At 68.9% G+C, this 55,081-nt stretch carries 56 protein-coding genes and 4 pseudogenes (1 of these 60 cut by a window edge); 26 read left to right on the top strand and 34 right to left on the bottom strand.

The window, feature by feature from the left end; genetic code table 11:
- The 7 genes from ACZ7NC_RS35910 to dacB all read right to left on the bottom strand — a co-directional run.
- Positions 1-535, bottom strand: partial view of a hypothetical protein gene (locus tag ACZ7NC_RS35910; RefSeq protein ID WP_471494693.1) — the 5' portion only. It extends 455 nt beyond the left edge of the window; 535 of the gene's 990 nt are visible here — the first part of the coding sequence; its start codon is at positions 533-535; its stop codon lies beyond the left edge, outside the window.
- A gap of 67 nt (positions 536-602) precedes the next feature.
- Complete coding sequence (gene folE / locus ACZ7NC_RS35905) at positions 603-1,208, bottom strand: GTP cyclohydrolase I FolE (protein ID WP_471494691.1); 606 nt, start codon at positions 1,206-1,208, stop codon at positions 603-605.
- A gap of 147 nt (positions 1,209-1,355) precedes the next feature.
- Positions 1,356-3,395: an ATP-dependent zinc metalloprotease FtsH gene (gene ftsH, locus ACZ7NC_RS35900; RefSeq protein ID WP_471494743.1), complete on the bottom strand. Its 2,040-nt coding sequence runs from the start codon at positions 3,393-3,395 to the stop codon at positions 1,356-1,358.
- A 207-nt stretch (positions 3,396-3,602) separates the two neighbouring features.
- Entirely contained in the window at positions 3,603-4,163 is a 561-nt protein-coding gene (gene hpt, locus ACZ7NC_RS35895) for a hypoxanthine phosphoribosyltransferase (protein WP_471494741.1), read from the bottom strand.
- Between the two features lie 71 nt (positions 4,164-4,234).
- Entirely contained in the window at positions 4,235-5,401 is a 1,167-nt protein-coding gene (tilS, locus tag ACZ7NC_RS35890) for a tRNA lysidine(34) synthetase TilS (protein WP_471494689.1), read from the bottom strand.
- Positions 5,402-5,612: 211 nt separating this feature from the next.
- Positions 5,613-6,737, bottom strand: coding sequence for a zinc-dependent metalloprotease (locus tag ACZ7NC_RS35885; protein ID WP_471494687.1), 1,125 nt, complete (start codon positions 6,735-6,737; stop codon positions 5,613-5,615).
- Between the two features lie 162 nt (positions 6,738-6,899).
- Entirely contained in the window at positions 6,900-8,531 is a 1,632-nt protein-coding gene (gene dacB / locus ACZ7NC_RS35880) for a D-alanyl-D-alanine carboxypeptidase/D-alanyl-D-alanine endopeptidase (protein ID WP_471494685.1), read from the bottom strand.
- Between the two features lie 79 nt (positions 8,532-8,610).
- Between dacB and ACZ7NC_RS35875 the strand changes: the two genes are divergently transcribed.
- On the top strand, positions 8,611-9,102 hold the full coding sequence (locus ACZ7NC_RS35875; RefSeq protein ID WP_351615513.1) for an inorganic diphosphatase: 492 nt from the start codon (positions 8,611-8,613) through the stop codon (positions 9,100-9,102).
- 118 nt (positions 9,103-9,220) lie between these two features.
- Positions 9,221-10,852 (top strand): threonine/serine exporter family protein, encoded by a 1,632-nt coding sequence (locus tag ACZ7NC_RS35870; RefSeq protein ID WP_471494683.1) that lies wholly within the window; start codon positions 9,221-9,223, stop codon positions 10,850-10,852.
- A gap of 35 nt (positions 10,853-10,887) precedes the next feature.
- On the opposite strand, the gene ACZ7NC_RS35865 is transcribed toward ACZ7NC_RS35870, so the two are convergent.
- Entirely contained in the window at positions 10,888-11,787 is a 900-nt protein-coding gene (locus tag ACZ7NC_RS35865; protein WP_471494681.1) for a DedA family protein, read from the bottom strand.
- A gap of 137 nt (positions 11,788-11,924) precedes the next feature.
- On the opposite strand from ACZ7NC_RS35865, the gene ACZ7NC_RS35860 reads away from it, so the two are divergent.
- The gene (locus ACZ7NC_RS35860; RefSeq protein WP_471494679.1) at positions 11,925-12,290 is read left to right on the top strand and encodes a YbjQ family protein; all 366 of its coding nucleotides are present in this window, start codon (positions 11,925-11,927) and stop codon (positions 12,288-12,290) included.
- A 28-nt stretch (positions 12,291-12,318) separates the two neighbouring features.
- Here ACZ7NC_RS35860 and ACZ7NC_RS35855 read toward each other — a convergent pair whose 3' ends face one another.
- Entirely contained in the window at positions 12,319-13,080 is a 762-nt protein-coding gene (locus tag ACZ7NC_RS35855; RefSeq protein WP_471494677.1) for a MerR family transcriptional regulator, read from the bottom strand.
- A gap of 126 nt (positions 13,081-13,206) precedes the next feature.
- On the opposite strand from ACZ7NC_RS35855, the gene ACZ7NC_RS35850 reads away from it, so the two are divergent.
- Positions 13,207-14,490, top strand: coding sequence for an ion channel protein (locus tag ACZ7NC_RS35850; protein ID WP_471494675.1), 1,284 nt, complete (start codon positions 13,207-13,209; stop codon positions 14,488-14,490).
- A 30-nt stretch (positions 14,491-14,520) separates the two neighbouring features.
- Positions 14,521-15,927, top strand: a complete 1,407-nt coding sequence (locus tag ACZ7NC_RS35845) for a glutamate decarboxylase (RefSeq protein WP_471494673.1) — start codon at positions 14,521-14,523, stop codon at positions 15,925-15,927.
- Between the two features lie 21 nt (positions 15,928-15,948).
- Here the strand turns inward: ACZ7NC_RS35845 and ACZ7NC_RS35840 are convergent, their stop codons facing one another.
- The 3 genes from ACZ7NC_RS35840 to ACZ7NC_RS35830 all read right to left on the bottom strand — a co-directional run bounded on the left by ACZ7NC_RS35840 (position 15,949) and on the right by ACZ7NC_RS35830 (position 19,047).
- Positions 15,949-16,590, bottom strand: coding sequence for a PadR family transcriptional regulator (locus tag ACZ7NC_RS35840; RefSeq protein ID WP_471494671.1), 642 nt, complete (start codon positions 16,588-16,590; stop codon positions 15,949-15,951).
- 80 nt (positions 16,591-16,670) lie between these two features.
- Positions 16,671-18,131 carry an aldehyde dehydrogenase family protein gene (locus tag ACZ7NC_RS35835; RefSeq protein WP_471494669.1) on the bottom strand — a complete coding sequence of 487 codons (1,461 nt, stop codon included), beginning with the start codon at positions 18,129-18,131 and terminating at the stop codon, positions 16,671-16,673.
- 91 nt (positions 18,132-18,222) lie between these two features.
- Positions 18,223-19,047: a helix-turn-helix domain-containing protein gene (locus ACZ7NC_RS35830; RefSeq protein ID WP_471494739.1), complete on the bottom strand. Its 825-nt coding sequence runs from the start codon at positions 19,045-19,047 to the stop codon at positions 18,223-18,225.
- 355 nt (positions 19,048-19,402) lie between these two features.
- On the opposite strand from ACZ7NC_RS35830, the gene ACZ7NC_RS35825 reads away from it, so the two are divergent.
- The gene (locus ACZ7NC_RS35825; protein WP_471494668.1) at positions 19,403-19,909 is read left to right on the top strand and encodes an ATP-binding protein; all 507 of its coding nucleotides are present in this window, start codon (positions 19,403-19,405) and stop codon (positions 19,907-19,909) included.
- 92 nt (positions 19,910-20,001) lie between these two features.
- On the opposite strand, the gene ACZ7NC_RS35820 is transcribed toward ACZ7NC_RS35825, so the two are convergent.
- The 5 genes from ACZ7NC_RS35820 to rpmG all read right to left on the bottom strand — a co-directional run bounded on the left by ACZ7NC_RS35820 (position 20,002) and on the right by rpmG (position 22,391).
- Positions 20,002-20,280 (bottom strand): DUF397 domain-containing protein, encoded by a 279-nt coding sequence (locus tag ACZ7NC_RS35820; RefSeq protein WP_471494666.1) that lies wholly within the window; start codon positions 20,278-20,280, stop codon positions 20,002-20,004.
- Between the two features lie 276 nt (positions 20,281-20,556).
- Positions 20,557-20,790, bottom strand: coding sequence for a 30S ribosomal protein S18 (gene rpsR, locus ACZ7NC_RS35815; RefSeq protein WP_471494665.1), 234 nt, complete (start codon positions 20,788-20,790; stop codon positions 20,557-20,559).
- A 4-nt stretch (positions 20,791-20,794) separates the two neighbouring features.
- Positions 20,795-21,970 (bottom strand): CobW family GTP-binding protein, encoded by a 1,176-nt coding sequence (locus ACZ7NC_RS35810; RefSeq protein ID WP_471494663.1) that lies wholly within the window; start codon positions 21,968-21,970, stop codon positions 20,795-20,797.
- A complete protein-coding gene (locus ACZ7NC_RS35805) occupies positions 21,970-22,218 on the bottom strand; it encodes a type B 50S ribosomal protein L31 (RefSeq protein ID WP_471494661.1) in 249 nt (82 codons plus the stop codon). Before ACZ7NC_RS35805 ends, ACZ7NC_RS35810 begins: the two co-directional genes overlap by 1 nt.
- Before the next feature lie 8 nt (positions 22,219-22,226).
- On the bottom strand, positions 22,227-22,391 hold the full coding sequence (gene rpmG, locus ACZ7NC_RS35800; protein WP_030573688.1) for a 50S ribosomal protein L33: 165 nt from the start codon (positions 22,389-22,391) through the stop codon (positions 22,227-22,229).
- Between the two features lie 62 nt (positions 22,392-22,453).
- Here rpmG and rpmB point away from each other — a divergent pair, with 62 nt between their 5' ends.
- From rpmB to ACZ7NC_RS35780, 4 genes are all read left to right on the top strand, one after another.
- Positions 22,454-22,690, top strand: a complete 237-nt coding sequence (gene rpmB / locus ACZ7NC_RS35795) for a 50S ribosomal protein L28 (RefSeq protein ID WP_471494659.1) — start codon at positions 22,454-22,456, stop codon at positions 22,688-22,690.
- Entirely contained in the window at positions 22,690-22,995 is a 306-nt protein-coding gene (gene rpsN / locus ACZ7NC_RS35790) for a 30S ribosomal protein S14 (RefSeq protein ID WP_471494657.1), read from the top strand. Before rpmB ends, rpsN begins: the two co-directional genes overlap by 1 nt.
- Before the next feature lie 1,665 nt (positions 22,996-24,660).
- Positions 24,661-25,134, top strand: coding sequence for a hypothetical protein (locus ACZ7NC_RS35785; RefSeq protein WP_471494737.1), 474 nt, complete (start codon positions 24,661-24,663; stop codon positions 25,132-25,134).
- A 52-nt stretch (positions 25,135-25,186) separates the two neighbouring features.
- Positions 25,187-25,717 carry a DUF4232 domain-containing protein gene (locus ACZ7NC_RS35780; RefSeq protein WP_471494655.1) on the top strand — a complete coding sequence of 177 codons (531 nt, stop codon included), beginning with the start codon at positions 25,187-25,189 and terminating at the stop codon, positions 25,715-25,717.
- 6 nt (positions 25,718-25,723) lie between these two features.
- Here ACZ7NC_RS35780 and ACZ7NC_RS35775 read toward each other — a convergent pair whose 3' ends face one another.
- Positions 25,724-26,839 (bottom strand): DUF2786 domain-containing protein, encoded by a 1,116-nt coding sequence (locus tag ACZ7NC_RS35775; RefSeq protein ID WP_471494653.1) that lies wholly within the window; start codon positions 26,837-26,839, stop codon positions 25,724-25,726.
- A 115-nt stretch (positions 26,840-26,954) separates the two neighbouring features.
- Here ACZ7NC_RS35775 and ACZ7NC_RS35770 point away from each other — a divergent pair, with 115 nt between their 5' ends.
- A complete protein-coding gene (locus ACZ7NC_RS35770; protein ID WP_471494651.1) occupies positions 26,955-27,722 on the top strand; it encodes a Clp protease N-terminal domain-containing protein in 768 nt (255 codons plus the stop codon).
- Positions 27,723-27,756: 34 nt separating this feature from the next.
- Positions 27,757-29,460, top strand: a complete 1,704-nt coding sequence (locus ACZ7NC_RS35765) for a bifunctional 3'-5' exonuclease/DNA polymerase (protein ID WP_471494649.1) — start codon at positions 27,757-27,759, stop codon at positions 29,458-29,460.
- Positions 29,461-29,855: 395 nt separating this feature from the next.
- Here ACZ7NC_RS35765 and ACZ7NC_RS35760 read toward each other — a convergent pair whose 3' ends face one another.
- From ACZ7NC_RS35760 to ACZ7NC_RS35735, 6 genes are all read right to left on the bottom strand, one after another.
- A complete protein-coding gene (locus tag ACZ7NC_RS35760) occupies positions 29,856-30,749 on the bottom strand; it encodes a glycosyltransferase family 2 protein (RefSeq protein ID WP_471494647.1) in 894 nt (297 codons plus the stop codon).
- Between the two features lie 123 nt (positions 30,750-30,872).
- Positions 30,873-31,283 carry a DUF3052 domain-containing protein gene (locus tag ACZ7NC_RS35755; RefSeq protein ID WP_471494645.1) on the bottom strand — a complete coding sequence of 137 codons (411 nt, stop codon included), beginning with the start codon at positions 31,281-31,283 and terminating at the stop codon, positions 30,873-30,875.
- Entirely contained in the window at positions 31,280-31,678 is a 399-nt protein-coding gene (locus ACZ7NC_RS35750; RefSeq protein WP_471494643.1) for a hypothetical protein, read from the bottom strand. Before ACZ7NC_RS35750 ends, ACZ7NC_RS35755 begins: the two co-directional genes overlap by 4 nt.
- Before the next feature lie 46 nt (positions 31,679-31,724).
- The gene (locus ACZ7NC_RS35745; protein ID WP_471494641.1) at positions 31,725-31,913 is read right to left on the bottom strand and encodes a hypothetical protein; all 189 of its coding nucleotides are present in this window, start codon (positions 31,911-31,913) and stop codon (positions 31,725-31,727) included.
- A gap of 32 nt (positions 31,914-31,945) precedes the next feature.
- The gene (locus ACZ7NC_RS35740) at positions 31,946-32,866 is read right to left on the bottom strand and encodes a hypothetical protein (RefSeq protein WP_471494640.1); all 921 of its coding nucleotides are present in this window, start codon (positions 32,864-32,866) and stop codon (positions 31,946-31,948) included.
- Between the two features lie 11 nt (positions 32,867-32,877).
- On the bottom strand, positions 32,878-33,261 hold the full coding sequence (locus ACZ7NC_RS35735; RefSeq protein WP_471494638.1) for a hypothetical protein: 384 nt from the start codon (positions 33,259-33,261) through the stop codon (positions 32,878-32,880).
- A 6-nt stretch (positions 33,262-33,267) separates the two neighbouring features.
- Here ACZ7NC_RS35735 and ACZ7NC_RS35730 point away from each other — a divergent pair.
- Positions 33,268-33,729 (top strand): annotated as a pseudogene (locus tag ACZ7NC_RS35730) (N-acetylmuramoyl-L-alanine amidase); the annotation flags it as partial.
- 179 nt (positions 33,730-33,908) lie between these two features.
- The gene (locus ACZ7NC_RS35725; protein ID WP_471494636.1) at positions 33,909-34,334 is read left to right on the top strand and encodes an SMI1/KNR4 family protein; all 426 of its coding nucleotides are present in this window, start codon (positions 33,909-33,911) and stop codon (positions 34,332-34,334) included.
- Between the two features lie 270 nt (positions 34,335-34,604).
- On the opposite strand, the pseudogene ACZ7NC_RS35720 reads toward ACZ7NC_RS35725, so the two are convergent.
- Positions 34,605-34,802 (bottom strand): annotated as a pseudogene (locus tag ACZ7NC_RS35720) (mobilization protein); the annotation flags it as partial.
- Between the two features lie 189 nt (positions 34,803-34,991).
- Between ACZ7NC_RS35720 and ACZ7NC_RS35715 the strand changes: the two are divergent.
- Positions 34,992-35,402: a hypothetical protein gene (locus tag ACZ7NC_RS35715; protein ID WP_471494634.1), complete on the top strand. Its 411-nt coding sequence runs from the start codon at positions 34,992-34,994 to the stop codon at positions 35,400-35,402.
- Positions 35,399-35,533 carry a hypothetical protein gene (locus ACZ7NC_RS35710; RefSeq protein WP_471494632.1) on the top strand — a complete coding sequence of 45 codons (135 nt, stop codon included), beginning with the start codon at positions 35,399-35,401 and terminating at the stop codon, positions 35,531-35,533. The genes ACZ7NC_RS35715 and ACZ7NC_RS35710 overlap by 4 nt, the downstream gene beginning before the upstream one ends.
- Here ACZ7NC_RS35710 and ACZ7NC_RS35705 read toward each other — a convergent pair.
- From ACZ7NC_RS35705 to ACZ7NC_RS35665, 9 genes and pseudogenes are all read right to left on the bottom strand, one after another.
- Complete coding sequence (locus ACZ7NC_RS35705) at positions 35,506-35,706, bottom strand: acyl-CoA carboxylase subunit epsilon (protein ID WP_471494630.1); 201 nt, start codon at positions 35,704-35,706, stop codon at positions 35,506-35,508. The genes ACZ7NC_RS35710 and ACZ7NC_RS35705 overlap by 28 nt on opposite strands.
- Positions 35,707-35,726: 20 nt before the next feature.
- Positions 35,727-36,140, bottom strand: a pseudogene (locus ACZ7NC_RS35700) (carboxyl transferase domain-containing protein); the annotation flags it as partial.
- Between the two features lie 241 nt (positions 36,141-36,381).
- Complete coding sequence (locus tag ACZ7NC_RS35695; RefSeq protein WP_471494628.1) at positions 36,382-36,933, bottom strand: NAD(P)H-dependent oxidoreductase; 552 nt, start codon at positions 36,931-36,933, stop codon at positions 36,382-36,384.
- 182 nt (positions 36,934-37,115) lie between these two features.
- Positions 37,116-38,099, bottom strand: coding sequence for a transposase family protein (locus tag ACZ7NC_RS35690; RefSeq protein ID WP_471494626.1), 984 nt, complete (start codon positions 38,097-38,099; stop codon positions 37,116-37,118).
- Positions 38,100-38,389: 290 nt separating this feature from the next.
- Entirely contained in the window at positions 38,390-38,719 is a 330-nt protein-coding gene (locus tag ACZ7NC_RS35685; protein WP_471494624.1) for an OB-fold protein, read from the bottom strand.
- A 560-nt stretch (positions 38,720-39,279) separates the two neighbouring features.
- A complete protein-coding gene (locus tag ACZ7NC_RS35680) occupies positions 39,280-40,143 on the bottom strand; it encodes an oxidoreductase (RefSeq protein ID WP_471494622.1) in 864 nt (287 codons plus the stop codon).
- Positions 40,144-40,429: 286 nt separating this feature from the next.
- Positions 40,430-41,539 carry a hypothetical protein gene (locus ACZ7NC_RS35675; RefSeq protein WP_471494620.1) on the bottom strand — a complete coding sequence of 370 codons (1,110 nt, stop codon included), beginning with the start codon at positions 41,537-41,539 and terminating at the stop codon, positions 40,430-40,432.
- Positions 41,540-41,552: 13 nt separating this feature from the next.
- Positions 41,553-42,962, bottom strand: a complete 1,410-nt coding sequence (locus tag ACZ7NC_RS35670) for an FAD-dependent oxidoreductase (RefSeq protein ID WP_471494618.1) — start codon at positions 42,960-42,962, stop codon at positions 41,553-41,555.
- A gap of 406 nt (positions 42,963-43,368) precedes the next feature.
- Positions 43,369-44,164 (bottom strand): annotated as a pseudogene (locus tag ACZ7NC_RS35665) (IS5 family transposase).
- 358 nt (positions 44,165-44,522) lie between these two features.
- Here ACZ7NC_RS35665 and ACZ7NC_RS35660 point away from each other — a divergent pair.
- The 10 genes from ACZ7NC_RS35660 (at position 44,523) to ACZ7NC_RS35615 (ending at position 54,790) form a co-directional block, all read left to right on the top strand.
- Entirely contained in the window at positions 44,523-45,032 is a 510-nt protein-coding gene (locus ACZ7NC_RS35660) for a PhzA/PhzB family protein (protein ID WP_471494616.1), read from the top strand.
- Between the two features lie 47 nt (positions 45,033-45,079).
- Positions 45,080-46,246 carry a 3-deoxy-7-phosphoheptulonate synthase gene (locus ACZ7NC_RS35655; protein ID WP_471494614.1) on the top strand — a complete coding sequence of 389 codons (1,167 nt, stop codon included), beginning with the start codon at positions 45,080-45,082 and terminating at the stop codon, positions 46,244-46,246.
- 24 nt (positions 46,247-46,270) lie between these two features.
- Positions 46,271-46,894: an isochorismatase family protein gene (locus ACZ7NC_RS35650; protein ID WP_471494612.1), complete on the top strand. Its 624-nt coding sequence runs from the start codon at positions 46,271-46,273 to the stop codon at positions 46,892-46,894.
- On the top strand, positions 46,891-48,756 hold the full coding sequence (locus ACZ7NC_RS35645) for an anthranilate synthase family protein (protein WP_471494610.1): 1,866 nt from the start codon (positions 46,891-46,893) through the stop codon (positions 48,754-48,756). The genes ACZ7NC_RS35650 and ACZ7NC_RS35645 overlap by 4 nt, the downstream gene beginning before the upstream one ends.
- Positions 48,753-49,106: a hypothetical protein gene (locus tag ACZ7NC_RS35640; protein ID WP_471494608.1), complete on the top strand. Its 354-nt coding sequence runs from the start codon at positions 48,753-48,755 to the stop codon at positions 49,104-49,106. Before ACZ7NC_RS35645 ends, ACZ7NC_RS35640 begins: the two co-directional genes overlap by 4 nt.
- A gap of 11 nt (positions 49,107-49,117) precedes the next feature.
- Positions 49,118-49,939: a PhzF family phenazine biosynthesis protein gene (locus tag ACZ7NC_RS35635; protein WP_471494606.1), complete on the top strand. Its 822-nt coding sequence runs from the start codon at positions 49,118-49,120 to the stop codon at positions 49,937-49,939.
- A 13-nt stretch (positions 49,940-49,952) separates the two neighbouring features.
- The gene (phzG, locus tag ACZ7NC_RS35630; protein WP_471494604.1) at positions 49,953-50,591 is read left to right on the top strand and encodes a phenazine biosynthesis FMN-dependent oxidase PhzG; all 639 of its coding nucleotides are present in this window, start codon (positions 49,953-49,955) and stop codon (positions 50,589-50,591) included.
- Positions 50,592-50,696: 105 nt separating this feature from the next.
- Entirely contained in the window at positions 50,697-51,797 is a 1,101-nt protein-coding gene (locus tag ACZ7NC_RS35625; RefSeq protein ID WP_471494602.1) for a phenylacetate--CoA ligase family protein, read from the top strand.
- Positions 51,797-53,161 (top strand): aldehyde dehydrogenase family protein, encoded by a 1,365-nt coding sequence (locus ACZ7NC_RS35620; RefSeq protein ID WP_471494600.1) that lies wholly within the window; start codon positions 51,797-51,799, stop codon positions 53,159-53,161. The genes ACZ7NC_RS35625 and ACZ7NC_RS35620 overlap by 1 nt, the downstream gene beginning before the upstream one ends.
- A 114-nt stretch (positions 53,162-53,275) precedes the next feature.
- Positions 53,276-54,790, top strand: a complete 1,515-nt coding sequence (locus tag ACZ7NC_RS35615; protein WP_471494598.1) for a GMC family oxidoreductase — start codon at positions 53,276-53,278, stop codon at positions 54,788-54,790.
- Positions 54,791-55,081 lie beyond the last annotated feature (291 nt).

Raw genomic sequence — 55,081 nt, 5'->3', positions numbered from 1 at the left:
AGGACGACACCACGCGCATGCGAAAGCCCGGAGCATCCCGCTGGAGGTAGCCGGAAGGCCGCGTCACTGCCTCCAGACGAGCAGGCAGCCCAGTGGCAGAGGTGAGACACGCCGCAAAGCGCGCGGCGAACACCTCGTCATTGACCACCAGGGACACGTAGTTCTTGCCGACCGTCCCGTCCGCGCAGTTGGCCCCGATCAGGTAGCCCAGCCCATATCCCGGCTTGATGATCAACCGTATGCGACGCAACTTCCGCGCCTGCGTCCAGGCGAGCACCGTCCCCGTGGCATCCCTCGCGTGAACCCACCCATCGGGCGTGCCCAGCATCTGGTCGGGTGCCACCGTGAACGTCACGTGATCGGTCACGACGTCGACCACCTCGCGGACCCGGACCGTGGCGACCCCCGCGACCGTGGTCTGGACCGTGCGCTCCCCATCCAACGTCCAGAGACGGCAGCCCACCCGGACATCGCGCGCCTGCAAGCGGCCATCAACAGCGTTCACCGTCTGCTTGCTGGGCAGGCCGTACCCCACCGCGAACCCCCTTGATCAGCGATAGCTCACTGATCAAGGACGATATCGGGCACCACTGACAATCAGCTCAGCGCGCCAGTATCAGGCTCATTGCCTCGGCACGGGTCGTAGCGTCCCGAAGCTGGCCCCGCACCGCCGACGTCGTCGTCTTGGCGCCCGGCTTGCGAATTCCTCGCACCGACATACACATGTGCTCGGCCTCAATGACGACGATCACACCACGGGCCTCGAGGATCTTCATGAGGGAGTCGGCGACCTGGGTGGTGAGTCGTTCCTGCACCTGCAGTCGGCGGGCAAACACCTCAACCAGTCGCGCGAGCTTCGACAGACCCGTGATCTTGCCGCTTTCGGCGGGAATGTACCCAATGTGAGCTACGCCATGAAATGGCAACATGTGATGTTCGCACAAAGATACGATTTCAATGTCCTTGACCAGCACCATCTCGTCATGGCCGATGTCGAACGTAGTCGTCAGGACATCCTCGGGCGCCTGCGTATGCCCCGCCAGGAGCTCCCGATAAGCCCGCGCCACCCGCGCCGGCGTCTCCCTGAGCCCCTCACGGTCCGGATCCTCTCCGACCGCGATCAGCAGTTCGCGTACGGCGTTCTCGGCGCGCTTCTCGTCGAACTCTCCGATGCTGCCCTCGCCGTCCAGCGTCACGGGGTCGGTCATGTGGTGCCTCGTTTCTGTGCGGGTCGCGCGCGTGTGGGCCACGTGCGCGTCTGATCTGCGGACATACCAAAATGCCGCGCCCCCCAGGCTAAAACCAGGGGGGCGCGGCATCCATTCCGGGCCGGTGAGGTCACCGGGGGCCGGGCGTCAGCTCTCGGGGCGCTCCTCGGGGGCCGGCTCGGCTGCCGGGGCGGGCTCCGTCAGCGTCGACTTGGCGGTGCTGATCGCCGGCGTCGCGCCGTTGGCGCCGTTCGTCAGTGCGAGCTCCTTCGGGGAGAGCACCGGCGGACGGGTGGACGGCGTGCGGCGGGAGGAGCCGGTCCAGGCGGGCCGGGGCGGACGCTTGACGATGGGGGCGAAGATCTCGGCGATCTCTTCCTTGCCCAGCGTCTCCCTCTCCAGCAGCTGAAGGACCAGGTTGTCGAGGACGTCGCGGTTCTCGACCAGGATCTCCCAGGCCTCGTTGTGCGCGTTCTCGATGAGCTTCTTGACTTCCTCGTCCACCAGCGCGGCGACCTCTTCCGAGTAGTCGCGCTGGTGAGCCATCTCACGTCCGAGGAACGGCTCGGTGTTGTCGCCGCCGAACTTGATGGCACCGAGGCGCTCGGTCATGCCGTACTGCGTGACCATCGCGCGGGCCGTGGCCGTGGCCTTCTCGATGTCGTTCGCCGCGCCCGTGGTCGGGTCGTGGAAGACGAGCTCCTCGGCCGCGCGGCCGCCCAGCATGTAGGCCAGCTGGTCCAGCATCTCGTTGCGGGTCGTGGAGTACTTGTCCTCGTCCGGCAGGACCATCGTGTAGCCGAGGGCGCGGCCTCTGGACAGGATCGTGATCTTGTGGACCGGGTCGGAGTTCGGGGAGGCCGCCGCGACCAGGGCGTGTCCGCCCTCGTGGTACGCGGTGATCTTCTTTTCCTTGTCCGACATGATCCGGGTCCGCTTCTGCGGGCCCGCCACGACGCGGTCGATGGCCTCGTCCAGCATGTGGTTGTCGATCAGCTTCTTGTCCGAGCGGGCCGTGAGCAGCGCGGCCTCGTTGAGGACGTTGCTCAGGTCCGCGCCGGTGAAGCCGGGCGTACGGCGGGCGACCGCCGACAGGTCGACGTCCGGGGCGACCGGCTTGCCCTTCTGGTGAACCTTGAGGATCTCCAGACGGCCCTGCATATCCGGGCGGTCGACCGCGATCTGGCGGTCGAAGCGGCCGGGGCGCAGAAGGGCCGGGTCGAGGATGTCGGGGCGGTTCGTCGCGGCGATCAGGATCACGCCGCCCTTGACGTCGAAGCCGTCCATCTCGACGAGCAGCTGGTTCAGGGTCTGTTCGCGCTCGTCGTGTCCGCCGCCGAGGCCGGCGCCGCGGTGGCGGCCGACCGCGTCGATCTCGTCGACGAAGACGATCGCCGGGGCGTTCGCCTTGGCCTGCTCGAACAGGTCTCGGACTCGGGAGGCACCGACACCCACGAACATCTCGACGAAGTCGGAACCGGAGATCGAGTAGAAGGGGACGCCCGCCTCGCCGGCGACGGCGCGCGCGAGGAGCGTCTTACCGGTGCCAGGAGGCCCGTAGAGCAGTACGCCCTTGGGGATCTTGGCGCCGACGGCCTGGAACTTGGCCGGCTCCTGGAGGAACTCCTTGATCTCCTGCAGTTCCTCGACGGCCTCGTCCGAGCCGGCGACGTCGGAGAACGTCGTCTTCGGGGTGTCCTTGGTGATGAGCTTCGCCTTGGACTTGCCGAAGTTCATGACCCGGGAGCCGCCGCCCTGCATCTGATTCATCAGGAACAGGAAGACGACCACGATGAGGACGAAGGGAAGCAGGGAGAGCAGGATCCCGACGAACGGGTTCTGCTTGGACGGCGAGACCGTGTAGCCGTCCGGGATCTGCTTGTCCTGGTATTTGTTCTGCAGCGTGCTGGCGATGGTCACGCCTTGGTCGCCGATATAGCTCGCCTGGATCTTGTCGGCGCCCTCGACCTTTACGCCGTCCTTGAGCTGGACCTTGATGGTCTGCTCGTCGCCGGTGGTGATCTTGGCCGACTCGACCTTGTTGTCATTGATCGCCTGGACGACCTGGCCGGTGTCCACCGTCTTGTAGCCGCCGGACGAGCCGACGACCTGCATCAACACGACCACGGCAAGGACGGCCAGCACGATCCACATGACCGGCCCACGGAAGTATCGCTTCACGTCCATCCATACGGAGCGGTGCCGCCCCGTCCCTCCTGCCATAGTGAGTTTGATAAGACAGTTCTTCTGACGGTACCCCAGCTTTGTCGCGCGTAGCCGCACGGGACGGCTGGCAAGCCCGTCTGCATGCTCCAACGGCGCGAGGCCCGCCGGGGTTCCCGATATTCGTACGAGGCTTGGGCCCTTCGGGTCCGCGGGCGCGGACCGTCGGACTCAGCCGCCGTAGACGTGGGGCGCGAGCGTACCGACGAACGGGAGGTTGCGGTACTTCTCGGCGTAGTCGAGGCCGTAGCCGACGACGAACTCGTTGGGGATGTCGAAGCCGACCCACTCGACGTCGATGTCGACCTTCGCGGCGTCCGGCTTGCGCAGCAGGGTGCACACCTTGAGCGACTCCGGCTCGCGCGAGCCGAGGTTGGACAGCAGCCAGGACAGGGTCAGTCCGGAGTCGATGATGTCCTCGACGATCAGGACGTGCTTGCCCTTGATGTCGGTGTCCAGGTCCTTGAGGATCCGCACGACACCGGAGGACTGGGTGCCGGCGCCGTACGACGACACGGCCATCCAGTCCATGGTGACGGGGGTGGACAGCGACCGGGCGAGGTCGGCCATGACCATCACCGCGCCCTTGAGGACGCCGACGATGAGCAGGTCCTTGCCCTCGTACTCCGCGTCGATCTTCGCGGCCAGCTCGGCCAGCTTCGCGTCGATCTCTTCTTTGGTGATGAGCACCTGCTGGAGGTCGGCACCCATGTCTTTCGCGTCCACCCGCATCACTTTCGGTCGGTCGTCCCGCATTGTCGGCTCGCCGGCCCCTCCGCGATGTGCTTCGGAGGGGTCGGGAATCAGCCTTGCCGAATCACCAGTCTGCCACCCTGGCGCTGGGCGACGACCTTGCCGGGGAGATTGATGGCTCCCTGGCCGCGCCAGCCGGTGATCAGACGGTCGACTTCCTCGATGTGGCGGGCGAACAGCGAACCGGCGGGCGCACCGGCCTCGATGGCGGCGCGGCGCAGGATCCGGCGGCGTACGGCGGGCGGCAGCGCGTACAGCTTGGCGCACTCCAGCAGGCCGGTCGCATCCCGTACGGCGGCCTCGGCCTGGCTGGCCCAGGCGTCGAGGGCGTCGGCGTCGTCGCGGGAGAGCTGGGCGGTGCGGGCGAGGGCCTCCACGACGCCCTTGCCGAGCGCCTTCTCCAGGGCGGGCAGGCCCTCCTGGCGCAGGCGCGACCTGGTGTACGCGGGATCGGAGTTGTGCGGGTCGTCCCAGACCGGCAGGGACTGGACCATGCAGGCCTTGCGGGCGGTCTGCCGGTCGAGGCCGAGGAAGGGGCGGCGGTAACGGCCGCCGGCCCCCGAGACCGCGGCCATTCCGGACAGGGAGCGGATGCCGGAGCCGCGGGCGAGGCCGAGCAGGACGGTCTCGGCCTGGTCGTCGCGGGTGTGGCCGAGCAGGACGGCCGTGGCGCCGTGGTGTTCGGCCGCGGCGTCGAGGGCGGCGTAGCGGGCGTCGCGGGCCGCGGCCTCGGGGCCGCCCGCGCGGCCGACGGCCACGGCGATGGACTCGACCGGGTCGAGGCCGAGTTCGCGCAGGCGCAGGGCGACTTCCTCGGCGCGCAGATCGGAGCCGGGCTGGAGACCGTGGTCGACGGTGACGGCGCCGGCGCGCAGGCCGAGTTTGGGGGCTTCGAACGCGAGGGCGGAGGCGAGGGCCATGGAGTCGGCTCCGCCGGAGCACGCCGCGAGCACGAGCGGGGAGGGGGGCCGCTCGTGCGGGGCGGCGCGCGGGGGCTCGTGCTCGATCGGGCGGGAGAGCTCGTACGGCGGTGCGAGCGCCGTGTCGAAGAGGGCGCGTGCGGCGCCGGTCGCGGGCACGGGCGGCGCCTGGAGCGCGACCGCGCGCGGACTGCTGGGCGCGGGTGCGTCGGTGGTGCGGCTGTGTTCGTTGAGGATGTCGTGGAGGACGCGGCGAACCGCCAGGCGTATCGCCGCGACCGCAGGATGGGGACCCATGTCCGGTTCCCTTCATGAAATTGTCGGGGGGTGAGCCCGAGTTCGGTCACTCAGAGTGTGTAGATGGTGACAGAACCGGGCCGTTCCCCGAGCATCGCACGCCTACCCATGGCTCACGGTCCCTCGGACGGGTGATTGAAGGGGCGTTCGCCTGCCGTCGGCCGGATTCGGTTCACGACCTTCGTATGAGATGCGCGACTCGGCGCGCGTTTCACGACTCCGCCTTGCGGTGCACCCGCGCGATCCAGTCCGCCGGTTTGGCGATCTCCGCCTTGGTGGGGAGGGTGTTCGGGGACGTCCACACGCGGTTGAAGCCGTCCATGCCGACCTGGTCCACCACGGACCGTACGAAGCGTTCGCCGTCGCGGTACTGCCTGAGTTTCGCATCCAGGCCGAGCAGTTTGCGCAGGGCCATGTCGAGCCGGGAGGCGCCCTTGGCGCGCCGCTGCTGGAACTTCTCGCGGATCTCGGCGACGGACGCCACGACGGACGGGCCGACGCCGTCCATCACGAAGTCGGCGTGGCCCTCCAGCAGGGACATCACCGCGGTGAGGCGGCCGAGGATCTCCCGCTGGGCGGGGGTCTGCACCAGTTCGACGAAGGACCGTCCGCCGTCGTCCTCCTCGGCCTCGGGCCGGCCGCCCGAGAGGGACTGGGCGGCTTCGCGGATGCGCTCCAGGACGGTCATGGGGTCGACATCCGTCTCCCCCAAGAAAGACTGGATTTCGCCCTCCAAGTGGTCCCGCAGCCAGGGCACCGCGCTGAACTGGGTGCGGTGGGTTTCCTCGTGCAGGCACACCCACAGGCGGAAGTCATGGGGATGTACGTCGAGTTCGCGCTCCACGTGCACGATGTTGGGGGCGACGAGGAGCAGGCGGCCGGCGCCGCTCTCGCCCGCGGGGAGTTCGCGGGTGGCCGGGGCGAAGGTCTCGTACTGGCCAAGGACGCGGGAGGCGAGGAAGGACAGCAGCATCCCGAGTTCCACGCCGGTGACCTTGCCGCCGACCGCGCCGAGGACGGCGCCGCCGGGGGTGCCGGTGCGCCGCTCCTGCATCTTGTCGAGGAGGGGCTTGAGGATCTCGCGGAACCCGGCGACGTTCGCGCGGACCCAGCCGGGGCGGTCCACGACGAGGACGGGGGTGTCGTGGATCTCGTCCGTGCCCAAACGGGTGAAGCCCCGGACGTGTTCCTCCGAGGCCTTGGCATGTCGGCGCAGCTCGGCGACGACGGCCCTGGCCTCGTCGCGGCTCACCTCGGGGCCCGGCCGTACGAGCCGGGTCGCGGTCGCCACCGCGAGATTCCAGTCGACCATCTCGGCACCACCGACGCTCGTCATGTGTCAACCGTACGTGAGCGTTCCCACTTGGGGCAGGCCGTGAGAGGTCGGCTCGGTCGGCGGTGACGTGTGTGGGCCGGGTGGGGCGGGGGCGGTGGTGGGGAACGGCCCCCCCATCCTGCTCCCCCGGCCCCCTGCCCCAGTTCTGCCCCGGCCGTGCGGCTAGCCGCAGCCGCACGACGCCAGTGCCGTCGCCGTCCTGTCCAGCGCCGCCCGGGCCGACTCCGTGTCCTCGCCCGTCGACAGGAACGCGAAGGCGAGCAGCCGGCCGTCCTGGTCCACGACGGTGCCGGCCAGGGAGTTCACGCCCGTCAGGGTGCCGGTCTTGGCCCGGACGATGCCGGCCGCGCCGTCGGTGTAGCGGCTGCTGAGGGTGCCGGTGAAGCCGGCCACCGGCAGGCCGGTCAGCACCGGGCGGAGTTCGGGGCGGGTCGGGTCGGCCGCCTTGGCCAGGAGGGCCGTGAGCAGGTCCGCCGTGAGTTTGTCGTCGCGGTCGAGGCCGCTGCCGTCCTCGAAGTCGGCGCCCGTCACCGGCAGCCCGAGCTTCCTCAGTTGGGTCCCGATCGCCTCGCCCGCGCCGTCGAAGTCGGCGCGCGCGCCGCTCGCCAGGGCGGTCTGGCGGGCGAGGTGCTCGGCGATGTCGTTGTCGCTGTTGGTGAGCATCCGCTCGACCAGGGAGGACATCGGGGGTGAGGTGACCTGGGCGAGCGGCTCGGCTCGGCTCGTCGCCTTCGACGGGCCGGGGGCGGTCGTCCTGATGCCGCGGTCCGCGAGGAGGGCCGCGAACTGGGTCGCCGCGTCCTTCGCCGGGTCCTCCATCCGCTTCACCGGCCCGCTGGTGGAGTCGTCCGTGCGGGCCTCGTCGACCATGAGGGCGCTGACCGGGGCGAGGTTGCCGTTCTCTCCGATGGGGTGCAGTTCGGGGCCGGCGTAGAGCGTCTTGTCGTACGAGAGGGTGACCTCGCGTACGTCCCGCTTCTTCAGCGCTTCGGCGGTGCCGTCGGCCAGTTCGCGCAGGCTCGCCCAGCCTTCGGCGTCCTCGCGGGCCGTGAGCGTGGGGTCGCCGCCGCCGACCAGGACCAGTTCCCCGGTGCCCGGTTCCAGGGCGGTGCGGGTGGTGAGGCGGTGGTCGGGGCCCATCGCGGCGAGGGCTGCCGCGGCGGTGGCGATCTTCGTAGTGGAGGCGGGTGTGAGGGCCTCGCCGGCCGCGTCGCCGTAGAGGCGCTTGCCGGTCGCCACGTCGACGATCGCCGCCGAGGTCCGGCCGAGCGTCGGGTCGTCCAGGAGCGGGCCCACGAGGCCGGCGACGGCCTTGCCGTCCGGGGCCGAGTTCACGGCGCCGGCGCCGCCGCCGAGGCCGGTCAGGACGGAGGCCGCGCTGGGCGCGGGGCCGGGTTCCCCGGCTCCCGTGTCCGCGGAATCGGACGTATCGGCAGAACGACCGTGATCTGCGCCACCCGTGCCCTCCTGGGCGGCCGCCCAGTCCCGCTCGGCCGTACGCTGACCGGTGGAGTCCCAGGGACCGGCGGCGGTCACCACTCCGGCGGCCAGCGCCAGTCCGGCGGTGGCGGCGCCCGCGGTGTACTGCCAGGTCTTCGGCCTGCGTGTCCGCGCGGCCTGCGGTGAGACGGCTCGCGCGAGCCGTGCGACCCGCGGTTTCGCGGTCGTCGCGGCGCGTGCCAGACGTGGCCGTACGGCGTCCGCGGCCCGCGCCAGACGCGGTCGTACGGCGCTCGCGACCCGCGTCACATGCGGTCTCGCGGCTCGCCAAGGCCTCAGCTCTGGCACGACCACCAGCCCCTTTCGCGATCACACACCTGCGTGAGGGACACTTAACCACCAGAACTATGTGTTGATCATGGAGGAGCCACCGGTGGAGTTCGACGTCACGATCGAGATCCCGAAGGGTTCGCGGAACAAGTACGAGGTGGACCACGAGACCGGTCGGATCCGCCTGGACCGTCGACTCTTCACCTCGACCAGCTACCCGGCCGACTACGGCTTCGTCGAGAACACCCTCGGCGAGGACGGCGACCCGCTGGACGCGCTGGTCATCCTGGAGGAGCCGACCTTCCCGGGCTGCCTCATCAAGTGCCGCGCCATCGGCATGTTCCGGATGACGGACGAGGCCGGCGGCGACGACAAGCTGCTGTGCGTGCCGGCGTCCGACCCGCGCGTGGAGCACCTGCGTGACATCCACCACGTGTCGGAGTTCGACCGCCTGGAGATCCAGCACTTCTTCGAGGTCTACAAGGACCTGGAGCCGGGCAAGTCCGTCGAGGGCGCCGACTGGGTGGGCCGCACCGAGGCCGAGGCCGAGATCGAGCGGTCCTACAAGCGCTTCAAGGACCAGGGCGGCCACTGAGGCACACCCTGGCTCTTTGGCCATGTGAACGGGCTGCACGCGTGCGCGTGCGGCCCGTTCGTGTGTCTGTGCGCATACTGAGTGCGGCAGGAGGTGTCGTACAGGGAGTGTTACGCAGGTGACGGACGTGGAGGACCGCAAGCCGCAGTCGGACGAGGCGAGGATGGCCTTCACCCCGCCCGCCGGGATCGAGGTGGGGGACAGCGAGTCGGAGACCACGTCCGAGTTCGCCCTTCCCACGGGGCTGGATGTGCCGCATCCGCCGTCCGCCGAGTCGGAGGGCTCGGCGTTCAGCACACCCAGCCTGTACGGCGTCGCGGACTCTCCGCCCGCGTTCACGCCCCCCAACGGCATACCGCAGGTCAGCCTGACCAAGGATCTGCCCTGGCAGGACCGGATGCGCACCATGCTGCGCATGCCGGTGGCCGAGCGGCCCGCGCCGGAGCGGATGCCGCGGGCGGAGGAGGAGGGTCCGGCCGTCCCGCGCGTGCTCGACATGACCCTGCGTATCGGCGAGTTGCTGCTGGCGGGCGGTGAGGGCGCGGAGGACGTGGAGGCCGCGATGTTCGCGGTCTGCCGGTCCTACGGCCTGGACCGCTGCGAGCCGAACGTCACCTTCACGCTGCTGTCGATCTCGTACCAGCCGTCGCTGGTGGACGATCCGGTGTCGGCGGCGCGTACGGTACGGCGGCGCGGCACCGACTACACGCGCCTGGCGGCCGTGTACCAGCTCGTCGACGACCTCAGCGACCCGGAGAGCCACATCTCCCTGGAGGAGGCGTACGGGCGGCTCGCGGAGATCCGCCGCAACCGGCACCCGTATCCGACCTGGGTGCTGACCGGAGCGAGCGGGCTGCTCGCGGGGGCGGCCTCCGTGCTGGTCGGTGGTGACGTGATCGTCTTCATCGCCGCCATGCTGGGCGCGATGCTCGGCGACCGGCTGGCCTGGCTGTGCGCGGGGCGCGGTCTGCCGGAGTTCTACCAGTTCACGGTGGCCGCGATGCCGCCGGCCGCGATGGGGGTCGCGCTGACATTGGCGCACGTCGATGTGAAGGCGTCCGCGGTCATCACCGGTGGGCTGTTCGCGCTGCTGCCCGGGCGGGCGCTGGTGGCGGGCGTGCAGGACGGGTTGACCGGGTTCTACATCACCGCGTCCGCGCGGCTGCTTGAAGTCCTGTACTTCTTCGTCGGCATCGTGGCCGGGGTGCTGGTGGTCCTGTACTTCGGCGTGAACCTGGGCGCCAAGCTGGACCCGGACGCGGCGCTGAACATCTCCCCACGGCCGTACTGGCAGATCGCCGCGTCGATGCTGCTGTCCCTGACCTTCGCGGTGCTGCTCCAGCAGGAACGATCCACCGTGCTCGCCGTGACCCTCAACGGCGGCGTCGCCTGGGTCGTGTACGGCGCCATGCACTACACCGGTGGGTTCTCGCCGGTTGCCTCTACGGCTGTCGCGGCGGGGCTGGTGGGGTTGTTCGGGCAGTTGATGGCGCGGTATCGGTTCGCGTCGGCGTTGCCGTACACCACCGCGGCGATCGGGCCCTTGCTGCCGGGTTCCGCGACGTATTTCGGGCTGTTGTCGATCGCGCAGAACAAGGTGGACGCGGGGCTGGTCTCGCTGGCCACGGCGGCTTCCTTGGCCATGGCCATCGCCATCGGGGTGAACCTCGGGGCTGAGATCTCGCGGTTGTTCCTGCGGATCGGGTCGCCGGAAAAGCGGCGAGCCGCCAAGCGCACTCGAGGTTTCTGAGCGCCTGGCGGCTCGGTCGGCTTCCTGGGGGCGTTTCAGTAGCCCTGGTTCGGCGGGTACTGCTGGTTCTGCTGCCCGTAGCCCTGGGGGTACTGCTGGGCGTACGGCTGCTGTGGGGGCTGCTGCTGGCCGTAGTACTGCTGGTCGTAGCCGTATTGCTGCTGACCGCCCTGCTCGCCGTACTGCTCGCCGTACTGGTTGCCGTACTGCTGCTGGGGCTGGTCGTCGGAGGGGATGCGGCGGAGCTGGGTCGTCGCGTCGTCCATCTGCGGGGTCTGCTGGTGCTGTACGGCGGCGGGAGCCTCGGCCGCCGCGCGCTTCTTCTTGGCGCGTTCCCGCAGGAACTCGATGATGATCGGGACCACCGAGATGAGGACGATCAGGACGAGGATCGGCTCGACGTTCTTCTTGATGAACTCGATCTGGCCGAGCCAGTAGCCCGCGAGGGTGACGCCGGTGCCCCAGGCGATGCCGCCGATGACGTTGTACGTGAGGAACGTGGCGTACTTCATACGGCCGGCGCCCGCCACGATGGGGGCGAAGGTGCGCACGATCGGCACGAAACGGGCGAGGACGATCGCCTTCGGGCCGTACTTCTCCATGAACTCGTGTGCCTTCTCCAGGTTCTCCTGTTTGAAGAGTCTGGAGTTGGGCCGGCTGAAGAGCTTCGGGCCGAAGAACTTGCCGATCATGTAGCCGACCTGGTCGCCGATGACGGCGGCCAGCACGATGAGCGTGCAGACCAGCCACAGGGGCTGGCTGATGTAAGTCCCCTCGGCCACGAACAGACCCGCCGTGAACAGCAGGGAGTCTCCTGGCAGGAACGCGAAGAGGCCGGACTCGGCGAAGACGATCAGCAGGATGCCGGGGAGGCTGAAGGTCTGGATCAGATAGTCCGGGCTGAGCCACTCGGGGCCGAGCGCAAGCGTGGTCACGTGACTGTGGCTCCTGCGGGGAAGGGGCGGGCGGGCTGTGACGGGCGGGTCAAAAATATCAACGCCGCAGTGGCCGCCCAGGTTCCATGGACGCGTTCAGGATGCACTGTGCCCCCGCTGGGACAAAGCTGTGAGTCATGGGCATCGAAGATTACGGCGGCGGGCAGGGGCCCCGACCCGACGTTCTGGTAGTGACCACGAACGACGTCCCCGGACACCGGGTCACGGAGGTCGTCGGCGAGGTCTTCGGACTGACCGTGCGCTCCCGGCACGTCGGCAGTCAGATCGGCGCCGGGCTGAAGTCGCTGGTCGGCGGCGAGCTCAAGGGGCTCACCAAGACGCTGGTGGAGACCCGTAACCAGGCCATGGAACGGCTCGTCGAGCAGGCACGCGCGCGTGGCGCGAACGGCGTGCTGGCGTTCCGCTTCGACGTGACCGAGGCGGCCGACGTGGGCACCGAGGTGTGCGCCTACGGGACCGCGGTGGTCCTGGCCCGGGAGTGACCCGGACGGTCCCTCGCGGGCCAGGAACTCACGAGGTGTGACGGGCGGCGTTCGCCAGGATGGCGTCGCGCAGGTACACCGCGAGGCCGGGCCTGATGCCGTCGTACATCGCGGTGAACCGCGGATCGGCGACGTACATCTCGCCGAGGCAGGTGTGCATCTCGTGCGAACAGTCGTAGTACGTGCCGTTGATGAAGCGGCGGTGTTCCTCCGCCGTGTCCATCGCCGCCTCGGAGCCGGCCGGTGTGCCGTCGGTCATCAGGTCGGCCATACGCTGATGGATCGCCTCCATCTCCTCGTTGATGCGCTTCCAGTCCTCCTTGGTGTACGAGGCCGTGCGCTGCTGTGACTGCCGGTAGGCGTCGGTGTTCCCCCAGCGTTCCCGCACCTCGTCCTCGTACTGGTCGGGGTCGTGGTCCCCGAACACCTCGAACTTCTCCTCGGGCGTGAGGTTGAGTCCCATCTTGCGTGCCTCCATGGCGTGTTCGACGGCCGCCGCCATCTTCTGAAGCTTCTCGATCCGGGCGGTCAGCAGTTCGTGCTGCCGGCGCAGGTGTGCGCGCGGGTCCACGGCCGGGTCGTCGAGCAGGGCGGCGACCTCTTCGAGCGGGAAGCCGAGCTCGCGGTAGAACAGGATCTGCTGGAGCCGGTCGAGGTCGGCGTCGCTGTAGCGCCGGTGGCCCGCGTGGCTGCGCTCGCTGGGCGCGAGCAGGCCGATGTCGTCGTAGTGGTGCAGGGTGCGCACCGTCACTCCGGCGAAACCGGCGACCTGTCCCACGGAGTAGCTCACTTCCGCTCCCTTCTCGGTACGCGCTCCACGGTGCGTCCTCACGTCGCGTGAGGTGCAAGCCGGTTGTCCCGCCGCGCTCGGCCCACCCCGGATGTCGCGTCCGTTTTGCCCGCTTATCGTGAGCCCGTGGCCCAGGAAACCGCGCGACAGACGCCCGACACCCCGGCGACCCCGGCGCGCACGCTGCTGCCGGCGATCCTGCCCGCCCTGATCGTCGGCGTGATGGCGAGCCTGCTGCTCCTGGGCGTGAGCGAGGCGGCCGAGGCGCTCCAGGACGTGCTCTGGGGCGATCTGCCGGACGCCCTGGGCGTGGGCCGGTACTCGGTGCTGTGGATGCTGGTGATGCTCACCGCCACCGGGATCCTGGTCGGTCTGGTGGTGTGGAAGGTCCCGGGGCACGCCGGGCCCGATCCGGCAACCATCGGCCTGGACGCGCCCGTGCTGCCGCTCTCCGTCCTGCCGGGGCTGGTGCTGGCGACGGCGCTGATGCTGGCGGGCGGACCGAGTCTGGGCCCGGAGAACCCGATCATCGCGGTGAACGTGGGTCTGGCCTATTGGCTGGGCCATCGCCTGGTGCCCCGGGCGCCGGGCCGGCTGTGGCCGATGCTGGCGGAGGCGGCGACGATCGGCGCGCTGTTCGGGACGCCGGTCGCGGCGGCGCTGCTGCTGTCGGAGGCGCTGGCGGCGCGCGGGACGCGGGGCGCGCTGTGGGACAACGTGTTCGCGCCACTGGTGTCGGCCGCCGCGGGAGCGCTGACCATCGACCTGGTGGCCGAGCCGACCTTCGACCTGGACCTGCCCCCGTTCGGACATCCCGGCTGGGGTGATCTGCTGGCGGTGCTCGTGATCGCCTCGGTGGCCGCGGTGCTCGCCATGGCCGCCGTCTACGTCTTCCCGTACGTCCACGCCGTCTTCCGGCGGCTGGGGCACCCGATGGTGGCGCTGCCCGTCGGCGGGGTCGTCCTGGGGCTCCTGGGGGCGCTGGGCGGCCATCTGACGCTCTTCAAGGGGCTGGACGAGGTCGCGGAACTGGCGGCCGACCCGGACGGCTGGACGGCCGGGGAGTTCGCCACGATGACGGTGGTCAAGCTGGCCGCGCTGGTGGTCGCCGCGTCCTGCGGGTTCCGGGGCGGGCGGATCTTCCCGGCCGTCTTCGTCGGCACCGCGTTCGGGCTCGGGGCCCATGCCCTGGTGTCGGACGTGCACCCGGCTGTGGGCGTTGCGGCGGGCGTGCTGGGCGTGCTGCTGGCGATCACCCGGCAGGGCTGGGTGAGCCTGTTCACCGCCGCCGTCCTGGTCGCCTCGCCCTCGATCATCGCCCTGTTGTGCATCGCCTCGCTGCCGGCCTGGTTGCTGGTGACGGGGCGGCCCCAGATGCAGTTGCACGCGGACGGAACTCCGGTCCGCTGACACCCGTTCATATCTCCAGGAGGCAGGCCCATGTCGTTGCACAAAGGTCCCGAGCACCCCGACGAGCGTCACCTGTCCGTGAACCCCTTCTACGGCGAGGCGAATCCGGTCGGCGGCATGACCGACGCCCCGCCCACGCACCGGCTGCCCGACGCGCCGCTGTCGCCGTCGACGGCGTATCAGCTGGTGCACGACGAGCTGATGCTGGACGGCAATTCCCGGCTCAACCTGGCCACTTTCGTCACCACCTGGATGGAGCCGCAGGCCGATGTGCTGATGATGGAGTGCCGGGACAAGAACATGATCGACAAGGACGAGTACCCGCGCACCGCCGAGCTGGAGCGGCGCTGCGTGGCGATGCTCGCCGATCTGTGGAACGCGCCGGATCCGTCGGCGGCCGTGGGCTGTTCGACGACCGGCTCCAGCGAGGCGTGCATGCTCGCGGGGATGGCGCTGAAGCGGCGCTGGGCGACACGCAACGCCGATCGGTACCCGGGCGCCCGCCCGAACCTCGTGATGGGTGTCAACGTCCAGGTCTGCTGGGACAAGTTCTGCAACTTCTGGGAGGTGGAGCCCCGCCTGGTCCCGATGGAGGGCGACCGGTTCCATCTCGACCCGCAGGCGGCGGCCGAGCTGTGCGACGAGAACACCATCGGGGTCGTCGGGATCCTCGGCTCCACCTTCGACGGTTCCTACGAGCCGATCGCGGACCTGTGCGCCGCCCTCGACACCCTCCAGGAGCGCACGGGGCTCGACGTCCCGGTGCACGTCGACGGCGCGTCGGGCGCGATGGTGGCGCCCTTCCTCGACGAGGACCTGGTGTGGGACTTCCGGCTGCCGAGGGTGGCCTCGATCAACACCTCGGGGCACAAGTACGGGCTGGTCTACCCGGGCGTCGGCTGGGCGCTGTGGCGGGACAAGGAGGCGCTGCCCGAGGAGCTCGTCTTCCGCGTCAACTACCTGGGCGGCGACATGCCGACCTTCGCGCTGAACTTCTCCCGGCCGGGCGCCCAGGTCGTGGCGCAGTACTACTCGTTCCTGCGGCTGGGCCGGCAGGGCTACCGGGCCGTGCAGCAGGCCGCTCGGGACGTGGCCGGCAAGCTCGCCCAGGCCGTTGAGAAGCTGGGCGACTTCCGGCTGCTGACCCGGGGCGACCAGCTGCCCGTGTTCGCCTTCACCACGGCCCCGGACGTCACGGCGTACGACGTCTTCGACGTCTCCCGGCGGATGCGGGAGAGCGGCTGGCTGGTCCCGGCGTACACCTTCCCGCCGAACCGCGAGGACCTGTCCGTGCTGAGGGTCGTCTGCCGCAACGGCTTCTCGGCCGACCTCGCCGAGCTCTTCGTGGAGGACCTGAGCCGGTCCCTGCCGGAGCTGCGTCGGCAGCCGCATCCCTTCACCCGGGACAAGGAGGCGGCCACCGGCTTCCACCACTAGGCGGGCGAACCGTCGTGCAGATCAGAGGGAGTCCCCGGGATGGGACTCCCCCGTCGCGTACGGGTTCTCCTGGTCCTCGGCCAGAACGCCGACGAACGGGTCGCCCTCGCCGGCGAAGGTGTAGGCGCCCCGCTCGATCCGCTCGATCAGGCCGCCGGTCCACTCCCCCTCGGAGTCCGCCGTGTGCACCCACATGTTCATGATCTCGCCGATGTGGCCGAGCTGCTCAGGACCTCCCTCGGGCACGTAGTGGGCCACGACGGAGGCCCGCCACTCCTCGATCCGCCGGACCCGCTCCTTCAGCAGCGTCACCGCTTCAACCCTCGGCAGGTCGACCATGAAGCCGACGGCCGCCGTCTTCATGTCTCCCCGCTGCTCGTAGGTGACCAGTGCGTCGCGCAGCAGCGCGAAGTACTCCTTGGTGCCCGCGTCCGTGAGCTCGTACTCCACGCGGGGCGGGCCGCCCGCTGTGGACGGCGCGATCTCGTGCGCGTGGAGGAGTCCCTGCTTCGCCATCTGCTTCAGGGCGTGGTAGATCGAGCCGGGCTTGGCGTTGGACCACTCGTGCGCGCCCCAGTACTCCAGGTCGTTGCGCACCTGATAGCCGTGGGCCCGCCCGTGCTGGCGTACGGCGCCGAGCACGAGGAGACGGATCGCTGACATGGGTCCAGGTTAGGGCCGCGGCACGCCCCGGGCCCGGGGCCAGGAACGCGTTGGGTGCAGGTCCGTCCGGGCGCGACCGCTCAGAACGGGAACCCGCTCCGCCCGTGCTGCACCGAGATCCACTTCGTCGTCGTGAACGCGTCCAGCATGGTCTCGCCGTTCAGGCGGCCGAGGCCGGAGTGCTTCTCGCCGCCGAAGGGGACGATCGGCTCGTCGTGGACGGTGCCGTCGTTCACATGGAACATGCCCGTGTCGATCTGCTTGGCGAAGGCGACGCCGCGCTCGATGTTCTCCGTGTGCACGGCGCCGCTCAGGCCGTAGGGGGTGTCGTTGACGAGGCGTACGGCCTCCTCCTCGCCGTCGAAGGTGATGAGGAAGGCGACCGGGCCGAAGACCTCCTGCTTCAGGAGGGCCGAGTCGGCGGGCAGGTTCGTCAGGACCGACGGCTCGACGAGGGTGTCCGTCGTCGAGCCGTGCACCAGGGCCGTGGCGCCCTCGGCGATCGCCTGCTCGACGACGCCCGAAATGGCGTCCGCCTGGGAGGAGTTGATGACCGGGCCGATGACGGTCTCGGGGTCGCGCGGGTCGCCGACCTTGAGGGTCTTCACCTTGGCGACGAACTTCTCGGTGAACTCGTCCGCGACCGAGCGGTCCACGAGGACACGGTTCGCGGCCATGCAGACCTGGCCCTGGTGGACGTAACGGCTGAAGACCGCCGCGTCGACCGCGTAGTCGATGTCGGCGTCGTCGAGGACCACCAGGGCGCTGTTGCCGCCGAGTTCGAGGACCGAGCGCTTGAAGTGCGAGGCGCAGACGGTCGCGACATGGCGGCCGACCTTGTCGGAGCCGGTGAAGGAGATGACCTTCGGGATCGGGTGTTCGATGAAGGTGTCGCCGATCTCCGCGATGTCCGTGATGACGACGTTGAGCAGGCCGGCGGGCAGGCCCGCGTCCTCGAAGATCTTCGCCACCAGGGAGCCGCCGCAGATCGGGGTGTTCTGGTGCGGCTTGAGGACGACGCCGTTGCCGAGCGCGAGGGCCGGGGCGACCGACTTGAGGGAGAGCAGGAAGGGGAAGTTGAAGGGGCTGATCACACCCACGACGCCGACCGGCACGCGGTAGACGCGGTTCTCCTTGCCGTCCACCGGCGACGGGACGATCTTGCCCTCGGGGCGCAGCGCCAGATGGACCGCCTCGCGCAGGAACTCCTTGGCGAGGTGGAGTTCGAAGCCCGCCTTCAACCGGGTGCCGCCGAGCTCGGCGATGATCACCTCGGCGATCTCCTGCTCGCGGTCCTCTATCAGGCGCAGCGCCTTCTCGAACACCGCGCGACGGGCGTACGGATTGGTCTTCGCCCACTGCTTCTGGGCGCGGGCGGCAGCCTGGTACGCGTCGTCCACCTCGTCGACCGTGGCTATGGTGATCGACGCCAGCTTCTCGCCGTCGTACGGGTTGAAGTCGATGATGTCCCAGGAGCCTGTGCCCGGGCGCCACTCACCGTCGATGTACTGCTGAGCCAGGTCGGTGAAGTAGGACGACATGTGATCCCTCAATCCCTAGCAGACACCCGATCGGCATGGACGCCATCGCGATCGTCGTCACGGTCTGATCACACGTCATCGTACTTGTGTCTCAAGAGAGTTGGAGGAGTCCCCGGAGAAGATCCCGGCTCTCGTCCGGCCCCGGACTGTCCTGCTGGAGTTCCTTCAGCGCCTTCTCGTACTGGGCGACGTCCTCGTGCTTGTCCAGATACAGGGCGCTGGTGAGCTGCTCCAGATAGACGACGTCCGAGAGGTCGGACTCCGGGAAGCTGAGGACGGTGAAGGCGCCGGACTCGCCGGAGTGGCCGCCGAAGCTGAACGGCATGATCTGCAGCCGTACGTTGGGCCGCTGGGAGATCTCGATGAGGTGCTGGAGCTGCTCGCGCATCACCTCGCGGTCGCCGTAGGGGCGGCGCAGGGCGGCCTCGTCCAGGACGATGTGGAACTCGGGGGCGTTCTCGGCGACGAGGTACTTCTGGCGCTCCAGGCGCAGCGCCACGCGCTTTTCGACGTCGGTCGCGCTCGCGCCCTTCATGCCGCGCCTGACGACCGCGCGGGCGTACGCCTCGGTCTGCAACAGGCCGTGCACGAACTGCACTTCGTACGCGCGGATCAGGCTGGCCGCGCCCTCCAGGCCGACGTAGGTGGGGAACCAGCTCGGCAGGACGTCCGAGTAGCTGTGCCACCATCCCGCGACATTGGCCTCGCGGGCGAGGGAGAGCAGCGAGGCACGCTCCTGTTCGTCAGTGATGCCGTACAGCGTCAGCAGGTCCTCGACGTCCCGCGTCTTGAAGCTCACCCGGCCCAACTCCATGCGGCTGATCTTCGACTCGGACGCGCGAATGGAGTACCCCGCCGCCTCGCGCGTGATCCCGCGCGCTTCCCGAAGTCGCCTCAGTTGCGAGCCGAGCAGCATGCGCCGCACCACCGATCCGGGCTCTCCCGCGCTCACGTTCGCCAGCCTCCCCAACCGTCTTCAGGGCCCGCAGTCTGCCACTAAATCACTTTCGAGCAGTACTCGTCCGATTACAGAGATGGAAAGAAGACAAGGATTCCTCCCAGGAAGGGGACACCGGAACGCAAGGAGAGGGGCGGAAGTTGGCGGAAAAAATGGCCAACAAGCGGTACGGGAACGTCCAATTCGGTCACGTGCACGTGCATCTGCCCTTGCATCTGCTCTGCGCATCCGAAACCATGGTCCCGCGCAACCGCTGCATCGCAACGACCGCGAACTCTCGGGAGTGCCTCGCATGGGGACGAATGGATCGACCATGCTCGAGCCGTTACGGCAGGGCCTTCCGCCGCTGGATCCGACAGCCGTCTCCAACGCCGCCTCCTGCGCCCTGCCCGCCCGCTACGAAGCGGTGCGTGAGGCCCGGAAGTTCACCCGCCGCACCCTGGACCAGTGGGAGCTGGGCCATCGCTTCGACGACGTGTGTCTCGTGGTCTCGGAGTTGGTGACCAACGCGCTGCGGCACGCGCTGCCGGCGGGGGCGCAGCGGACGCCGGAGCAGACGCCGCCCGTGCGGCTGCATCTGATGCGGTGGACCGAGCGGCTGGTGTGCGCGGTGCGCGATCCCAGTCATGACAGTCCCGTCGCGCGCGATTCCGACGACTTCTCGGCGGAGTCAGGGCGGGGTTTGTTCCTTGTCGACTCCTTCAGTGACGGCTGGGGTTGGCACCCATTGGCGGGGACGCTCAGCGGGAAGGTGGTCTGGGCGCTGTTCCGGCTGCAGGCGGGGCCGGTGCCGGGCGGTGCGGGAGGCTCGCCGGAATGAACCGCGGCGCTCGATGGTGCCGCGGTTCTACGCGCGTTACAGGGTGATAGCAGCCGATTGCCCTGAGTTGTACGGCCGGGTGAGGCACTGGTTCAGCCCACCACCAGGTGGTCGAACTCACCGTCCTTGACGCCCAGGAGCATGGCCTCGATCTCGGCCCGCGTGTAGACGAGGGCCGGGCCGTCCGGGAAGCGCGAGTTGCGCACCGCGACTTCGCCGCCGGGGAGCCTGGCGAACTCCACGCAGGAGCCCTGGGAGTTGCTGTGCCTGCTCTTCTGCCAGGCCACCCCGTTCAGATCCGTGGCTGCCATGCCGTTGTACACGTCGTGGTCCACAGGTCGCTCCCCGGTGGTGCGGTGGCTCGAGGCCATTGAGGCATGAGGCGGTGCAGTGGTGCGGCAGTCAACTGCTTCCGGATCATAGCTCTGTTCACGTGCAACTGCATGAGCAGATGCACGTGCACGGGGGGTGTTCCTGCGGTTACTCCTGTGACGTACGCGGCCCTTCTTGCGTTCCAGCGCATGCCCCAGGGATCGCGTCACATGCGAATCCCCCGCGTACTAGGAACAGACGCGCTCCGGGCCTCTGGTGTTCCAAACGCTAAGGGACCGTCCGCTTAGGGGAGTTGACGACGACTGGACGCGAGCTCAACGGACCGCGTACGGCAGCAGTGCCATTTCGCGAGCGTTCTTGATCGCCTTTGACAGCTGACGCTGCTGCTGGACCGTCACTCGGGTGACGCGGCGGCTGCGGATCTTGCCTCGGTCGGAGATGAACTTCCGCAGGAGATCGGTGTCCTTGTAGTCGATGTAGGTGATACCGGCCTGGTCAAGGGGGTTGGGGCGGGGCTTCATCGGCTTGCGGGCGGGAGTACGGGGCATCGGGTCAGACCTCCAGGAGGGTGTCGAAGGCGGGCGGGAGTCGTTTCCAGGCGTCGCGGCCGGCGGCGTACTCGGCGTCGGTGAGAAGGCAGGACTCCAGGAGCCGGCACAGGCCGTCCCGGTCGAGGCCGGGGGACGTGAAGACCAGGTGCTGGCAGCAGTCGCCGTGCTCGGGGTGCCAGTCCAGCGCGGCGGCCGCCCGGCGTACCGGCGGGACCATGTCCCAGGCCGCGTCGGGCAGGGAGGCGAGCCAGGGGCCCGCGCTCTCCACGCACAGGGCGCCGCCCGCCGCGTCCCAGTGCAGCAGTACGTCGGGCTTGTCGGCGAGCCAGAAGCGGCCCCTGCTGCGGGCCGCCGCGCAGGTGATGTCCTCCAGGGCCTCGTACAGGCGCTCCGGATGGAAGGGGCGGCGGCGGTGCCAGACGAGGGTGGCCACGCCGTGCGCGTCGGCCTCGGCGGGGAGCAGCGCGCACGCCGGGTGCTGGGCCGCGGCGGCCGACTCCACGTCGAAGCCGGCCAACGCCGCCTGCGCGAGGGGGGTCAGCGGGACGCGGCGCGGTTCCGGGACCGTCAGACCGTCGGCAGGGGCGACCTGGCCGATCGGGACCTGGCGGGCCGTCGGGTGGAGCTGGGCCAGCAGTTCGCGGTCCTCGTCGTCGGCCTCCGGGGAGTCGGTGACGGCGAGGACGGGGGCGTATTCCAGCTGGCGGGCGAAGGTGTCGGCGACCGTGCGCTGGTCCGTCGCCGCGGCCGCCAGCTCGCGCTCGGCCAGGTCGTCGCCGTTGCCGAGGTAGGGCAGGACCAGGGTGGGGTCGACGGCGGTGATCACCCCGGTGACCTTGAGCCCGCCGGCCGTGACCACCTCGGCCATCGCCTTGGGTTCCACGGAGTCCCAGAGTTCGACGATCGCCATCCGGGTGCCGCCGGCGTCCCGGATCCGCAGCAGCTCCGGCACCAGGTCCTCACGCAGGGCACAGCAGGCGCAGTCGTTGACCAGCGGCGCCTCGCCGGCGCTGACGAGGCCGGTGCGGTCCCTGATGGTGCGGACGACCGTGCCGGCGGCGGCCGTGGCCAGGTCGTGGTGGAGTACGACGCTGCCGGGGACGTCGGCGAGCAGTTGCGTCACGGCCGCCTTGCGGGCGTCGGCGTGCAGCCCGCCGACGATCACGACGGGGAGCATCAGCCCTTCTTTCCGTACCGGCGCTCGAAGCGCTCGACGCGGCCGGCGGTGTCCAGGACGCGGGCCGTGCCGGTGTAGAAGGGGTGGCTGACGTTCGAGATCTCGACGTCGACGACCGGGTAGGTGTTGCCGTCCTCCCACTCGGTCGTCTTCTCGCCGGTCATCGTCGAGCGGGTCAGGAACGCGTGGTTCGCGGCCCGGTCACGGAAGACGACCTGGCCGTAGGACGGGTGGATTCCCTTGCGCATGGCGGGGCTCAGCGCTCCTCTCGGAAGTCGACGTGACGGCCGGCGACCGGGTCGTACTTGCGCAGGGTCATCCGGTCGGGGTCGTTGCGGCGGTTCTTGCGGGTCACGTAGGTGTAGCCGGTGCCGGCGGTGGACCGGAGCTTGATGACCGGGCGGAGTTCGTTGCGTGCCATGCTGCTACCTTACTGAAAATGAATTCCATTAGCAGCCGCGAGCGAGGAGAGGTACGTCACCCGTGTCCGCCCACTGCATGCTGACCGGCGCCCGACCCGGTTTCGGCAACACCGTTTCCCACTCCCATCGGCGGACCTCCCGCCGCTTCGACCCCAACATCCAGACCAAGCGCTACTGGCTGCCCGGCGAGGGCCGGTACGTGCGGCTGCGGCTGAGCGCCAAGGGGATCAAGACGGTCGACGTCATCGGCGTCGAGGCGGCCGTCGCCCGGATCCGCGCGCGAGGAGTGAAGATCTGATGGCCAAGAAGAGCAAGATCGCCAAGAACGAGCGGCGGCAGGAGATCGTCGCGCGGTACGCCGCCCGGCGGGCCGAGCTGAAGGAGATCATCCGCCGGCCGTCCTCCAGCGACGCCGAACGGCTCGCCGCCCAGCGTGAGTTGCGCGGCCAGCCCAGGGACGCCAGCGCCACACGCGTACGCAACCGCGACCAGGTGGACGGCCGGCCGCGCGGCTACCTCCGCACCTTTGGGCTGTCCCGGGTGAATCTGCGGGGGCAGGCACACGCGGGGTATCTGCCGGGGGTGCGTAAGGCGTCCTGGTAGGTGGGGGTGGGCTCTGGGGGCCTGGTGGGCCGGGGGGCGCGCTCTGGGGGTCCGGTGGGCCGGGGGGCGCGCTCTGGGGTCCTGGTGGGCCGGGGGGCGCGCTCTGGGGTCCTGGTGGGCCGGGGGGCGCGCTCTGGGGTTCCGGTGGGCCGGGGCGGGCGCTGGGCCACCGGTGGGCCGGGGCGGGCTCCCGGCCTCGGTAGGCAAGGGGCTGGCTCTCGGCCCAGGGCTACCGGGGGTGCGTAAGGCGTCCGGGTGGACCGGGGGGCTCTCCGGGCGCCCGGGTAGGCCGGGGGCAGGCTCCCGGTAGGCCCGGGGCAGGCCCCCGGCCCCGGTAGACCAGGGCGCGCTCCGGGCCCCTGGTCAGCCACGGCAGGCTCCCGACCCCGGTAAGCCAGCGCGGGCGCCGAGCCCCCGGTAAGCCACGGCAGGCTCGCGGCCCCCGTAAGCCAAGGCGGGCGCCGAGCCCCCGGTAAGCCACGGCAAGCTCCCGGCCCCCCCCCGTAAGCAAGGGGCGGGCTCCCGGCCCAGGCCTACCGGGGGGGCGTAAGGCGTCCTGGTAGGCCGGGGGGGCTCTCCGGGCGCCCGGGTAGGCCGGGGCAAGCCCCCGGCCCCGGTAGACCAGGGCGGGCTCCGGGCCCCTGGTAAGCCACGGATGGCTCCCGCCCCCGGTAAGCCAGTGCGAGCGCCGAGCCCCCGGTAAGCCACGGCAGGCTCGCGGCCCCCGTAAGCCAAGGCGGGCGCCGAGCCCCCGGTAAGCCACGGCAAGCTCCCGGCCCCCCGTAAGCAAGGGGCTGGCTCCCGGCCCAGGCCTACCGGGGGTGCGTAAGGCGTCCTGGTATGCCGGGACGGGCGCCGGGCCCCGGCGGGCCAGGGCGGGCTCCGAGCCCTCGGTAGGCCGGGGGTGGGGGACGAGTCGGTGGACTCGGCCTGGATGTAGATGGCGTTGCCGGAGTCGTTGTTGAACTTGAGGGTGGGCCCCAGCCCAGGATCGCGGCGGCCGCGCTGCTGCTCGGTGACGCCGCTGCGGCTGGCGGCGGCGGTCACCGCGCCGGCGTCGGAGTTCGCCGCGGCCTGGCAGCCGCGGGTGCCGTCCCGGCGTCCAGCGCGGATCGCGGCCAGGGCGGGCCCCCGGCCCCCGGCCCCCGGTAGGCCGATGCGGGCACCGGCCCAGGTAGGTCAATGCCGACGCCGGACCCCGGCAGGCCTACGCGGACCCCCGCCCCCGGCAGGCCGACGCGACCTCCGGAACCCCGATAGGCCAATGCAGGCGCCGGGCCCACGTAGGTCAACGCCGGCGCCGGACCCCGGCAGGCCCATGCGGGCCCCCGCCCCCGACAAACCGACGCGACCTCCAGACCCCCGGCAGGCCAATGCAGGCACCGGGCCCACGTAGGTCAACGCCGACGCCGGACCCCGGCAGGCCTACGCGGGCCTCTAGCCCAGATAGCCCGACACAGACCGCGAATCCCGGTAGCCCGACACAGACTCCGAACCCCGGCAGCCCGACGCGGGGCTCTGGGACCCCGGCAGGACTCCCTGGTAACTTGCTGCGGGCCTTTCGGCCACCTCGGCCGAAACGGCCGTATGCCGACCGCTACAGCTTGGGAGCTTCCAGTGACCTCGGCGACTTTCTCGCGTACGCGCACGATGTCGGGCCGGCTGATGCGGGTCGCCGCCGTGGTCGCGACCATGGCCGGCGCGCTCGCGCTGACCGCGTGCAGCGGCGACGGCGGCACCGCGGACGACGCCGGCCCGAGCGGCTCCGCGTCCGCGAGTGCCGACACGGGCGGCGGTACGGGCGGCGGGTCGTCCTCGCCGGCCGGTGGGCTGGAGGGCAGCTGGCTCACCACGACCGACGGCAAGGCCGTCGCGCTGGTCGTCACCGGCAAGCAGGCCGGGCTCTTCGCGACCGGCGGAACCGTGTGCAGCGGGACCGCCGCTGAGGAGGGTGGGATGCGGATGATCCGCCTCAAGTGCACCGACGGCAGCAAGGACCGGGCGACCGGGATGGTCGAGTCCGTCGGCAAGACCTCGCTGAAGGTGACCTGGGAGGGCGGCCTCGGCGCCGAGACTTACACCAGGGCCGAGGGCGGCAAGCTGCCTACGGGCCTGCCCACGGCCGGTCTGGGATCGTGATGTTTGATTCGGGGACTGCCCGCGATCACTGACGCCACTGCCAGAGGAACCCATGCGCGCCACCTCCCTCACCGTCGCCGCCCTCGCCGCGGCCCTTCTCCTGACCGCCTGTGACGACGGCGGGGACAGCAACAAGGACAGCAACAAGGACAGCAAGGCCGGTTCCGACTGTGTGGCCGAGCTGGCCGTGGAGTTCGGGCCCGGCAACGCCGCCCCCGCCGCCGGGGACACCGGCAACGTGCCCGTGACCGTCACCAACCGCGGCGGCGCCGAGTGTGCCCTGGACGGACTGCCCACCGTCGAGTTCGCCGCGGACGGCGCCACGACCGCCGTCGCGCCCGACGAGGCCGTCGCGACCCGCAAGACGCCGCTCGCGAAGGGCGCCGCCACGTCCTTCACGCTCACCTACGTCCGGGGCGAGGCAGCCGGGGACAAGGGCCTCGCCGTCAAGACAGCCAAGGTCCGGCTGCCCGGGTCCACCGAGACGCACAACTTCAAGTGGCCGTACGGCGTCGTCGCGCTCAAGAGCGACGGGAAGACCCCGGACGCCTCGGTGAGCGGATTCCAGCAGTCCGGCGACTGACCGGGTTCAGCGGAGCGGCCGGCGGGGAGCCACCTGCGCCCTGTCGGCCGCCTCGGCACCCTCCACCCAGCCCGCCTCGTCGCTGACGCCGCGCAGCCGGGTCGTGGTGGTCTCCGGGAACAGACGGTCCAGCCGGGCCGTCACCGCGACCTCGCGGGAGGCCAGGACCGGGAGCAGGTCATCGGTCACCTGCGTCTGCGCCGCCGCGGCCAGGCGGGTTCCGATGCGGTGGGCATAGGCCGCCAGGAACGACTGCCGGAAGGTCTTGGTCCGTTTGCGGCCGCCCGCGCGCTGGGCCGCCTCCGCCTTCGTCATCGCCGTCTGGGCCTGCACCAGGAGCGAGGTGTAGAGGAGTTCGACCACCTCCAGGTCGGCCTCGAAGCCGACGACCGTGGAGAAGCCGAAGGGTTCGTTCCACACGGCACGGCAGTGGTTGGCACTCGCCACCGCGTCCAGCAGGACGGCCTTCGCCTGCTCGTACGGCGGCTCCACACCGATCCGGCAGGCGCCGGGCGCGTCCTTCGCGGCGGACGTGCGGGACGCCAGCAGGGCCTCGTCGATGCTGTGCCGGGCCATCAGCTCCTGCGCCTTGGCGCTCAGCGCCTCCGCCTCCTGCGGGAACCCGGTCGCCTCCGCCTTCGCCAGCAGCGCGCGGATCCGGGTGAGCATGCGCGACTCGGGCCTGGAGCCCTTGGCCGCCGGCTCCTCCAAGGGTTCCAGGGCGGGCAGGCGCAGCAGGAGGCGGTACAGCTCCAGGACGGCGGTAGCGTGCGAGAAGCGGTCGGTGCGGGGCGGTGCCTCCGTGGGCAGATCGTCGAGCTGTGCCTGCCAGCGAGGGCCGCGCGGACGGTCGTTCGGCGTCTGCGCGCGGATCAGCGCAGCGAGCAGTCGTACGTGCACGTCGTCCAGGTCGCGCCGCACCAGCCGTACGACGTCCGCCGGCTGCCAGCCGCGCCGCCAGGCCGCCGCCACGAACTCCTCGCCGCGCCGGGCGAGTTCGGCGTCCGCCTCGGAGTCGGCGGCGAGGAGGGAGGCGCCGGTGTCGAGCGTGGCGTGCTCGGTGTCGTAGAGGGCGGACTCGAAGGCGCGGTCGACGGTGCTGGGCGTACTGGGCGTGCTCACCAGGGGATCGTAAATCCGTGCGGGAAACCGTGTTGGCGCGGCCTGCGTCCGCCCCCTCCCCATCCGGTGTCAACCACCGGTTGACACCCTTCTACTGTCAACCTACGGTTGACACATGTCGACGAACCCGACCATCACGTCATCCGTACGTCTCGACGAACTCATCGCGGCCATCAAGAAGGTCCACCCCGAACCCCTCGACCAGCTCCAGGACGCGGTGATCGCCGCCGATCACCTCGGCGAGGTGGCCGACCATCTGATCGGTCACTTCGTGGACCAGGCCCGTCGATCGGGGGCCTCCTGGACCGACATCGGCAAGAGCATGGGCGTCACCCGGCAGGCCGCGCAGAAGCGGTTCGTGCCCAAGGAGGGGACCGATCTCGACCCCCAGCAGGGCTTCGGCCGCTACACGCCGCGCGCCCGCAACGTGGTGATGGCCGCCCACAACGAGGCCGTCGCGGCCCGCAACCCCGAGGGCAGGCCCGAGCACCTGGTCCTCGGCCTGCTGGGCGAGCCGGACGGCATCGCCGCCAGGGCGATCACGGCCAAGGGCGTCCTGCTGGACTCCGTGCGCCAGGCCGCCACCGCCGCGCTGCCGCCCGCCGCCGACGAGGTCCCCGAGCTCATCCCCTACGGCTCCGACGCCAAGAAGGTCCTGGAACTCACCTTCCGCGAGGCCCTGCGCCTCGGCCACAACTACATCGGCACCGAGCACATCCTGCTGGCCCTGCTGGAGTTCGAGAACGGCACCGGCGTCCTGTACGGGCTCGGGCTCACCAAGCAGGGGGTGGAGGAGTACGTCGTCGAGGTGCTCTCCCAGTTCCTCAAGAGCGGTGAGGAGACGGCCAAGAAGGCCCGTGAGGAGGGCGGGGAGCAGGGCTGAGGCCGTTGTCAGTCCCGGGTGCCACACTCGCAGCATGACCGACCGGTGGGCGCTCGCTCCGGCCGAGGACGGCGGCGTGGAGATCGCCCCCCTCGGCCCGGACGGGCTGCTCGCCGGGCCGGTGCGGTGGGAGGCCGACGCGGCTCAGGCCGTACAGGGGCGGCCGGAGGTCGCGCGGTGGGTGTGGCGGTCCACCGCCGAGGTCTATCCGCGGCTGCTCGCCACGGGGGTGCGAGTGGAGCGGTGCTACGACATCGAGGACGCCGAGACCCTCCTGCTCGGCCACGAGGGGCGGTCCGGCGAGCCGAGATCGGCCGCCGCCGCCCTCGCCCGGCTGCGCGGCGGCCCCGTGCCGCCCGATCCGCCGCAGCGCTCGGCTGAACCCGGCTCGCAGTCCTCGCTCTTCGAACCCCAGGCGCTCCAGGTGCCGCTCGCCGACCTGGTCGCGGTGTACACCGAGCAGCAGCGGCGACACGACCGGACCGCGCACCCGGAGCGGATGCGGCTGCTGACGGCGGCCGAGTCGGCGGGGATGCTCGTCGCCGCCGAGATGAACCAGGCCGGGCTGCCGTGGAGCGCCGACGTGCACCGCCGGGTGCTGCACGAGTTGCTGGGCGAGCGGTATGCGGGCGGCGGGGAGCCGCGGCGGCTGGCCGAGCTGGCGGAGGAGGTGTCGGCGGCGTTCGGGCGCCGGGTGCGGCCCGATCTGCCGGCCGATGTGATCAAGGCCTTCGCGCAGGCCGGGATCAAGATCAGATCGACCCGGCGCTGGGAGATCGAGTCCCTCGACCATCCGGCCGTGAAGCCGCTGGTCGAGTACAAGAAGCTGTACCGGATCTGGGTGGCCCACGGCTGGTCCTGGCTCCAGGACTGGGTGCGCGAGGGGCGGTTCAGACCGGAGTTCCTCGCGGGCGGGACGGTCACCGGGCGGTGGGTGACCAACGGCGGGGGCGGGTTGCAGATCCCGAAGGTCATCCGGCGTGCGGTGGTCGCCGACCCCGGCTGGCGGCTGGTCGTGGCCGACGCCGACCAGATGGAGCCGCGGGTGCTCGCCGCGATCTCCCGTGACCCCGGGCTGATGGAGGTGGCGGGGCGGGAGACCGACCTGTACCAGTCCGTCTCCGACCGGGCCTTCTCCGGCGACCGCGCCCAGGCCAAGCTCGCCGTGCTGGGTGCCGTCTACGGCCAGACCTCCGGCGACGGGCTCAAGAACCTCGCCGCGCTCAGACGCCGCTTCCCCAAGGCGGTGGCGTACGTCGACGAGGCGGCGCGGGCGGGCGAGGAGGGGCGGCTGGTGCGGACCTGGCTGGGCCGTACGTGTCCGCCGGCGGCCGGGGCCACGGACGACATCGCCGAGGAGGCCGGGATCCCGGTCGCGGACGGGCCGGACGAACCGGCCGAGGGTTCCGGACCCCAGGAGTGGGGCCGGGGCTACGCCTCCACCAACGCCCGCGCCCGCGGCCGCTTCGCCCGCAACTTCGTGGTGCAGGGCAGCGCCGCCGACTGGGCGCTGCTGCTGCTCGCCGCGCTGCGGCAGACCTGTGCGGGGATGGCAGCCGAGCTGGTCTTCTTCCAGCACGACGAGGTGATCGTGCACTGTCCCGAGGAGGAGGCCGAAGCGGTCGTGGCGGCGATCCGGGAGGCGGCGGAGCTGGCCGGACGGCTGACGTTCGGCGAGACACCGGTGCGGTTTCCCTTCACCACGGCAGTGGTGGAGTGCTACGCGGATGCGAAGTGAGCGGCCGACGGCGGCCGTTGGGCGGCTGCGCCGTGAGCGGCCGACGGGCCGTCGGGCGGCTGCGTCATGACCGGCGTCGGAGGGCGCCGGCGAGAGGCAGAACAGGCCGGGCATACGGTGCGCACCCGCGAAGCACGTACAGGGGCGCGCCACTTGGGGTGAGTGAACCGCCCGGCAGTCGGTGACGACAGCGTGTCAGGAAACACATTTGGCCAGATGTTGGTGCTCTGTTGGCATGGCTTAATCTGATCAGCGCATCGGATCCGGCCCGACGGCGCGCGCGTATGACGCGCAGCTCGGGGGAGCGTCGCCGCCGTGGCCGGATCCGGGGACGCGTGGGTCCCGGTCGTCGGAGGTGAACGACCGGGACGCACGTCCCGCTCCACCCTGCGCCCTCAGATGACCGGCGGCCGCCCCAGCCGGCACAGCCGCCACACCGTGCGCCAGCGCATGGGCCGCCGCTCGCCGGCCGGTTCCCGCAGACCCTCCATGAAGCCGCCGAACCACGCGCGCAGACCACCGAGCGACCGGGTGCGGGCGAGGGTGAGCAGGACCCAGATGCCCAGATGGACCGGGATGAGCGGGAACGGCAGCCGGCGGCGGGTCAGCCACACCCGATTGCGGGCGTTCACCCGGAAGTAGATGGCGTGCCGGGCGGGCGAGGTCTTCGGGTGCTGCAGGAGCAGTTCGGGCGCGTAGAGGATGCGCCAGCCCGCGTCGGCCGCCCGCCACGCCAGGTCCGTCTCCTCGTGGGCGAAGAAGAACTCGGCAGGCCAGTGACCGGTCTCGGCCAGCATCGCCATCCGCAACGCGTGCCCGCCGCCGAGGAAGCAGGTGACGTAACCGCCCCTGAGCGGATCGGACTTGCCGATCCGGGGCACATGCCGCTGCTGGGTCTCGCCGTGCTCGTCGGCGATCCGGAAACCGACGATGCCGAGCCGGTCGTCGGCGGCGTACAGGTCACGCACCCGCCGCAGTACATCGGCGTCCACGAGCAGCCCGTCGTCGTCCAACTCGACCACTACGTCGATGTCCCCGAACGCGCGCAGCCGCTCCAGGGCCACGTTGCGCCCGCCCGGGCAGCCGAGGTTCTCGTCCAGCTCGATCGCCGTGAACTCGCCGGGCAGCGACAGCCGTTCGGGGAACTCGGGCAGCGGGCAGCCGTTGCCGACGACGACGATCCGCTCGGGTGGGAGGTCCTGCTTGGCGACGGACTCCAGCAGCGCGTCGACCTCGGCGGGACGGTTGCCCATGGTCACCACGGCGACCGCGATCCTCAGCTCCGTCATGCCCGCCCCCTCGCCTCGTCCCGGCTGCGATTACCGGCGCGATGCTAGTGGTTCACGGTAAGGACGTCTAAAGTTCGCCGTCCTGCCGGGCGATGAGAAGGCCGAGGATCGCGTTCGGCGGGGCTACGAACGACGGTTCTCCCGGCGCCGTACGAACTTCAGTCCCGACCAGTCCTCCCCCAGCGCCGCCACCTTCACATCGACGACGCCGAGCGGGAGGAACAGGTCCCGCAGCGCGTTCTCGGTGATGTCGCTGACATGGCCGGCCGCGCGTCGAGGCCAGGCGATCCACAGCATGGCGTCATCGCCGAGATCACCGACCAGCCCGGGACCTTCGGCGACGAGATCGCCGTACGACCGATAGAACGCGACGGCGACGTCCGCGTCACGCGGACCACCCTCGCCCACCTCGCACCCCTCCGGCAGTCCGGGTACGTCCCACCGGTCCGGCGCATGGCGAAGCCGGACCCGGTGACCCGGCCTGATGCCGATCTTCTTGGCGAGCGGCGTACCGGAGTCACTCATCACGGTCATCTCCAAGCACGGGAATCCGACTTGCCCGATTCTGCCGCGCCACACCCGCCGCCCTTCTCCTCGAAGCAGGCGGCGGCGCTGCGTAGATCTTCCGCTTCCTGTGCCTTGACGGCATGGTCCAGGCATACGCGTGCAGCGGCCCTCGTTGTAGGGGTCGCCGCCCGGCAGACGCGGGGCACGTCCTGCCATCCATCCTCACCTCGGCCGATACGGCCCAGGATCTCCCACGCCTCCTCGAAACACCGCTGGGCCGCCACGAACTCCCACTGCCTGAGGCGGAGCAGCCCCAGAGCTTCGGCGGCGGTCGCCTCCCCGCGGTGGTGCCCGCATGCCTGGTCCGCGGCCTTGGCCTGCACGAGGGCGTCCTCGGCATCGCCCGCCTGGCGGAGTCCCATGTGGCCGAAGGCGAGTTGTGTCCACATTCGGCGCACGGCGCGCGGGTCACCGAACTCCGCCTACGAGGTCGTCGAAGCCGTGGTGCGCGGCGGCTCTGATGACGGCCGCGAGGTTCTCGCGCTCACGGCGCAGTTCCGCCAACGCGTGCTTGCCGTCCGCCCGGTCACGGTTCTCCGGGAGGACGAGCCCCTGATAGGCGGAGCCGAGCCGCCACCGCAGCGACGCGGTCGGCACGGCACCGCTTCACTCAGTCGCACCCAACCTGTTCATGACTTCGCGTTGCGCGCGTCTTCGTACACCACATGGAGGGGTGGATCGGTCGGGAGGGGTTCGAAGCGCTGGGGCGTGCCGGGGCGGAGCGCCGGCGATACCGCCGCCCAGACCGCTCGGGCCTGGTCGTCGTCGTAGGCCGCGAAGTCCGGGCCGGCCTGTAGCCAGATCGATCCGCCGGCCAGTTCCTCAACTTCGTGGAAGGCTCCGGAATCAAGCAACGCCTGTTTCCCGCCCACAGCGGTGGAAAGCTCCTTCGGGCATACCGTGACCCAACTGTAGCCGCGAAGGTACTGTCGGCTCTCGGATACCGTCTGCTTCGGAAGAAGCCAGGGCGGACCCAGCACTGTCTCCAGTGGCGTCTTTCCCAGAGTGTAAAGGTGAGCGATGTGACCGAATGACGGGTCCAGCATGTCCACCTGGGTCTTCATAAAGCGCAGGAAGGCTTTCTGGAAGACGGGGTCACGCAGGGAATCCTCGGGAATGTTACAGCCGAGACGCACCCACGATTCCGCCTTTTCCACGCGCTCGACCGTGAGTCGGGCCAGCCGGAGGCGAGGCTGGCCCTTGTCGCCCAGCTTGGAGATACCGACTTCAGCGGAGAAGGGGCCAGTGGAGACCTTACGGTAGAACCAATCGAGATTCTTCTCAGAAATAACCCTCGCCGAATCGCGAAGATTGCGCCCGACCCTCTCGGTCACCCCGCAGAAGCCCCACCATGACTCCGGAGGGCCGAGCGGACCTCCACGCATTCCCTTCGGGTCGAGCGGAGGCCCGCTGAGAATGGCCCCCAACTCATCAGGGAAGAGGTCACGCAGCGCACCCTCGAACCACTCCCTCATGCTGTCCGAGTACTCGGCCTCAGAACGAAACTCGACGTCGATCTCGCCTCGCATCACGAATCCACCCTCGGCCACGCCACACCTCACTATTGGTTACAGGTTTTCAGCCTGCGAGTGAGCGGACGAGAGACGAACACGAAAGGCTTCGCCTGCGACGCCCGGCCCGTCGTGTCGACCGACTTCCGGGACGCCTTCTTGCCCGACCCGGAACGGTAGGACGTCGGCACCGCCGACAATTCCGCTTCGATACGCCCGTCCGGCAGCTTCCAGAACCCGGCGCTTGCCGTGCGTTCACCTGCCAGTTCCCTGACACGCTTCGCCTTCGGATCACTCTTGAGCCAGGAAACCTTCTCCCGCTCCGCCACCCCCAATTCATCATAGAACGGCGGACCATCCAGCCCCCTATCATCGCCGTCATCCGCGAACCGGCCCCTTGGCGGTATGAATAATGCCCTTGTCGTCACGGTCATCAGCGGGCGCCGCATACGCGACCTGGGGCAACGCGGTGCTCGCCACCGCGCCGCACTACCAATTCCGGTACGGCCGCCACCTGGTCGGTGCAGGCGTTCGACTACGCCGGCAACTCCCGCACCGCGTCCGCCTCCTACACGCCAGTGATCCTGCAGGAGACCTCGGCGGTGAAGTCCGGCAGCTGGACGACCCGTTCCTCCTCCAGCAACCTGGGCGGCAAGTCGTACTCCAGCGGCTCCAAGGGTGCCCGTCTCACCTGGACCTTCACCGGCCGTTCCGCCTCCTGGGTGGTCTCCCGGGCCTCCACCTCGGGGCAGGCATACGTCTACGTCGACGGCGTCAAGGTCAGCACGGTCGACCTGAAGTCCGCCACCACCCTCTACCGGCAGGCGATCTGGACGAAGACCTGGTCCAGCAGCGCCCAGCGACTCTTCCTCCGTGCCGCGACTACGTCCCCCTCCCCGACCGCACCCGACTACCCATCACCCGCTGGGACTTCGACGCCGACCGCTGGGGGAAACACCTCGACCGCGCCAGCCTCCGGCTCACCTCTGCCCAGTAGTTCCACGACGCCCGCCACGGTGGCCGCTGGTCCACCACCGTGCCGATCACCGCGCCCAAGCTCTGATCCACGGAGGGAGACCCCATGAACGCCGCACTCGCCCGCCTCACGCAGCTGGTCACATCGCCGTCCGAGCCCAGGAATACGGACTGGGACGCGGCGGAGGGGCAGCTCGGCGTAGTCCTCCCTACTGACTACAAAGAGCTGATCCGCACCTTCGGGGGCAGTAACTGGGACGACTACCTCTACCTTCTCGAGCCGGGCTGTCCGAACGACAACTGGGCCACCACCGACAACGGTGAGTGCCTCTACTGGCTCGTCCGGGCAGACCGGAGTCCCGACGAGTGGACAGTCATGGTGAACGAAGCCCGCGGCGATCGCTGGGAGCACTACTCGATGAACTGCACCGAGTTCCTCGTCTCCGTGCTCACGGGAGACGTGCAGTCCACAGTGCTCTCCTCGCGATTCCCGCTCGCCGAGCATGAATTCCGGCAGTTGGTGGCTGTCTGAATGTTCATGTGGCGGCGTCTGATTGCACATCATTGGTGTGCTGGCTGGTGATGTCGCTACCACAGCCGTGAGCAATCGCCCAGCTCTCGTGTGGAGCGTGCGTACCCTCTGCCCCTCGGCGGCCTGACGCCCTCCGGGTCCGCACCGCTCTGGACTACCGCCAGAACAAGGTCAAGCCCGATCACGCCGCCCTCCTCGGCTCAGTCGTCGAGGCCGCCGTGCAAGTCCTCGCGCCAAGAAAGCGTGCGCCGGCATGGGAGTGCTCTGTGCCTACCGGCGCTGCCTACGGGGCTGTTCAGCGGGAGTCGGCACCGCCGAGAGGTGAGGGTCCCGGGTCTGTCGAGCAGGCGTCGCGCCTGGGATGGTCGAGCGTCGTCGGGCCGCTTCGGCACGGTGGTTGGGTGCCGGGTTTCGGCCGGTGTGCTGGATGCGGGTGATCAGGACGCGGGCAGGTTGGCGGGCGGTGGTCCGGTGATCGGCTGTACGCCATGTGGCACCTGATCGCCTTCCGCGGCCTGCGTCGCGGCGAGACGTGCGGCCAACCCTGACGCTCTACAGCAGGACAGCCTCGGCGAGTGATCTCTCAGTCCGCCGGGTCAGCGTCATCCACGCCGCCGCTGCGACGACCGGCAAGCCCGGTCAGAGCCACGTGCCGACGTGGAGCTGCTTGTCCAGGACGCGGCGGTCGGTGATGACAATGACCTTGTCGAAGACGAGCTTGTTGGCCCCCAGGCCAGCGGCGGGCGCGGCCGGCGCGATCAGCGCCGGGTCCTGCGGCGTGTGCAGGCTGGACAGGCGGTGCGCCAGCCAGGCGATGGTGTTGGATACGGCGCCTGGTCGCCTACGGGCGCGGGAACCGTGGTCACCGCCGCGGACATGGGCCGGTTCATGATCGCGCAGCTCCGCAACGCCTTCAACGAGACGGTCATCCTCGGCTCGGCCTCACTGACCACGCTGCTCGCGCTGAACTCGGTGGCGACGCTGACGACGGCCGCGATGGTCGTCGCCACGGCAGCCGCCTGGCGGCGGAAGTGGTGGGTCGCACCGGGCGCGTCCTGTACACGGTGACGACGCTCGGGGTGATCGGCTTCCTGACCGTCGCCTTCGCCTTCGCCTACAACATGGTGCTGACGCCGTTCGGTTGGACCACGTTGAACCGAGGCGGGCGGCATCAGCGCCAGGAGACGGGGCTGCGGTAGCCGGCCACGCGCTCGAGGCGGCGCCAGCGGGCCTGCGGGCGGCGGTTGCCATGGGCGAACCGCGGAGTGGCGGCGCGCTGCGCGGCGTTGCGGGCCGTCAGAACCGCGATCAGCGCGGCGAGTTCCTCGGGAGTGGGATCGCCGTGGATGATGCGGAGGTCCCCCTGGTCCATCTGCTGCCCCTTCGGTGCGCTCACTGGGGTGGGTTGCCGTGCTTGCGGGCGGGCAGGTCCGCGTGCTTGGTGCGGAGCATCTGCAGGGAGCGGATGAGCACCTCGCGGGTGGCGGCGGGGTCGATCACGTCATCGACCAGGCCGCGCTCGGCGGCGTAGTAGGGGTGCATCAGCTCGTCCTTGTACTGCTGCACCATCTCCACGCGCTTGGCCTCCGGATCGTCCGCGGCGGCGATCTCGCGGCGGAAGATGACGTTGGCGGCGCCCTCGGCGCCCATCACCGCGATCTCGTTGGTTGGCCAGGCGAACGCGAGGTCCGCGCCGACCGAGCGCGAGTCCATGACGATGCGGCCGTGCTCCTGGTCCACGCCCGGCAGGAAGCCGGGCACGTCCAGCAGGGTGACCAGCGGGATGTTGAAGGCGTCGCACAGCTGCCCTGCGGGTGACCTGCACGGACGGCATTATCGGCAAGCACAGGGGGAGTTGGTTCGGCCGCCGCCCGTAGGGTTTCAAGGCTGCTTCACCGAACCTGAGTCGAGCTTCCTTCGCTGAACTCCCGTCGAGTTCGGCGAAGGAAGCGGCGGTGACATGCAGGAACGCGCGGCCCGGGGCTGGGCCCCAGAGTAAACATCGTGATTAATCGTGAAGACTCTTAGAATTCACGAATAATCGAGGTCAGCCGACCGGCGTCTCACCGGTCGCGATGAGCCTGCGGTATTCCTTGGCGTTCAGGACGAGGTCCTCGTCCAGCGGGTCGAAGATCATGCCGTAGATGGAGTGAAAACCCTGATAGTCAAGCTGGCAGAACTCCAGCGTTTGAGAGACCGGGGCGAGGTACTCCTCGAGGGTCCGTCGGGCGAGGCCTTCCGCGGCGTAGGTCTCCAGGGTGCTGCCGACCGTGACGGCAAGCCAAGCCTTCTTGCCCTGCAGCGCGGAGGCGGAACCGTCGAAGGTGAAGGCGAAACCGTGAACCAGCACCGCGTCGAACCAGGCCTTGAGCAGCGGGGTTACGCTGTACCAGTAGACCGGGAACTGGAGAACGACGGTGTCGTGCTCACGCAGCAGCTGCTGCTCGCGTGCGGCATCGATCTTGAAATCGGGGTAGGTCTCGTAGAGGTCGTGGACGGTGACGTTGTCCAAGTCCTTGATCCCGGCGAGCCAGGTGGCGTTGCCACGGGATTCCGCGAGGTTCGGGTGGGCGACAATGACGAGGGTGCGATTGGTCACTGACTGTTCCATTTCTCGTGTAGGACGCGAACCCGTGTGCATCCTCACTGTCAATGCTGGCGAGGGGGTCGGCCGTGTCCGCGGTCATGCGTTCTTCTCGAGCGCTTTGAAAGGGCGATCGTTTCGGAACGAGCGGCTGTGTCTCTGTAAGTAAAGGCAGTCGTTGATCCGAGCGGCGTTTGTCACGCAATATTGACGGACTCGTTCCACCGGCGACCGTCCCGGTGGTGGATATTCACGCGCACCCCCAACGCCCCCAGGGCTTCGGCGCAGTCGGGATGTGTCCGGTTTGTGATCGTCCGAGGCGTGGTGCAGGGCTTCGACCTGCCAGTGCCCTTGATCAGTTTGGCGAGCTGGGCGGGGGTGGCCTGTTCGGCCGTCAGGCTGGTGACCGCGTAGGCGGTGGTGATCGTGGTCTTGCCGGTCTTGCGGTCGGTGCGCCGCCGTTTGCTCTGGATGGCCTGCCGGGCCCCGGGGAACAGCAGGTTGTTCACGGTGGCCACCTTGATCCGGCGGATCTCCGCGCGGCCGTGGCCTGGGCCCCGGACCCGGCCCTGGAGCGGGATGTCCTTCCAGGGAAGGGACTTGAGCTGCCTGCGGAGCTTCTGGGTGTGCAGGGCGTCGGCGGTCACCACGACCCCCGGCGAGGTCGGCGACCGTGTCCAGCAGCGGCTGGAGCGGGTGATCCCGCTGGTCTTGTCGCCGACGTCGAGCTGGGCCAGGACCAGGCCGACGGCGTGGTCCAGAGCGGCGAGCAGGTGGCTCTTCCGGCCGCCGGCCTTCGCGGCGCCCCGCAGGCTCTTGCCGTCCACGGGCAGCGCGCGCGGCCCGGCCGTATGGGGGTCGCGGTCCGCGAGCCAGCGCCCGACCGCCGCGTCGAGGGCGTCGCCGTCGATCCGGGCCGGCAGCCGCCGTACCGCGGACTCGGAGGGCCGTTGCCGGGCGGGGAGCACCGGATCGGGGCGGACGCCGAGCTGGGCGAGCACGTGGGCGGGCGCGTCGGCGATCCACTCGCCTACCGCCAACAGGAAGGTGGCCCCGGCCAGGACCGCGCACGCGGCCAGGGCGAGGACGACGGCCGGCGGGTGGCGCACCCCGCCCGGATCACGCGGGTCCGGCACCTCGGCGAGACGTTCCAGCAGGCCCGGGGCCTCGCCGAGTAGCACCGGCGCTGCCTCGCGGAGCCGGTCAAGAGCGGGCGATATCGGCGATGATGCGCAGCAGGCACGGTCTTTCACTCGGATCACGGGGCGTAGAAAAGCCCATGATCCGGGAGACCGTGCCTGTCACGCTTCCCGGCCCGCCCTGCCCGACAGACCGTCACGGACCGGACCCTGCCGACTTTGCCGAAGCCCTGCCAGGCGAAACAGTGCATGCCGAGCAGGCTATGGATCAAGCTTGGATCGACCTCACGTGTGCCGGTCGTCTGCCGCTCCGGGAAATGGCCCGCAGGGACTCATGGGGTGAGGAGTTCGCACTCCTTGATGACCAGCACCGTTCCGTCCTCGCTGAAGACCCGGCATTCTCCCTTGACGGTGACGGGGACGCCCAGGGGGACGCTTCGCACAAGCCGGAATGATTCCTTAATTCGGTGGTCAAACGGCAGCACGAAGATGGCGAGGTGGGGGCCTCCGGGGGCATCTGACACATCCACCACCGGCGTACCATATTGGCTTTCGCCCGTTCGGATTGAGATTCCCTCGAGAGTGAGGAATTTCCCATAGTAGGCACGCTCGGCGGCGGCGCGGTCCGCGGTGAATTCGTTGTGGAGGTCTCGAATTTTCATTGGTTGCCGCCTTCTCTAGTGTCGCGTGATCCTGCTGGTCTTATTCGAGTTGTCGTCGACTAGTGCTCGGCGCCTGAGATCTTCTTACGGTGCGGAGCTTGGCGTTGAGGTTTTGACCGAAGTGTAGGTGCCGCGGTGGATGGCTTGTCGTTCGTACGCAAACAGAAGGAATGCGGCTGGTCGGTGAAAGTTCGTGAGGTGTGCTGGTCAGACGGCTTGTTCGATGGGTGGCATCCAGAGGTTGCCGGTGAAGGCGCGGTGGATGGCGTCGAAGGCGCTCAGCCCGTGCCTTCGGGCGGAGTCGAGGTAGGAACGCACGGCGAGCCAGGCCGTCGCACCGTCGGCGGACTGGTGCCAGCCGGAGAAAGCTCCGCAGGCAGCTCAAGTCCCTTCCCTGGAAGGACATCCCGCTCCAGGGCCGGGTCCGGGGCACGGGCCACGGCCGCGCGGAGATCCGCCGGATCAAGGTGGCCACCGTGAACAACCTGCTGTTCCCAGGACGCATCCCGACTACGCCGAAGCCCTGCCAATGCCCTGCGCCGGAATAAGGGCCCACAGGGTCACTGCCCGATGGTGTTGAGTTCGGCGATCGCCTCGTCGGGCAGTTGCAGGTCAGCCGCGGCGATGTTCTCCCGCAGGTGAGCGACGCGGGAGGTTCCCGGGATCAGCACCGTCGACGGCGAGCGCTGCAGCAGCCAGGCGAGCGCCACCTGCTGCTCGGAGGCGTCGAGGCGGCGGGCGACGTCGCGCAGGATCCGTGACCGCAGTGGGTCGAATCCGCCGCCGAGGGGGAAGAACGCGGCGTAGGCGATGTTCTCCGCGGCGCAGCGGTCGACGAGGTCGTCGTCGGCGCGGTCGACCAGGTTGTACCGGTTCTGCACGGTGACCACGGGAGCGATGGCCTGGGCCTCGGTGAGCTGGGCATCGGTGATCCCGCTGAGGCCGAGGTGACGGATCAGGCCCTGCTCCCGCAGGCCGGCCAAGGCGGCGAACGGCTCGGCGATGGAGGACCCGTCACCGTCGAATGCGGCCGTGCGCAGGTTGACCACGTCCAGGGTCTCCAGGCCGAGATGCCGGAGATTCTCGTGGACCTGGGCCTTGAGGTCGGCGGGGTCCAGGGAGGTGATCCAGCCGCCGGTGGCGCTGCGGCGGACGCCGACCTTGGTGACGATGTGCAGACCGGCCGGGTAGGGGTGCAGGGCCTCCTTGATCAGTTTGTTGACGACAGTCGGCCCGTAGAAGTCGCTGGTGTCGATGTGGGTGATGCCGAGCTCGACCGCTGCGCGCAGCACGGCGATCGCCCGAGTGCGATCCCTGGGCGGGCCGAAGACACCGGGACCGGTCAGCTGCATCGCGCCGTATCCCATCCGAGTGACGCTCAGGTCGTCGGCGAGGGTTAACGTCTGCAGGGCGGGGCTACTCATCCGAAGGCCTCTCGGGTTTGTTCGTGGCAACGTTGCGGACCGCTCGGTGCGTCCACTGGGTACGTTTCCATGTGTGCGACGGGGGCAGGGACGCGGTCGGGTGGCCAGGAGCGCGAGCCCCTGGCCACCCGACTGATAGAAGACGAGCGGGCCCTGACTATTCGTGAAATCTTCGAGTCTTTCACAAATAGTCGAGTCATTTACTCTGAGGCCGAGCCTCAGACCCCCCGTTCTTGCACGTCACCGCCGCTTTCTTGGCTGCAGATACTAGCGGCACACCGGCGGATCACGCGACGGACGTTGCCGGCTCGCCTCCGGTAGCCGCCTTGACGGTGTCATCCTGGGAAGACGTTCGGACCGTCGCGAAGTTGAACGCCTTGTCGCGAATGGTGATCGTCCACGAGAGGCCGGACCTCTCGCCCACGGTAAGTCCCAACACGATGAGCGGCATATGCCACTCGTACTTCACGAGCGTGCCCTGGTCCGCATCGGCGTCCGAGCCGTCGTGCGCCGATACATTGCCGTAGTTGTTGACGGCAAAGACGTCAGGCGTGGCAATCATCTTCCCGATTCTGGCCTGGCCGGCTTCAATGAAGTCTTCTCGCCGCTCGACGCCAGACAGTGCGTCTATCTGCCGTTGCTCCTCGGCGCGATAGTAGTCACGGATCTGGATTCCCGTGCTTTGCGCGATGACGCTTCGCGGCACCGTCAGAAACCGAAGCGTGTTGCCAAGGGGCAGCTTCGGCGAGTAGAGACTGTTCTTGAGGACGAACATGTTTGCGCTGTCGCGGTCAAGGAAATCCGCCTTCATTTTTTCCATGAAGGGGCCGATCTTGACCGGCGAGGCAGAGCCTTCGGTGAACGTGACGGGCAGTTCTTTGCTCGCACCGGAGGGCGAAGTCTGAGCGGGCGGCAAGAAGTCTGCCAGCTCATCAGCCCGGATCTCCAACTCTGCGAGACCTTGGGCGATCTGGAAGCCGTCCTGCCGAGTCTTCAGGGTCTTCATCAGCGCCTGGTGGAATCGGAAGACCTTGTATCCGTCCTGCAGCGGAAACGGAATACACGTAAAGATTCCCTGCAGGTGCGGATCGGAGCGATAGGTGACGGAGGCGAGCAGGAAGCTGTCGTAGTAGCTTTCGTACCTTTCCGCGAGGAGCCCCTGGAAGGACGAGAGGGGGAAATCCTCAGGAGTGTCGAAGGTCAGCTCCACCAGGTGGCACTTGGAGAAGAGCGGATTCCCCCGGAAGAAGTGCTTCATGGCCTCCTCGAACTCGGTGAGATCGAAGGCCCTGTCAACCTTGTACGTTGAGAGCGCCGGAAAGAACTGCGACGCATCGATGAACGGGAAGGTGGTCAGGGAGAGCCGAAGGATTTTGTCGGCGATGGAGACGGGCATTTGGTTACCTCCATTAGCTGGTGTGTGCCGGGAAGCGCCGTCGGCGATTTCCCGTCAAAACGCGCCACATGATGCCCGGGGTGCACAATGCTGTCGGCGGTTCAAGCAAGTACTGGACTTTCAGGAATTTCTCGGCCACGACCATGTCCGTCTCGGCTGCGGCGAGCACCTTGTCCATGTAGGAGTTGATGAGCCGCACGGGAAGCGGCCTCGGGCCTTCGATCTGAGGCAGGGCCAGGTCACTGCCGGTCGCCATCTTCCAGGCGACGCCGATGGGTTTGGCGGCCTTGCGGAAGAATCGTTGCCCGACCTGATCCAGGTCACCGCTCAGCGAGTCACGCAGCGCCATCGCCTGGAGCGAAGCCACCGTCATCCCCTGGGCGTAGATGGGGTTGAAGCTGGATATCGCATCGCCCACCACCAGCAGCCTGCGCGGGAATCGGGTCAGCTTCTCATAGCGACGGCGCACGCTCGCCGGGAACCGGTGCGCGGAAATCTCGCTGAGCGGCTCAGCGTCGCGGATCGCCGCGAAGACGTGTTCGGGAACCAACGGCCTGGCGAACTCCACCCACCCGGCAGGGTCGGTCGGCGGATGGTGGTCGCGGTAACCGATCAGCGTCAGGACCCAGCGGCCGTCCTCTTCCTCCAGGAATTCCGCGCCCTTGGGGCTCCCCGGTGCGTGCCCGATGATCACGACCTTCTCACGGCCCATCGAACCAGGGGCCGGCCGCAGATACCGGCTGGTGTACATGATGTCGACGTCGATACGCTCCTCGACCGGCGGCTCGTATCCCATCTCGACCAGCCACTTGGTGGTCCGTCCGGACCGGCCGGTCGCGTCCACCACCAGATCGGCGGGGATCACATCCTCGGAGCCGCTGCCCACGTACCTGACACGCACACCGGTGACAGCGCCATTGTCCGAGGTGGTCTCGAGGCCGGTGACCTGGCACTCGTCGATGAGCTTGATCTTCGCAAGATCCCCGATCCGGGCGCGGAGCCGACTCTCCAAATGCGGCCGGCTCGGCTGGTAGGTGCGGGACAGATCGGCGTACTCGCCGTCCATGCACAACAAGTGCCCGCCCAAGCTCATCCGCAGCTCGGCAGGTCCGTCGATGACGGGCGCGCCACCGGCAACGAAGTCGTCGAGTATCCCGGGGAACAGCTCCTCGAAGATCTTCGCACCCTTGGAGAGCAGGCCATGAGCGTGGCGGCCCTGCGGCACACCTCGCCGCTGCGTCCGCTGCCCCTCCGGCAGCTGGTCACGCTCCACCACCGTTACCCGGTCGAATGCCTCGGAGAGCACCCGGGCGGCAAGTAGACCCGAGATACTCGCTCCCAGCACCACCGCATGTTCACCAATACGCTTCACTGGAATTCCTTCTGGTTGGGCAAAGTGTCTTGTGTGGGGTATGTCATGCAAGATATGGGTGATCGCGGCCGATGCTCGGGCGTTAGTTTCCCGAATCCTTCGATTTGGAAATCATCGAAGTGTGGGGTGCGCAGCGCACCGCGAACATAAGTGCCCCATAGGTTTGGCCACCGCACGTGGCGCACGTATTGGCTTGTTCGTTCCATCGAGCGCGGCTCGCGTGGCCGAAATTCACGTCGGATGCGAGGCTCCAGCGCGTGCCGACGGCCACGCCGACGGCACGTGTCCGGGCACCGGTGCCGATCAGGAGCTCCGGGCTGCCGGTAGTAGTGGTCGCGGGCGTCCCTCATAGAGGGGACAGGAGTGCAGGCCGGCAGGCGGGCCGACTCCCGGACGGTCGGCTGACCGTCGCTCTGAGCCCCGATCGGTGAATCGGGGCTCAGAGCTCGTAACACGATCATGGTGTCGGCTTGTTGATCCTTCGCCAGTAGATGAGGGCGCATGCGAGGGAGACGAGTGAGTCGTGGAGGTCGAGGCGTCGTTCCCAGCGGGTGGCGAGGCGCTTGAACTGGTGGAGCGGGGCGAAGGTCCGCTCGATGACGTAGCGGAGCTTGCCGAAGCCGCGGAAGCCCGGCTCGCCTCGACGGGAGATGACAGGCAGGACCCGACGCCGGGTCAGCTCGCGTCGGACGTGCCGACTGTCGTCACCCTTGTCACCGGAAAGGGACTCGGGCCGCTTGCGTGGCCGACCCGGTCGGCCGGCCGGGGACAGGGACGCCACCAACCAGGGCGCGCGCGTGCCTCGGTGATGTCGGGGACCTTGCCGCCGGTCGTGATCACTTCCAACGGCGTGCCGCTGCCGTCGCGGATCAATTGGTGTTCGCTGCCCGACTTGCCGCGATCGACCGGCGACGGATCGACCCCGGCACCCCCCTTTTCACGCGCACGTGGGAGGAGTCCCCGCAGGCTCGCGTCCAGTCGATCCGCCGGGCCGCCTTCAACTCCGTGAGCAGGACCCGGTGGACCTGGTCGAACACTCCCGCTTCCGTCCACCGGCACAGCCGGCGCCAGCAGGTCTGCCCCGAGCCGAAGCCCAGTTCAGGCGGCAACTGCTGCCACGTGATGCCCGTGAACAGCACGAACAGGATCCCCTGCAGGCACAGCCGGTCGTCCACCGGCCGAGGTCCCGGGGAGCGCTCCGGCCACGGCGGCAGGACCGGCTCGATCAGCGCCCACAGCTCGTCATCGACCATCCACGGTGCACCCACACCACCACAACGGACGAATCCTCACACCGGACACGGCCCACCAGTCCACAGCCACAAGATCGTGTTACGAGTGTTCAGGCAGAGTCACGCCCGCCATGGAGCAGATCCCTCAGACGGTGATACTGGCTGGAATTTTTCGATCAGACAGCGGTAATCGGCTTCCCGAACCAGCCAGGGTATGAACAAGATTCCGCCCTACCCGCCGTGCGCGGGAGGGGGGCTCAACAGAAATCCGTGAACCAATGCATGACTGTGCGCTTTCGGCGTCGTCATGACTGGTTGTTTCTGCCTGCCCTTGTGCGCGCGGTGATCCCGCTTTACTTCGGCACTACAGGAAGAGCCAATGGTCGACATCACCGGCACCGCTGAAACCACCGATACGCTGTCGAGGTCCCGCGGCGAAGCGGAACTGCGAGCGAGCAACCGTGCCATTGTTGAACAGTACATGAATACCCGCGGGGAGGATCGCCTGCGTCGGCATCTTCTGTTCACCGAAGACGGCACCGGTGGTCTCTGGACAACCGAAACTGGGCAGCCGATCGTCATCACGGGCAGGGACCGACTGGGTGACCACGGCCAATGGTCGCTCAAGTGCTTCCCCGACTGGGTCTGGACGAACATCGAGATCTTCGACACGCAGGACCCCAACCAGTTTTGGGTCGAATGCGACGGCGAGGGAACGATCCGCTTCCCCGACTATCCCGACGGCCACTACCGCAATCACTTCCTGCACTCCTTCCTGTTCGAGAACGGGAAGATCAAGCGCCAGCGCGAGTTCATGAACCCCTGCCAGCAGTTCAGGGCTCTGGGCATCGCCGTCCCCCAGGTCAAGCGGGCCGACATACCGACCTGAACGCCTTTCGCCGGGCGTCTTCTTATCAATCAATGGAGAAGGTCGTTATGGGTAACATCCTTGCCGACATCGAGAGGTCCCAGGCGCGCCATCAGCCCGAATGGGACAATCCCTCACAGGTCGAGCTCGTACGAGCGATGCTGTCATCCGTCACACCGCTGGTGACCGCGGCGCAGGTAGAGAACCTCCGCTCCCGCCTGGCCCGCGTCGCCACCGGCGAGATGCAGGTGCTCCAGGCCGGGGACTGTGCGGAGGACCCAGCCGAGTGCACCGCTGGGCACATTCAAGGCAAGACCGGACTCATCGACCTGCTCGCCCAGAACCTGGAGACCGCCACCGGCAAGCAGACGCTGCGGGTCGGGCGGATCGCGGGGCAGTTCTGCAAGCCCCGCTCCAGCCAGGTCGAAAAACTCGGCGATGACGAACTGCCGTCCTTCTTCGGGCACATGATCAACGGGCCGGAGCCCACCCACGAGAGCAGGCGCCCCGATCCACTGCGCATGCTCACGGGCTACATGGCGGCGCGGGAGATCACGACGCGGCTCGGGTGGGTCGGGTCAGCACCTCGGCTTGACGGGCCTGTTGTCTGGACCAGCCATGAAGCGCTGCTCCTGGACTATGAGATGTCGATGCTCCGAGAGCTCGACGGCGGTCGGCACCTGCTCAGCTCCACCCACTGGCCGTGGATCGGCGAGCGGACCCGGCAGATCGACGGCCCGCACGTCGCACTGCTCGCCCAGGTGGCCAACCCGGTTGCCTGCAAGGTCGGCCCGTCAATGACCGCCGGCGAGATCGTCGAGCTGTGCGACCGGTTGGACCCGGAGCGGGAGCCGGGCCGGCTTTCACTCATCGTGCGCATGGGCGCCGACCTCGTCGCTGACAGGCTGCCCCGGCTCGTCGAGGCTGTGCAGTCGGCCGGGCACCCGGTGATCTGGCTCAGCGACCCGATGCACGGGAACACCGATTGCGCGGCTGACGGCACCAAGTACCGGCTCGTGGAAACCGTCGCCCGGGAAGTCCGCGGCTTCCGGCGGGTCCTGGACCTGGCGGGGGTTCCGGCCGGGGGGCTTCACCTCGAGGCGACCCCCGACGACGTGACCGAGTGCGTGCTGGACACGGCCGAGCTGGGGTCGGGCCCCGTCACCAGCCTGTGTGATCCGCGACTCAACACCCCCCAGGCCATCAAGGTGGTCTCGGCGTGGTCCGAGTACTGAGATTCCTAGAGAGGGAGCCTTGTGATGACGGGAATACCGCCGATCGCGCCTTACAGACTGCCGCCGAGGGATGCGCTGCCGGAAAACACCGTGCGCTGGACCGTCGACCCGGATCGGGCGGTGCTCCTCATCCACGACATGCAGAGCTATTTCCTCAAGCCCTTTGAGGACGGCATGCGCAGCGAATTGGTGAGTAACATCGCCGACCTCAAGAAGCGCTGCGGAGCGCTGGGGGTGCCGGTGGCCTACACCGCCCAGCCCGGCGGGATGACGGACCGGCAGCGTGGGCTCCTGAAGGACTTCTGGGGGCCCGGCATGCGCACTGACGAGACCGAACGCGCGGTCGTTCCCGGAATCGAACCCGACGCGGACGACTGGGTGAGCACGAAATGGCGCTACAGCGCGTTCTTCGGGTCGGAGCTGCTGCAGCGCATGCGCGCGCTACAGCGTGACCAGTTGATCATTTGCGGCGTCTACGCGCACATCGGTGTGCTGTCGACCGCTTTGGAGGCGTTCTCCAACGACATCCAGCCCTTCCTGGTCGCCGACGCGCTCGGCGACTTCTCCGAAGACCGCCACAAGATGACCCTCGAATACGCGGCACGGTGCTGCGCCATGGTGGTCCGAACCGAGGACGTGCTCGCATGAGCGCTTTGCTTGAGCAGGTTCTCGCGCTGGAACTACCCGCCTTCGCGATCATCCACCGTCCCGAAAGCGGCTCCCCCGGCACGCTGGACGTCCTGACCGGCCAGGTGACCGAGTACAAGTCGCTGGACGACATCCCGTTGGCCGACGACTCCGGGCCGGGTCCCACGCTCGACACGCTGGTGCTCGTCCCCTACCGGCAGCTGGCCGACCGCGGCTTCGCCGCGTGGGACGACGCCACGCCCCTGCTCGCGATGAGCCTCACCGCTCGCGACACGGTGCCGGTCGCCGAAGCGCTCGCCGGCTTCCCGCAGGTCCCGACAGAATTGACCGACGGTCACTTCGACATGGACGACGCCGCCTATGCGCAGATGGTGCGTCAGATCGTCACCGAGGAGATCGGCACCGGCGAGGGTGCCAACTTCGTGATGAAGCGCTCGTTCGTCGCGGACATCGGCGACTACTCGCTGACCAGCGCCCTGTCGTTCTTCCGGCGGCTGTTGGAGCGCGAGGAGAAGGCCTACTGGACCTTCATCATCCACACCGGCCGCAACACTCTCGTCGGTGCGACACCGGAGCGCCACGTCTCGCTCACCGGCGGCACGGCCGTCATGAACCCGATCAGCGGCACGTACCGGTATCCGTCCGGCGGCCCCACCTTGCAGGGGGTCATGGAGTTCCTCGCCGACACCAAGGAGACCGACGAGCTCTACATGGTCCTCGACGAGGAACTGAAGATGATGGCCCGGCTGTGCGATGACGGGGGGCGCGTCCACGGGCCGTACCTGAAGGAAATGGCGCGGCTGGCGCACACCGAATACCTGATCGAAGGCAGGACCAGCCGCGATGTGCGCGAGGTCCTGCACGAGACGATGTTCGCCCCGACCGTCACCGGAAGCCCGCTGGAGAGCGCCGCCAAGGTCATCTCGCGCTACGAGCCGAAAGGACGCGGCTACTACAGCGGGGTCGCCGCGCTGATCGGACGGGACGCGGCCGGACAGCAGACACTTGACTCGGCGATCTTGATCCGGACGGCCGACATCGATCCCGGCGGCCGGATGAACATTTCCGTGGGGGCCACACTGGTGCGCCACTCCGACCCGATGGCTGAGGCCGCCGAGACCCACGTCAAGCTGGCGACCCTGCTCAACGCGCTCAAGTCCGACCGTTCATCCGGCTACGGGGCCGACCCGGAGGTCCGCGCCGCCCTGGAGCGCCGCAACGAGGGGATCGCGGACTTCTGGCTCCGGGACAAGGATGACCGCCCGTCGGCCGGAGCCTCGCTGGACGGCATGACGGCACTGGTCGTGGACGCGGAGGACACCTTCACCGCGATGCTCGACCAGCAGTTGCGGTCACTGGGGTTGTCCGTGGAGGTCCGCCGCTTCGACGAGCCGTACGACGTCGCGGCCTACGACCTGACGGTCTTCGGTCCCGGTCCGGGAGATCCGCGGATGACCTCCCACCCCAAGATCGCCAAGCTGCGGCAGTCGATCGACACCGCGCTGGCGAGTCGCCGGCCGATGCTGGCCGTGTGCCTGAGCCATCAGGTGCTCAGCACGAGGCTCGGCTTCGAGCTGCACCGCCGCGAGGTACCCAACCAGGGCGTACAGCGTGAGATCGAACTGTTCGGCGTGCCCGAACGAGTGGGCTTCTACAACACGTTCGCCGCGCACAGCGCGGTGAGCGAGCGAACCGCCGAAGGGATCGGCGTGGTCGAGGTGAGCCGAGACCCGGAGACCGGCGAGGTGAACGCGCTACGCGGGCCGGGCTTCGCCTCGATGCAGTTCCACGCCGAGTCGGTGCTCACCGTCGACGGCCCGCGCATCATCAAAGAGGCGATACAGGGGGTGCTCGGCCGATGAGAGTGGATGTCGTCTGGTGGGACCTGGCCAGGTCCCACCAGACCATCGAATCCCTGGAGAAGGATCTTCGTGACGGCTCCGTCGAGCCGTGGCACGAGGTCAAGGGACTGCGCCTGAAGCTGTGGATCGCCGACCGTGAACGCGGCCGTTGGGGCGCGGTCATGTGGTGGGACTCGGACGTTCCGGCAGATCAGCAGCTGCCCCCCAACCGGGCGGCCGAGCTGATCGGGTACGCACCCGACCACCGCGCCGGCTTCGACGTCGCAGCGGTGGCCGAGGGGATCGACTCGCTCGGCCTCGCCTTCTCCGCCGGGCCCTCGGTACCGGCACAAGCCCTGGAGCGCAGGTAATGCACCGATACATGGTCGTAGACGCTTTTGCCAGCGAGCCCCTGCTGGGCAACCCGGTCGCCGTCTTCTTCGACAGCGAGGATCTGACCGGTGAGACGATGCAACGCATCGCGAAGGAGATGAACCTCTCCGAGGTCACCTTCGTGCTGCCGGCCGAGCAAGACGGCGACGCACGGATCAGGATCTTCACCCCGGTGAACGAACTGCCGTTCGCCGGGCACCCGATGCTCGGCACAGCCTTCGCGCTCGGTCGGACCTGGGGACGCGACAGGCTGCTGCTGGAGACCGCGATGGGTGCTATCCCGTTCGAGCTGGGCACCCGCGACGGCGCCGCGTGGGTCCAGATGGAGCAGCCGGTTCCCAGTTCGAAGCCCTACGATCTCGCCACGGAACTCCTGGCCGCACTCGGGGTCGAGTCATCGACGGCCCCGGTCGAGATCTACCACAACGGGCCGCGTCACGTGTTCGTGGGGTTGAGCGACGTCGAGGCGCTTTCCGCTCTCCACCCGGATCATCGCGCCCTCTCGCGCTTCCCCGACATGGCCGCCAACTGCTTCGCCAAGGCATACGGGGGTTGGCGGACGCGGATGTTCTCCCCCGCCTACGGCGTGGTCGAGGACGCGGCGACCGGTTCCGCTGCCGGGCCTCTCGCGATTCACCTGGCCAGACACGGGTTCGCCGAGTACGGGCAGGAGATCGAAATTACCCAGGGAGTGGAAATGGGACGCCCGTCGGTCATGAGGGCGACCGCCGAAGGGGTCGGCGAGTCAATCAGCTCGGTCCACGTCGGCGGGCACGCCGTCATGGTTGCCGAGGGAACAATCAATGTCTAGCGGGGGGCCTTTCATGGACGCGAGTGGATACGAGTCCCTCAGCGGGAAGGTCGACCTCCCCTTCCCCGAGTACGACCAGCCGCCGTCGGAGCCTCTCCAGCTGGTGCGTAGCTGGCTTTCCGAGGCACGGGAAATCGGAGTCCGCGAGCCCAGCGCGCTGGCGCTGGCCACTGCGGACTCCCGCGGCCGCGCCTCCAACCGGATAGTCGCCATCACCGATGTCACCGACCTCGGTCTGGTGTTCACCAGCCACAGCTGCAGCCAGAAGGGACGCGAACTCGCTGCTACGGGGTGGGCGTCGGGTTTGCTGTACTGGCGAGAGACCGGTCAGCAGATCATCGTCTCCGGTCCGGTCGTGCCACTGCCCGACGCCGAGTCGGACGCCCTGTGGTCCGCCCGGCCGATTCCGTTGCACGCCATGTCGACGGTCACCGAGCAGAGCGAGCCGCTGGAGGACGTCGAGGCTCTGCGCGCCAGGGCACGCAGCCTGGAACTGACCGGGGAGCCCCAGCCACGGCCGGAGTTCTTCGTCGGCTACCGGCTGCAGCCCGACGTCGTCGAATTCTGGTCCGCGAGCTCGGACCGGCTGCACCGCAGGCTGCGCTATGACCGCGACTCGCTCGAGTGGCGTACGAGCCGACTGCAACCGTAGTCCCGCTCCTTCGACAAACCCTCCTGGCGCTCACCGCCTTTCACGGCTTCGGCGGCATCGTCGTCGTGCCCGGACACACCCGACCCTTTCCATGAGGAAGAGACAATGCCTCTTACCGCAGACCAGATCCTGGATCTTCCGTTCGACGTCCAGCCCGATCCGGACGAGTTCGTCCGCGCCGCCATGGAGTGGCACTTCAATCCCGAGACCGGCTGCAAGTTCTGGCTGGACCGAGCCGCTACTCTCGGCTTCGATCCGCGAGCCGATGTCAAGACGCACGCGGACCTCCGGCTCTTCCCGAACCTGGCCGCGGAGCTTCGTGACGTCCGTGGCGAGGACCTGATTCCCAGGGGATACGGAAATCAGCCCGACGTGGTCGGGTTCTTCGAAAGCGGCGGCACCACCGGCGCTCCGAAGCGGGTCGTTCTGATGCGGGACTGGCTTGACCGCATGGTGAGCTGGAGCAACGCGAACCTGGACCGCCACGGCGTGCCGCGCGGAGGGAACTGGCTGGGAGTCATCCCGACCGGGCCGCACGTCGTGGGCACCCTGTTCCGGCAGCACGCCGTGACGCACGGCCGCCACGGCTTCACGATCGACCTCGATCCGCGCTGGGTGAAGCGGCTCATCGCCGACCGTCAGTTCGGGCAGGTCGACGCCTACGGCCAGCACCTCATCGACCAGGCCGCCGACATCCTGCGGACGCAGGACATCGGCCTGCTCACCATCACGCCCCCGCTGCTGGAACGGCTGGCCAGGGACGAGAAGCTGGTCGCCCTGGTGAACGAGCGGGTGAAGTGCATCAGGTGGGGAGGCACTCAGATGGACGCCGACTCCCGGCACCTGTTCAAGACCGAGGTGTTCCCCGAGGTCGCGCTGTGCGGCGAGTACGGAAGCACGATGATCATCGGGGTCGCGGGCGAGCGCGCCGGGATCTCCGTCGACGATCCGTGTGTCTTCGACTCGTTCTCCCCCTACGTGACCTTCACGGTCGTCGACCCGAAGAGCCTTGAGCCGGTGCCCTACGGAGAGCGGGGCCGGGTGCTGGTCAACCACATCAGCAAGTCCTTCCTGCTGCCCAGCAACCTGGAACGTGACCTCGCCACTCGGATTCCTCAGGTGAACGGCTTGGTCGGGGACTCGGTCGCCGACATCTCCACGGTCGCGGTCTTCGAGGACGAGGACGTCATCGAGGGGGTTTACTAATGATCGACCTGCCCGCGCTCGGTGCAACGGGTGCCTACCGCTCCAGGAACATACAGACGGTCACCGATGTGGCAGGCACTGCGCTCGCGGAACTGAGCCTCGTGCCGCCGTTGTACGTCAACCGCACCATGGCGGCGCTGCGCCGGGGCGGCATCATGCCGGCCGACGAACGGGCCGACGCGATGATCCGTGCGGCCAAGCTCTTCGCGACCGCGACGATCGACGGCCTGACCGTCGAGGAGTACCAACACGCTGTCAGCAGGGTCGGTGGCGTCCCGATCTCCTCCGTCGTCACGGCGACCACGACGGTCGCCGAGCGGGTGGCGAAGGCTCATGCGAGCGTCCAGTACGCGCGCCCGCGGGGGGCGGTCGACAACTGGCGCGATCCGCTGACGCGGACCGGGCGTTCGGTGTGGACACGGCGCGGAGACGTGTTCGCCGTGCACGCCGCGGGCAACCACCCCGGCACCCACAGCATCTGGCCGGAGGCACTGGCGCTGGGCTACCGCGTCGCGGTCCGCCCGTCGAGCCGCGATCCCTTCACCCCGCACCGGCTCGTGGCGGCACTGCGGAGCGCGGGATTCGCCGACGACCAGGTGGTGCTCCTGCCCACCGACCACGCCGGTGCCGACGCCATCCTGCACGGCGCCGACCTGGGGATGGTGTACGGCGGCGAAGAGGTGACCCGCAAGTACGGCGAGGCCGCGACGGTGCTGCCGCAGGGGCCGGGTCGGTCGAAGATCCTCATCACGGCCGACGTGGACTGGCGCGACCACCTGGACGTGATCGTCTCATCCGTGAGCGGCCACGGCGGGACCGGATGCGTGAACACGACAGCCATCTTCGTGCAGGGCGACCCGACTCCGCTCGCCGAGGCGGTCGCGGCGCGGTTGTCCGCCGCGACCCCCTTGCCGCCCGAGGACGACAAGGCCGTACTCCCCGTACAGCCGGTCGCGGTCGCCAAGGCGATCGAAACGCACCTGCTCAAGAAGGCGGCGGGCGCCCGGACTTGGCTCGGCGGCGACGGCGTCGTGGGCGAACTCGGGGACGGGAGCGCCGCGCTGATGCCGGCCGTCCACCAACTCGACGATCCAGCCGCTCCGCAGGCAGGCGTGGAACTGCCGTTCCCTTGCGTGTGGATCGCGCCGTGGACACCCGAGGCCGGCACGGAGCCGTTGAAGAACACGCTCGTACTCAACGCGATGACCCACGACACCCAGCTCATCGACCGCCTGCTCGGCGAGCCGACCATCAGCAACCTGTACCTGGGAAGCCAGCACACCCACTGGATGGATCCCTCGGTACCGCACGATGGCTACCTGGCCGACTTCCTCATGCGCAACAAGGGTGTCATCCGGAACTGAAAGTGGTTCTGGCAACGCTCACGTTCGCACCGTGAGCGCGGTTCCGATGTCGCCCGCGGCGGCTCGCCACCGGGACACTCCCTCCAACTCCAACGAGATCGAAAGGGTCCTACCTTGTCCCACTCCGTCGAACCGGCCGACGTCCTGATCGTCGGCGGCGGGTCGGCCGGTGCAGTGCTCGCCGCGCGCCTGAGCGAGAACCCCGCCCGGCGCGTCGTGCTGCTCGAGGCCGGGCCGGACTACGGCCCCACCCAGTTCCCCGACGCTCTACTCGACGCCAACCGCATCGCCGATCTCGATCACGACTGGGGATACACCTCACGGGGCGGGCGACTGAGCCCCTCAATGGTCGCCCTGCGCGGCAAGGTGATGGGCGGGAGTTCCGCCGTCAACGCCGGCGCCGCCCTCCGCGCCCGCGCCCGCGACTTCGCCCGCTGGGCCGAGAACGGGCTTGACGACTGGAGCTTCGCCGACGTCCTGCCGTACTTCCGCGCCCTGGAAAACACCCCCACCGGCGAGGACGAGTTTCACGGGCGAAGCGGGCCGATGCCCGTGCGCCAACTGACCGACGCCGAGCTGACCCCCGCGCATCGTGGCTTCATCGACGCCGCAGTCGCCCTTGGCCACAAGCGGATCAACGACTTCAACGGTGCCGAGCAGGACGGCGTCGGAGCCTTCGCGGTCAACGTCCTCGACGGGATCCGACAGAACACCGCACTGGTCTACCTCACCGCTGAGGTGCGCGCTCGCCCGAATCTCACGGTGCACGGTGCCGTCACCGTCGACCGGGTCCTGTTCGACGGTGGCAGTGCGACGGGAGTGGTCACCGCCGACGGGACCGTGCACAATGCCGACGAGGTGATCCTCTCTGCCGGGACCTACGGAAGCGCGGCGATCCTGCTGCGCTCCGGCATCGGCCCCGCCGGCGAACTGGCGTCGCTCGGCATCGAGTCCCTCGCCGACCTACCCGTCGGACAACACCTGCAAGACCACCCCTTCTGCCCCGCGGTCTATGCACTCGCCCCGGGGCGAGGGGAGATGGCTCCGGCCCTCGGCGCGCTGCTGTGGACCGCCTCCAGCGAGGCCGCGGACGGTGAACTCGACCTGAACGTCGTCGCGGTGCATCCCAACGGGGCTCCGTTCATGCCCGCCGGCGGCGTCATCGCCCTGTCCACGGCTCTCGTGCTCCCCGAGGCACAGGGCACGGTGCGCCTCGCCGGCCGCGATCCGCTTGCCCAGCCCTTGATCGACCACAACTACCTCGGCACCGAGCGCGACCGCCGGCGCATGCTCGAAGGCGTACGAATCGCCCGTGATCTGGCCCGTGATCCGGCACTCGCGCCGTCGCTCGCCGGGCTTCTGATGCCGCGCGAACTGCCCGACGACGCCGAGGAACTGACGCGGGTGATCGAATCCAGCCTCTCCATCTACGGTCACCCCACCTCCACCGCCCCCATGGGTGCCGCCGATTCGCCTCAGGCCGTCGTCGACTCCCGCGGAGCCGTGCACGGAATCGCCGCCCTGCGTGTCGTGGACACCTCGATCATTCCGTACGTGCCCTCCAGCGTCACCAACCTCACCACGATCATGATCGCCGAACGCATCGCCCACCTCGTCTACAACCACTGATAGCCATAGGCTGCCGAGCCTCCCTGGCTGAACTCGGCGGGAGTTCAGCCAGGGAGGCTCGGGGCGCGGCGAGCGCCGCATCCGATGGGTGCGGCGGTTCGGCGCACGGATCTGCGGGAGCCGGGGGTGGGATTCCCCCGGGCCACCCGACATTTCGCACGATGCTGAAACCCTGGACTAATCGACTGATGGAGGCTCCGAACCCGCGTCAGGCTGAATTGCTACGCCTGGGGCTGCTGTGCAGGAACGGACTGCAGGTTTTCAGGGTTCTCTGAACAGGACTTGTTTCGA

Source organism: Streptomyces sp. NPDC111802 (assembly GCF_055634335.1).
Note: the sequence above shows the minus strand (reverse complement) of the source record. Positions and strands in the feature narration are given on the sequence as shown.

Bases quoted from the DNA above. Each gene is read 5' to 3' on its own strand.
- folE (WP_471494691.1), bottom strand. From the start codon at position 1,208: ATGACCGACCCCGTGACGCTGGACGGCGAGGGCAGCATCGGAGAGTTC.
- ftsH (WP_471494743.1), bottom strand. From the start codon at position 3,395: ATGGACGTGAAGCGATACTTCCGTGGGCCGGTCATGTGGATCGTGCTG.
- hpt (WP_471494741.1), bottom strand. From the start codon at position 4,163: ATGCGGGTGGACGCGAAAGACATGGGTGCCGACCTCCAGCAGGTGCTC.
- tilS (WP_471494689.1), bottom strand. From the start codon at position 5,401: ATGGGTCCCCATCCTGCGGTCGCGGCGATACGCCTGGCGGTTCGCCGC.
- ACZ7NC_RS35885 (WP_471494687.1), bottom strand. From the start codon at position 6,737: ATGACGAGCGTCGGTGGTGCCGAGATGGTCGACTGGAATCTCGCGGTG.
- ACZ7NC_RS35860 (WP_471494679.1), top strand. From the start codon at position 11,925: ATGGGCATCGAAGATTACGGCGGCGGGCAGGGGCCCCGACCCGACGTT.
- ACZ7NC_RS35845 (WP_471494673.1), top strand. From the start codon at position 14,521: ATGTCGTTGCACAAAGGTCCCGAGCACCCCGACGAGCGTCACCTGTCC.
- ACZ7NC_RS35840 (WP_471494671.1), bottom strand. From the start codon at position 16,590: ATGTCAGCGATCCGTCTCCTCGTGCTCGGCGCCGTACGCCAGCACGGG.
- ACZ7NC_RS35835 (WP_471494669.1), bottom strand. From the start codon at position 18,131: ATGTCGTCCTACTTCACCGACCTGGCTCAGCAGTACATCGACGGTGAG.
- ACZ7NC_RS35830 (WP_471494739.1), bottom strand. From the start codon at position 19,047: ATGCTGCTCGGCTCGCAACTGAGGCGACTTCGGGAAGCGCGCGGGATC.
- ACZ7NC_RS35825 (WP_471494668.1), top strand. From the start codon at position 19,403: ATGCTCGAGCCGTTACGGCAGGGCCTTCCGCCGCTGGATCCGACAGCC.
- ACZ7NC_RS35820 (WP_471494666.1), bottom strand. From the start codon at position 20,280: ATGGCCTCGAGCCACCGCACCACCGGGGAGCGACCTGTGGACCACGAC.
- rpsR (WP_471494665.1), bottom strand. From the start codon at position 20,790: ATGCCCCGTACTCCCGCCCGCAAGCCGATGAAGCCCCGCCCCAACCCC.
- ACZ7NC_RS35810 (WP_471494663.1), bottom strand. From the start codon at position 21,970: ATGCTCCCCGTCGTGATCGTCGGCGGGCTGCACGCCGACGCCCGCAAG.
- ACZ7NC_RS35805 (WP_471494661.1), bottom strand. From the start codon at position 22,218: ATGCGCAAGGGAATCCACCCGTCCTACGGCCAGGTCGTCTTCCGTGAC.
- rpmG (WP_030573688.1), bottom strand. From the start codon at position 22,391: ATGGCACGCAACGAACTCCGCCCGGTCATCAAGCTCCGGTCCACCGCC.
- rpsN (WP_471494657.1), top strand. From the start codon at position 22,690: ATGGCCAAGAAGAGCAAGATCGCCAAGAACGAGCGGCGGCAGGAGATC.
- ACZ7NC_RS35785 (WP_471494737.1), top strand. From the start codon at position 24,661: ATGCGGGTCGCCGCCGTGGTCGCGACCATGGCCGGCGCGCTCGCGCTG.
- ACZ7NC_RS35780 (WP_471494655.1), top strand. From the start codon at position 25,187: ATGCGCGCCACCTCCCTCACCGTCGCCGCCCTCGCCGCGGCCCTTCTC.
- ACZ7NC_RS35770 (WP_471494651.1), top strand. From the start codon at position 26,955: ATGTCGACGAACCCGACCATCACGTCATCCGTACGTCTCGACGAACTC.
- ACZ7NC_RS35765 (WP_471494649.1), top strand. From the start codon at position 27,757: ATGACCGACCGGTGGGCGCTCGCTCCGGCCGAGGACGGCGGCGTGGAG.
- ACZ7NC_RS35760 (WP_471494647.1), bottom strand. From the start codon at position 30,749: ATGACGGAGCTGAGGATCGCGGTCGCCGTGGTGACCATGGGCAACCGT.
- ACZ7NC_RS35755 (WP_471494645.1), bottom strand. From the start codon at position 31,283: ATGACCGTGATGAGTGACTCCGGTACGCCGCTCGCCAAGAAGATCGGC.
- ACZ7NC_RS35750 (WP_471494643.1), bottom strand. From the start codon at position 31,678: ATGGGACTCCGCCAGGCGGGCGATGCCGAGGACGCCCTCGTGCAGGCC.
- ACZ7NC_RS35735 (WP_471494638.1), bottom strand. From the start codon at position 33,261: ATGACCGTGACGACAAGGGCATTATTCATACCGCCAAGGGGCCGGTTC.
- ACZ7NC_RS35725 (WP_471494636.1), top strand. From the start codon at position 33,909: ATGAACGCCGCACTCGCCCGCCTCACGCAGCTGGTCACATCGCCGTCC.
- ACZ7NC_RS35705 (WP_471494630.1), bottom strand. From the start codon at position 35,706: ATGGACCAGGGGGACCTCCGCATCATCCACGGCGATCCCACTCCCGAG.
- ACZ7NC_RS35685 (WP_471494624.1), bottom strand. From the start codon at position 38,719: ATGAAAATTCGAGACCTCCACAACGAATTCACCGCGGACCGCGCCGCC.
- ACZ7NC_RS35680 (WP_471494622.1), bottom strand. From the start codon at position 40,143: ATGAGTAGCCCCGCCCTGCAGACGTTAACCCTCGCCGACGACCTGAGC.
- ACZ7NC_RS35675 (WP_471494620.1), bottom strand. From the start codon at position 41,539: ATGCCCGTCTCCATCGCCGACAAAATCCTTCGGCTCTCCCTGACCACC.
- ACZ7NC_RS35660 (WP_471494616.1), top strand. From the start codon at position 44,523: ATGGTCGACATCACCGGCACCGCTGAAACCACCGATACGCTGTCGAGG.
- ACZ7NC_RS35655 (WP_471494614.1), top strand. From the start codon at position 45,080: ATGGGTAACATCCTTGCCGACATCGAGAGGTCCCAGGCGCGCCATCAG.
- ACZ7NC_RS35650 (WP_471494612.1), top strand. From the start codon at position 46,271: ATGACGGGAATACCGCCGATCGCGCCTTACAGACTGCCGCCGAGGGAT.
- ACZ7NC_RS35645 (WP_471494610.1), top strand. From the start codon at position 46,891: ATGAGCGCTTTGCTTGAGCAGGTTCTCGCGCTGGAACTACCCGCCTTC.
- ACZ7NC_RS35640 (WP_471494608.1), top strand. From the start codon at position 48,753: ATGAGAGTGGATGTCGTCTGGTGGGACCTGGCCAGGTCCCACCAGACC.
- ACZ7NC_RS35635 (WP_471494606.1), top strand. From the start codon at position 49,118: ATGGTCGTAGACGCTTTTGCCAGCGAGCCCCTGCTGGGCAACCCGGTC.
- phzG (WP_471494604.1), top strand. From the start codon at position 49,953: ATGGACGCGAGTGGATACGAGTCCCTCAGCGGGAAGGTCGACCTCCCC.
- ACZ7NC_RS35625 (WP_471494602.1), top strand. From the start codon at position 50,697: ATGCCTCTTACCGCAGACCAGATCCTGGATCTTCCGTTCGACGTCCAG.
- ACZ7NC_RS35620 (WP_471494600.1), top strand. From the start codon at position 51,797: ATGATCGACCTGCCCGCGCTCGGTGCAACGGGTGCCTACCGCTCCAGG.